Annotated in this window: 36 protein-coding genes, 1 pseudogene and 1 riboswitch; of the genes and pseudogenes, 25 read left to right on the top strand and 12 right to left on the bottom strand. The window is 64.0% G+C overall.

Features of this window, described 5'->3' with window-relative positions; genetic code table 11:
- Positions 1 to 65 precede the first annotated feature (65 nt).
- The 9 genes from putP to ACK59L_RS13965 all read left to right on the top strand — a co-directional run bounded on the left by putP (position 66) and on the right by ACK59L_RS13965 (position 10,643).
- On the top strand, positions 66 to 1,544 hold the full coding sequence (putP, locus tag ACK59L_RS14005; protein ID WP_409274248.1) for a sodium/proline symporter PutP: 1,479 nt from the start codon (positions 66 to 68) through the stop codon (positions 1,542 to 1,544).
- Between the two features lie 171 nt (positions 1,545 to 1,715).
- On the top strand, positions 1,716 to 2,552 hold the full coding sequence (locus tag ACK59L_RS14000; RefSeq protein ID WP_078477889.1) for a 23S rRNA (adenine(2030)-N(6))-methyltransferase RlmJ: 837 nt from the start codon (positions 1,716 to 1,718) through the stop codon (positions 2,550 to 2,552).
- A gap of 232 nt (positions 2,553 to 2,784) precedes the next feature.
- Positions 2,785 to 4,542 (top strand): carbamoyltransferase, encoded by a 1,758-nt coding sequence (locus tag ACK59L_RS13995; protein ID WP_058604017.1) that lies wholly within the window; start codon positions 2,785 to 2,787, stop codon positions 4,540 to 4,542.
- A complete protein-coding gene (locus ACK59L_RS13990) occupies positions 4,526 to 5,653 on the top strand; it encodes a glycosyltransferase (protein WP_409274245.1) in 1,128 nt (375 codons plus the stop codon). Before ACK59L_RS13995 ends, ACK59L_RS13990 begins: the two co-directional genes overlap by 17 nt.
- A complete protein-coding gene (locus ACK59L_RS13985) occupies positions 5,653 to 6,549 on the top strand; it encodes an antimicrobial resistance protein Mig-14 (protein WP_409274243.1) in 897 nt (298 codons plus the stop codon). Before ACK59L_RS13990 ends, ACK59L_RS13985 begins: the two co-directional genes overlap by 1 nt.
- The gene (locus ACK59L_RS13980) at positions 6,546 to 7,976 is read left to right on the top strand and encodes a PIG-L deacetylase family protein (protein ID WP_409274250.1); all 1,431 of its coding nucleotides are present in this window, start codon (positions 6,546 to 6,548) and stop codon (positions 7,974 to 7,976) included. The genes ACK59L_RS13985 and ACK59L_RS13980 overlap by 4 nt, the downstream gene beginning before the upstream one ends.
- Entirely contained in the window at positions 7,973 to 9,118 is a 1,146-nt protein-coding gene (locus tag ACK59L_RS13975; RefSeq protein ID WP_409274241.1) for a glycosyltransferase, read from the top strand. The genes ACK59L_RS13980 and ACK59L_RS13975 overlap by 4 nt, the downstream gene beginning before the upstream one ends.
- On the top strand, positions 9,115 to 9,999 hold the full coding sequence (locus tag ACK59L_RS13970) for a glycosyltransferase (protein ID WP_058604013.1): 885 nt from the start codon (positions 9,115 to 9,117) through the stop codon (positions 9,997 to 9,999). The genes ACK59L_RS13975 and ACK59L_RS13970 overlap by 4 nt, the downstream gene beginning before the upstream one ends.
- A gap of 5 nt (positions 10,000 to 10,004) precedes the next feature.
- Positions 10,005 to 10,643, top strand: coding sequence for a CatB-related O-acetyltransferase (locus ACK59L_RS13965; protein ID WP_409274239.1), 639 nt, complete (start codon positions 10,005 to 10,007; stop codon positions 10,641 to 10,643).
- On the opposite strand, the gene ACK59L_RS13960 is transcribed toward ACK59L_RS13965, so the two are convergent.
- Both ACK59L_RS13960 and ACK59L_RS13955 read right to left on the bottom strand, forming a co-directional pair.
- A complete protein-coding gene (locus ACK59L_RS13960) occupies positions 10,620 to 11,828 on the bottom strand; it encodes an acyltransferase family protein (RefSeq protein WP_409274237.1) in 1,209 nt (402 codons plus the stop codon). The genes ACK59L_RS13965 and ACK59L_RS13960 overlap by 24 nt on opposite strands.
- 1 nt (position 11,829) lies before the next feature.
- On the bottom strand, positions 11,830 to 13,686 hold the full coding sequence (locus ACK59L_RS13955) for a bifunctional O-antigen ligase/aminoglycoside phosphotransferase family protein (protein WP_058604010.1): 1,857 nt from the start codon (positions 13,684 to 13,686) through the stop codon (positions 11,830 to 11,832).
- Positions 13,687 to 13,832: 146 nt separating this feature from the next.
- Between ACK59L_RS13955 and msbA the strand changes: the two genes are divergently transcribed.
- Together msbA and hldE are read left to right on the top strand one after the other, a co-directional pair.
- Complete coding sequence (msbA, locus tag ACK59L_RS13950; protein WP_058604009.1) at positions 13,833 to 15,638, top strand: lipid A export permease/ATP-binding protein MsbA; 1,806 nt, start codon at positions 13,833 to 13,835, stop codon at positions 15,636 to 15,638.
- A gap of 129 nt (positions 15,639 to 15,767) precedes the next feature.
- The gene (gene hldE / locus ACK59L_RS13945; RefSeq protein WP_409274235.1) at positions 15,768 to 17,189 is read left to right on the top strand and encodes a bifunctional D-glycero-beta-D-manno-heptose-7-phosphate kinase/D-glycero-beta-D-manno-heptose 1-phosphate adenylyltransferase HldE; all 1,422 of its coding nucleotides are present in this window, start codon (positions 15,768 to 15,770) and stop codon (positions 17,187 to 17,189) included.
- A 138-nt stretch (positions 17,190 to 17,327) separates the two neighbouring features.
- On the opposite strand, the gene ACK59L_RS13940 is transcribed toward hldE, so the two are convergent.
- The 4 genes from ACK59L_RS13940 to ACK59L_RS13925 form a co-directional block, all read right to left on the bottom strand.
- Complete coding sequence (locus ACK59L_RS13940; protein ID WP_058604008.1) at positions 17,328 to 18,299, bottom strand: hypothetical protein; 972 nt, start codon at positions 18,297 to 18,299, stop codon at positions 17,328 to 17,330.
- Positions 18,300 to 18,345: 46 nt separating this feature from the next.
- Entirely contained in the window at positions 18,346 to 19,158 is an 813-nt protein-coding gene (locus ACK59L_RS13935) for an aldo/keto reductase (protein ID WP_409274233.1), read from the bottom strand.
- Positions 19,155 to 20,330 (bottom strand): NAD(P)/FAD-dependent oxidoreductase, encoded by a 1,176-nt coding sequence (locus tag ACK59L_RS13930; protein WP_409274231.1) that lies wholly within the window; start codon positions 20,328 to 20,330, stop codon positions 19,155 to 19,157. The genes ACK59L_RS13935 and ACK59L_RS13930 overlap by 4 nt, the downstream gene beginning before the upstream one ends.
- A 104-nt stretch (positions 20,331 to 20,434) precedes the next feature.
- Positions 20,435 to 20,767, bottom strand: a complete 333-nt coding sequence (locus tag ACK59L_RS13925) for a multidrug efflux SMR transporter (protein ID WP_196136608.1) — start codon at positions 20,765 to 20,767, stop codon at positions 20,435 to 20,437.
- A gap of 83 nt (positions 20,768 to 20,850) precedes the next feature.
- Between ACK59L_RS13925 and ACK59L_RS13920 the strand changes: the two genes are divergently transcribed.
- Both ACK59L_RS13920 and waaA read left to right on the top strand, forming a co-directional pair.
- The gene (locus ACK59L_RS13920) at positions 20,851 to 21,741 is read left to right on the top strand and encodes a LysR family transcriptional regulator (protein ID WP_409274228.1); all 891 of its coding nucleotides are present in this window, start codon (positions 20,851 to 20,853) and stop codon (positions 21,739 to 21,741) included.
- Between the two features lie 11 nt (positions 21,742 to 21,752).
- Positions 21,753 to 23,024, top strand: coding sequence for a lipid IV(A) 3-deoxy-D-manno-octulosonic acid transferase (gene waaA, locus ACK59L_RS13915; protein ID WP_196124466.1), 1,272 nt, complete (start codon positions 21,753 to 21,755; stop codon positions 23,022 to 23,024).
- Positions 23,025 to 23,107: 83 nt separating this feature from the next.
- Here the strand turns inward: waaA and ACK59L_RS13910 are convergent, their stop codons facing one another.
- A complete protein-coding gene (locus ACK59L_RS13910; RefSeq protein WP_058604002.1) occupies positions 23,108 to 24,541 on the bottom strand; it encodes a TolC family outer membrane protein in 1,434 nt (477 codons plus the stop codon).
- 160 nt (positions 24,542 to 24,701) lie between these two features.
- Positions 24,702 to 24,808: riboswitch (TPP riboswitch) on the top strand.
- Positions 24,809 to 24,962: 154 nt separating this feature from the next.
- On the opposite strand from ACK59L_RS13910, the gene thiC reads away from it, so the two are divergent.
- Complete coding sequence (gene thiC, locus ACK59L_RS13905) at positions 24,963 to 26,843, top strand: phosphomethylpyrimidine synthase ThiC (protein WP_196136606.1); 1,881 nt, start codon at positions 24,963 to 24,965, stop codon at positions 26,841 to 26,843.
- A 109-nt stretch (positions 26,844 to 26,952) separates the two neighbouring features.
- The gene (gene cytX, locus ACK59L_RS13900; RefSeq protein WP_409274225.1) at positions 26,953 to 28,236 is read left to right on the top strand and encodes a putative hydroxymethylpyrimidine transporter CytX; all 1,284 of its coding nucleotides are present in this window, start codon (positions 26,953 to 26,955) and stop codon (positions 28,234 to 28,236) included.
- Here cytX and ACK59L_RS13895 read toward each other — a convergent pair.
- Complete coding sequence (locus ACK59L_RS13895) at positions 28,205 to 28,951, bottom strand: RsiV family protein (protein WP_023533033.1); 747 nt, start codon at positions 28,949 to 28,951, stop codon at positions 28,205 to 28,207. The two genes, cytX and ACK59L_RS13895, sit on opposite strands and share 32 nt — an antisense overlap.
- A 185-nt stretch (positions 28,952 to 29,136) precedes the next feature.
- Here ACK59L_RS13895 and ACK59L_RS13890 point away from each other — a divergent pair, with 185 nt between their 5' ends.
- From ACK59L_RS13890 to ACK59L_RS13850, 9 genes are all read left to right on the top strand, one after another.
- Entirely contained in the window at positions 29,137 to 29,754 is a 618-nt protein-coding gene (locus ACK59L_RS13890; protein ID WP_023532940.1) for an NUDIX domain-containing protein, read from the top strand.
- A complete protein-coding gene (locus tag ACK59L_RS13885; protein WP_205885101.1) occupies positions 29,709 to 30,197 on the top strand; it encodes a DUF1249 domain-containing protein in 489 nt (162 codons plus the stop codon). Before ACK59L_RS13890 ends, ACK59L_RS13885 begins: the two co-directional genes overlap by 46 nt.
- 12 nt (positions 30,198 to 30,209) lie before the next feature.
- Positions 30,210 to 31,010 carry a 3',5'-cyclic-AMP phosphodiesterase gene (cpdA, locus tag ACK59L_RS13880; RefSeq protein WP_409274222.1) on the top strand — a complete coding sequence of 267 codons (801 nt, stop codon included), beginning with the start codon at positions 30,210 to 30,212 and terminating at the stop codon, positions 31,008 to 31,010.
- A 237-nt stretch (positions 31,011 to 31,247) separates the two neighbouring features.
- The gene (locus ACK59L_RS13875) at positions 31,248 to 31,856 is read left to right on the top strand and encodes a YqiA/YcfP family alpha/beta fold hydrolase (protein WP_409274220.1); all 609 of its coding nucleotides are present in this window, start codon (positions 31,248 to 31,250) and stop codon (positions 31,854 to 31,856) included.
- Positions 31,857 to 31,890: 34 nt separating this feature from the next.
- Complete coding sequence (gene parE, locus ACK59L_RS13870; protein ID WP_058603996.1) at positions 31,891 to 33,795, top strand: DNA topoisomerase IV subunit B; 1,905 nt, start codon at positions 31,891 to 31,893, stop codon at positions 33,793 to 33,795.
- On the top strand, positions 33,792 to 34,778 hold the full coding sequence (locus ACK59L_RS13865; protein WP_409274218.1) for an esterase-like activity of phytase family protein: 987 nt from the start codon (positions 33,792 to 33,794) through the stop codon (positions 34,776 to 34,778). The genes parE and ACK59L_RS13865 overlap by 4 nt, the downstream gene beginning before the upstream one ends.
- Complete coding sequence (locus tag ACK59L_RS13860) at positions 34,775 to 35,293, top strand: TIGR02281 family clan AA aspartic protease (protein ID WP_058638923.1); 519 nt, start codon at positions 34,775 to 34,777, stop codon at positions 35,291 to 35,293. Before ACK59L_RS13865 ends, ACK59L_RS13860 begins: the two co-directional genes overlap by 4 nt.
- Positions 35,294 to 35,303: 10 nt before the next feature.
- Entirely contained in the window at positions 35,304 to 37,559 is a 2,256-nt protein-coding gene (parC, locus tag ACK59L_RS13855; protein ID WP_409274216.1) for a DNA topoisomerase IV subunit A, read from the top strand.
- Positions 37,560 to 37,731: 172 nt separating this feature from the next.
- Positions 37,732 to 38,442, top strand: coding sequence for a membrane integrity-associated transporter subunit PqiC (locus tag ACK59L_RS13850; protein ID WP_023532908.1), 711 nt, complete (start codon positions 37,732 to 37,734; stop codon positions 38,440 to 38,442).
- Positions 38,443 to 38,527: 85 nt separating this feature from the next.
- Here ACK59L_RS13850 and ACK59L_RS13845 read toward each other — a convergent pair whose 3' ends face one another.
- Complete coding sequence (locus ACK59L_RS13845; protein ID WP_196136599.1) at positions 38,528 to 39,970, bottom strand: histidine kinase; 1,443 nt, start codon at positions 39,968 to 39,970, stop codon at positions 38,528 to 38,530.
- A 134-nt stretch (positions 39,971 to 40,104) separates the two neighbouring features.
- Here ACK59L_RS13845 and serB point away from each other — a divergent pair, with 134 nt between their 5' ends.
- Positions 40,105 to 41,319, top strand: coding sequence for a phosphoserine phosphatase SerB (gene serB, locus ACK59L_RS13840; RefSeq protein ID WP_058604066.1), 1,215 nt, complete (start codon positions 40,105 to 40,107; stop codon positions 41,317 to 41,319).
- 66 nt (positions 41,320 to 41,385) lie between these two features.
- Here serB and asd read toward each other — a convergent pair whose 3' ends face one another.
- The 3 genes and pseudogenes from asd to ACK59L_RS13825 all read right to left on the bottom strand — a co-directional run.
- Positions 41,386 to 42,249, bottom strand: a complete 864-nt coding sequence (gene asd / locus ACK59L_RS13835; RefSeq protein WP_058638926.1) for an archaetidylserine decarboxylase — start codon at positions 42,247 to 42,249, stop codon at positions 41,386 to 41,388.
- 9 nt (positions 42,250 to 42,258) lie between these two features.
- The gene (locus tag ACK59L_RS13830; RefSeq protein ID WP_078477904.1) at positions 42,259 to 43,068 is read right to left on the bottom strand and encodes a rhodanese-like domain-containing protein; all 810 of its coding nucleotides are present in this window, start codon (positions 43,066 to 43,068) and stop codon (positions 42,259 to 42,261) included.
- Positions 43,069 to 43,111: 43 nt separating this feature from the next.
- Positions 43,112 to 43,586: pseudogene (locus tag ACK59L_RS13825) on the bottom strand (histidine kinase); the annotation flags it as partial.

Raw genomic sequence — 43,586 nt, 5'->3', positions numbered from 1 at the left:
CGCCTGGGTGCAACCACCAACGATGTGGGTGCGCATGAGATAACAACAAACGCCAGGGCCAACACATGGGTAATCCGTTAACGATCACATTCGTGGTCTACATCGCAGCAATGGTGCTGATCGGCTTCGCTGCCTACCGCGCCACCAAGAACCTTTCCGACTACATCCTGGGCGGTCGCAGCCTCGGCAGCGTGGTGACCGCATTGTCGGCCGGTGCTTCCGACATGAGCGGTTGGCTGCTGATGGGCCTGCCCGGCGCCATCTATTTCGCGGGGCTGTCGGAAGTCTGGATCGCCATCGGCCTTACCGTCGGCGCCTACCTGAACTGGCTGTTCGTCGCCGGCCGTCTGCGCGTGCAGACCGAGCACAACGGCGATGCGCTCACCCTGCCGGACTATTTCTCCAGCCGTTTCGAAGACAAGAGCGGCCTGCTGCGGATCATCTCGGCCATCGTCATCCTGGTGTTCTTCACCATCTATTGCGCCTCCGGCATCGTGGCCGGTGCCCGCCTGTTCGAAAGCACCTTCGGCATGTCTTACGAGACAGCGCTATGGGCAGGGGCTGCGGCCACCATCATCTACACCTTCGTCGGAGGCTTCCTGGCCGTGAGCTGGACCGACACGGTCCAAGCGTCGCTGATGATCTTCGCGCTGATCCTGACGCCGGTGATCGTGCTGATCTCCACCGGTGGCTTCGACCAGACCTTCGCCGCCATCGAAGCCGTCAACCCGGCGCACTTCGACATGCTCAAGGGTGCCAGCTTCATCGGGATCATCTCGCTGATGGGCTGGGGCCTGGGCTACTTCGGTCAGCCCCATATTCTGGCGCGCTTCATGGCCGCCGACTCGGTGAAGTCCATCGCCAACGCACGCCGCATCTCCATGACCTGGATGATCCTGTGCCTGGCCGGTACCTGCGCCGTCGGTTTCTTCGGCATCGCCTATTTCTCGGCCCACCCTGAGGTGGCCGGGCCAGTGAATGAAAACCACGAGCGCGTGTTCATCGAACTGGCGAAGATCCTGTTCAACCCGTGGGTCGCCGGCGTCCTGCTGTCGGCCATCCTGGCGGCGGTGATGAGTACCCTGAGTTGCCAGCTGCTGGTGTGCTCGAGTGCGCTGACCGAAGACTTTTACAAAGCCTTCCTGCGCAAGAACGCCTCCCAGCGAGAACTGGTGTGGGTCGGTCGTCTGATGGTACTGGCCGTGGCCTTGATCGCCATCGCCATGGCTGCCAATCCTGAAAACCGCGTGCTGGGCCTGGTGGCCTACGCCTGGGCCGGCTTCGGCGCTGCATTCGGCCCTGTCGTGCTGATCTCGGTGCTGTGGAAGGGCATGACGCGCAACGGCGCGCTGGCCGGTATCGTGGTGGGTGCGCTGACCGTGATCCTGTGGAAAAGCTTCGACACCATGGGCCTGTACGAAATCATCCCTGGCTTCCTGTTCGCCAGCATCGCCATCGTCCTGGTGAGCAAGCTGGGCCGCCCATCGCAGGCGATGGTCAGCCGCTTTGAAACGGCAGATGCGGCTTATCGCGCTGACAAGTGACAGCCACCAAGGCTCGCTGCTAGCTGAAAGCCGGACCCGCTCCAGCAGTGTCCGCACGGCCTTTGAGGGTTCGTGCAGCACTGCGGTGGCGGGTTCGTTGTTTTCTGGGGACCGTCAGGCCTGACGTCGTTTGCCAGGCAGGGTAAACTTGCGTCCTGCGCAGGAGTTGCCATGAATTATCGTCACGCCTTCCACGCCGGCAACCATGCCGACGTTCTCAAACATATTGTGCTGACCCGCCTCATCGCCCTGATGTCGCGCAAGGAGCAACCGTTCGCCTACCTCGACACCCATGCCGGGCTGGGGTTGTACGACCTCAAGGGTGATCAGGCGAGCCGAACCGGTGAGTACCTCGAGGGGGTCGCGCGGCTGTGGAACCGTGATGACCTGCCGGCCATGACCGCCGATTACCTGCGCGTCATCAAGCGCCTGAATGCCGATGGCGAGCTGCGCTACTACCCAGGCTCCCCTGAATTGGCGCGTCGCCTGATGCGCCAGCAGGACCGCGCCTTGCTCAACGAGAAGCACCCCGAGGACGGGCCGCTGCTTAAGGAAAACATGAAGAAGGATCCGCGCGTGGTCGTGCACCTGGGCGAGGGTTGGCACGTGCCGCGCGCCTTGTTGCCCGTGCAGGAAAAACGCGCGGTCATGCTCATCGACCCGCCGTTCGAGCAGGCCGATGAGCTGAAGCGTTGCACGGCTGCGATGAAGGAAGCCATTGGTCGGATGCGCCAGACGGTGGTGGCCATCTGGTACCCCATCAAAGACCAGCGCTCGCTGACCCGTTTCTACCAGGACCTCACCAGCACTGGCGCGCCCAAGCTGTTGCGTGTCGAACTGTATGTGCACCACCAGGACAGCCCGCAGGGCCTCAATGGATCCGGGCTGGCCATCGCTAACCCGCCTTGGGGGCTAGAAGATGAGCTCAAGGAACTGCTGCCTTGGCTCGCCCGGGAATTGGCGCAGACCGAGGGCAGCTACCGCATGGATTGGCTGATCGCCGAATGAGGCCTGGCGGTCGCTGACGGGCCCATTGCGGTCGCCCCGGCTAGGCCGCGCCAGTGACCGCGTGATGGGTGAGCTGCGGGATTGCCGTGTTTGTGGAGTTTGTGCCCTGGCCAAAGGCGTAGCCTTTGCAGAGGCATGCGCACGCTGCGCTTTGCGTTATAATCCCGCCTTTTAGCCGCCACCCGCCCACCAGGCCGCTGGCGCATCTTTATCGAATGAAGAGGCCTATCCCTTGGCATTGACGATTCTTGGCCTGTCCGGCGCCCTCAGCCATGACCCTTCCGCGGCCCTGTACATCGACGGCAAGCTGATTGCCGCCGCCGAAGAAGAGCGTTTCGTGCGCGACAAGCATGCGAAAAACCGCATGCCCTACGAATCGGCGAAGTTCTGCCTGGAACAAGCCGGTATCAAGCCCTCCGACGTCGATGTCATTGCCATCCCGTTCGCGCCCATCAGCCTGTTCGGCAAGGCGCGCTGGCACTACGCCAAACGCTACTGGTACGCACCGGACCGCGCCCTCGACGCGATTCTGATGGGCAACCGCCGCTACAAGCGCTACCGCAAGAAGATCGTCTGGTGCCTGGAACAGCTGGGCTTCGACCCGAAAAAGGTCAAGATCGAGCCCGTGGAACATCACCTGGCTCATGCCTCCAGCGCCTACCACTGCTCGGGCTTCAAGGAAAAGACCGCGATCCTGGGCATCGACGGCAAAGGCGAGTACGCCACCACTTTCTTCGGCTACGGCGAGAACGGCAAGATCCACAAGATCAAGGAGTTCTTCGACCCGGATTCGCTGGGTGGCCTGTACGGTGCCATCACCGAATTCCTCGGGTTCGAAATGCTCGACGGCGAATTCAAGGTCATGGGCATGGCGCCCTATGGCGATGCCAGCAAATATGACTTCTCGCGCCTGGCCAGTTTCGAAAACGGTGAGTTGGTGATCAACACCGACTACGCCAACGTCATTGGCTTGCGCCGCTACAAAGAGAAAGGCAAGGGCTTCTACTTCTCGCCCAAGTTGATCGAATGGCTGGGACCCAAGCGCGAAGGCGACATCGCTGACGAGCCGTACATCCATTACGCAGCCAGCATGCAGGCGCTGTTCGAGAAGATCGCCCTGCAGATGATCGACCACTACCTGGGCGACACCCTGCGCGAAACCGGCAAGCTGGCCTTCGCCGGCGGTTGTGCGCTGAACGTGAAGCTCAACCAGAAGATCATCGCCCGTCCCGACGTGAAGGAACTGTTCGTGCAGCCAGCCTCCGGCGATGCCGGTACGGCAGTGGGGGCGGCCGCCTACGTGTCCCACGCCCGCGGCGTGCCGGTCGAGAAGATGGAGCACGTCTACCTCGGCCCGTCCTACTCCAACGAAGATGTGATCGCAGCCTGCGCCCGTCACCCCAACGCGCCGAAATGGCGCAAGCTCGATGACATGCCGCAGCGCATTGCCAAGATCATGGTCGATGGCAACCCGGTGGCCTGGTTCCAGGGCCGCATGGAGTTCGGCCCGCGTGCCCTGGGTGGCCGCTCGATCATCGGTTGCCCGAGCGTGCCGGGCGTGGCCAACCGCATCAACGAGCAGATCAAGTTCCGCGAACGCTGGAGACCCTTCTGCCCGTCGATGCTCGATACGGTCGCCCCGCAGATGATCAAGGTCGACCACCCGGCGCCCTTTATGACCTTCACCTTCGAAGTGGCCGAGGAGTGGAAAAGCCGCGTGCCGGAGGTGGTCCATGAAGACGGCACTTCCCGTGCCCAGGTGCTCAAGCGCGAGTACAACCCGCGCTACTACGACATGATGAAGGCGCTGGAGACGTTGACCGGCAACGGCGTCTCGCTGAACACCTCGCTCAACCGCCGGGGTGAGCCGATGATCTGCTCGCCGACCGATGCCCTGAACATGTTCTTCGGCTCCGATCTGCAGTACCTGATCATGGAAGATATCCTTGTCGTCAAGGACGGCGCTGCCGCCTATGAACAGCCGCTCTGAACCGCGCATCCTGCAGTTCTGCCATGGCTATGACGGGCCTTTCCTCGATTGTGCCCGTCAATACGCCAGCCTGTTCGAGGGCAGCGGCTACAAGGTCACGACCGTGTTCCTGACCGGTGCAGCCGACCCGCAGGTGGCGGCCGGCTGCGGGTCGGATGAAGTGCTGTTTCTGGAGTTCAGTTCCAAGGCGGTCCGTGGCCTGAAGCTCGGCGCGATTCGGGCGTTGCGCAAGATCGCGGCCCAGCGCGACTTCGCGTTCTGCATCGCTCACCGTTTCAAGCCGATCTACGTCGCCTTGCTCGGGACCCGGTTACCGGTGATAGGCGTGCACCACGCCTTTGGCGACTATGAGCGCAAAGGCCGGCGCCTGTTCGCCAACCTGTTCAGCAAGCGCTTGAGCCTGTTGGGTGTATCCGACGCGGTGCGCGACGACATGCGCCGCTGCCTGGCGCAGTGGCCCGCCGACCGCATCCAGACGCTGTACAACCGCATCGACATCGCCGCCCTTCAGGCCGCCCTGGTGCCGCGTGCCGAGGCACGCGAAGCCTTGGGGCTGGATGCGCAGGCCTGGGTGGTGGGCAATGTCGGTCGGTTGCACCCGGACAAGGACCAGGCCACCTTGCTGCGCGGCTTTGCCCAGGCGTTGCCGGCATTGCCGGTCGGTGCGCGCCTGGCCATCCTGGGCAAGGGCCGCCTGGAGTCCAAGCTAAAGGCCCTGGCCCGCGAGCTGGGCATTGCCGATCAGGTCGACTTCCTGGGGCAGGTGCCCGATGCGCGTCGCTGTTTCCAGGCCTTCGACGTGTTCGCCTTGAGTTCCGATCATGAGCCCTTCGGCATGGTCCTGCTCGAAGCTATGGTCGCTGGCGTCCCGGTGTTGGCCACGGCCTGTGGCGGTGCGCGGGAAGTGGTCGAAGGTGTCGGCATGCTGTTCCCCCTGGGCGATGCCAGCCAACTGGCGCAAGGCCTCGAACGCATGGCCGCGCTGGACGACTCGCAACGCCAGGCGTGCGCCGAGCATATGCTCGAACGCCTGCGCGAGCGTTTCTCGGACCAGGCGGTGCGCGACACCTTCTGGCAACTGCCCCAGGTTCGCGCGTTGGTGGGGGCCTGATGTTCAATCATGTAAAAGCCCTGCGCGAGCGTGGCTGGCAAGTCATCGATGCGCAGACTTATGCCCAGGCCTGGGCGCGTTTCGGCGGTAGTGTCGCCACCCATCCCCTGGTGGTCTCGCAGTTGGCGGACCTGGCGCAGATCCCCGTGCGTTACCTGGCCTGGCACCAGGCCGGCGAGCTCAAGGCGGCCATCCCCACCTGGGGGCGTCACCTGGCGCTGTCCAAGGACGTGCTCAAGCGCAGCGGCAAGAAGGCATTGTTCGACCTGGGCAATGCCGAAATCATCCTGCCTGCGGCAGCCAACGCCGCCGCGCCGCTGCGCCATGGCGCACGCTACCTGTCCGAACTGAACCAGGGCCGCTTTGTCGGCCTCAAGGCGCAGAAAGAACAGCTGGCGATGGCCCGTGCGCCAGAAGACCTGTCGAAGAAATTCCGTTACAACCAGCGCCGTGAACTGCGGTTGCTGGAAGAAGCCGGTGGCGTGGTGCGGCCGATCAGCGACTTCGATGCCACGACTGTCGCCGCCATGTATTGCGACCTTTTCCAGCGTCGCTGGGGGTTCGCCGCCACTGGCGCCGAGCGCATGGGCGACGTGATCGAGCGCCTGCGGGACCTGCTGATCGGCTCAGTCTTGCTGCTCGATGACAAGCCTATCGCCATCCAGCTGGTGTACCGCGTCGAGGCGCCTGAGTGGATCAGCGTCGAATACGTCAATGGCGGCGTCGACCCTGAGACCAAGGCGTTCAGCCCCGGCAGCGTGCTGAGCTTCCTCAATACCCAGGCCGCCTGGGAGGACGCCCGCGCGCGCAACAAGCCATTGCGGTTCTCGTTCGGCCGGGCCGATCGCGAGTACAAGGACCGCTGGTGCCACCCCGTGCCGGTGTACCAGGCGTGAGCCGCAAGCAGCAGTTGCTAAAGCGGCATCGGCGCAACAAGCGCCTCGGGCTGCTGGTGGCCCTGGTGGCGTTGATTGCGCTGGGTGCGTTCATCTGGTGGCTGCCGTTGTTGCTCCTGCCGCTGCTGTGGGTAGCCCACGAGGCGTGGCTGGCCGACCACCTGTTCTACACCCCGGCCGACGACTACACCTATGCCTTCGATGGGGCCGATGAAGTGATGGGCGTAAGCCTGCAGGGCGGCCGTTTGCAATTACCCGCAGCGCCCGTCGCTGAAGGTGCAACATGGGTGCTGCAGGTTGAACTGCGTTGCGCCCTGCTGGGCAGGTTTTTCGACGCCGGGGTGTACATCGAAGGCGCAGGCGGCAAAGACCTGCAGGTGTTCGAGCGCGGTGTTCGCGGCAAGCGCTACCTCAACCTGACTGGGCTCGACACGGCGCTGCGTCAAGGCCAGATCACCTTGCGCGGGCGCTTCTGCCGGCTGGTAGGCCAGCCGCGCCTGTGGATGTTCCAGCAGCCAGACCTGCGTCGCAAGCGGGTGATGGTCATCGCGCCCCATGCCGATGATGCCGAACTCGCCGCCTACGGCCTGTACAGCCAGGCAGACGAAGCCTGGATCGTGACCCTGACCGCTGGCGAAATCGAGGCCGAGCACTACCAGGCCATGGGCCTGTCATCTGCCGAGGCTGCGCGCCTCAAAGGGCGCTTGCGGGCCTGGGACAGTATCGCGGTGCCTCGTTGGGCGGGCGTTGCGCAAGAGCGCTGCGTTCAATTGGGCTACTTCTGCTTGCAATTGCCCGCCATGCGGCAGGCACCGACCACCCCCTTCGGCTCGCGCGAGGCGGACATGACCGACACGCGCCCCTTCCGTACCCTCAACGCGCTGCCTTTGCCGGGCGACGACGGCGTTCCGACCTGGCAGAACCTGCTGGCCGACGTGCGCGCGTTGGTACTGCAGGCGCGCCCGGAAGTGATCGTAATGCCGCACCCGGTGCTCGATCCGCATCCTGACCACGTGGCTGCCCAGCAAGCGCTGCACGAAGCATTGCAGGGCCTGCAGTGGCAACCCGAGATCCTGCTGGGCTATGCCAATCACCTGCACGACAACGACCGCTGGCCCATGGGCGACAGCGGTGCAGGCGTGGCCTTGCCGCCGGTCACCAGTGAGTTGTCGGTCGGGCACCCTTGCACCCTGGTGCTGGACCGCTCACTGCAACATGACAAGGCCATGGCACTGGGCATGATGCACGACCTGCAGCCCCGCCCACCCTTCAAGCGCCGAGTACGACGGGTGATCCAGCGCTGGTTGGCAGGCCGGCGCAGTTCGCCTTACGGCGAGAACGAATTTTTCCGCAAGGCCGTGCGTCGCCACGAGCTGTTCTGGGTTCTGACGGACCGCCACCAGGGTGTACATCGGGAAAACGTATGAAGCGTTTCAAAGTCCTGCAACTGCAACCGGACTACAACATCAAGCAGCACGATTTTGCCGACCTGGCCGAACAGATCTTCAAGGGGCTGCCAGCGGATCGGTTCGAAACGACCATGGCCTTTCTCAAGGGCCGGCCTGCGCCTGGCCAACCGGTCAGTCGCGCCGACCATTCGGTGTACTTCGACTTCAGCGACGGTGCGCTCAAAGGCATGCGCCTCAAGGCACTGTGGCAGCTCTACCGGTTTTGCCGGCGCGAACGCTTCGACGTGGTGATCTGCAACCGCTTCAAGCCTGTGAACATGCTGTTGCAACTCAACCGTTGGTTGAAGATCCCGTTGTGCATCGGCATTTCCCATGGCTTTGGCGAGTACGACCGCACCTATCGCCGTCGTCAGACCCAGCGCCTGATCGACGGGCATTGGCAGTTCGTGGGTGTGTCGCCGGCAGTCAAGCAATACCTGCTGGACTGCAAGTGCGGTTTCACCGATGCCAACACCCATGCCATCACCAATGCCATCGACACGGATCAGGCCCAGGCATTGCAGCTGGACAAGGCCGAGGCCCGCACACAACTTGGCCTGGCCCAGAACGTTCGCATGGTCGGGGCGCTGGGCCGCCTGGTGCCGGTCAAGGGCCATACCTACCTGATCCAGGCGTTTGCCGCCCTGAAGGACAAGTACCCCACCGCGCAACTGGCGATCATTGGGGCGGGTCGTGAGCAGGCGCGCCTGCAGGCCGAGATTGATCGCCTGGGGCTGACGGGCAGGGCGCACTTGCTGGGCTTTCGTGACAACGCCCTGCGCTATGTCCGTGCGTTCGACATCTGGGCCATGCCATCGCTGGCCGAAGGTCTGGGCCTTGCCCTGCTCGAAGGTATGAGCGGGCGTTTGCCGGTCATCGCCAGCGACGTGCCGGCCATGTTGCCGCTGATCACCGGCGCGGGCGGCGAGGTGGTCAAGCCTGCGGACGTTGCCAGCCTGACCACAGCCCTGGACCGCTACCTGGCGCTGGATGACGCGGCGTTGCACGCCAAGGGCGAGCAGGCCTATCACTACCTCAATCAACACCACGACATCGACGTGTTCCGTCAGCAATACCTGGCGCTGATCGAGTCGGGCTTGGCTGCGAAGGAGCCGAAATGAGTGCGGACCCAACCCTGGTCACGGTGATCATCGCATCGTACAACCATGGCCCATACATCGAGCAGAGCATTCTCAGCGTGCTGAACCAGACCTACCCGCACATCGAGCTGCTGGTGGTGGACGACGGCTCTACCGATGACAGCGTCGAGCGTATCGAGCGCCTGCAGGCGCAGCACGGTTTCGATTTTCGCGTGCAGCGCAACAAAGGCCTGACCCACACGCTCAACGAGGCCATTGCGCGGGCCAAGGGCTCGCTGATTGCGCCGTTTGGTTCCGACGACATCATGATGCCGGACCGCATCGCGATCCAGGTCCAGTACATGGCCGACAAGCCCGAAGTGGGTATCTGCGCTGGCAACATCGAGCTCATCGATTCCCAGGGTGAGCTGTTCCCCGAAGCGCGGCAGCGCCGTGAAGTCCCGTTCAGGCGCCTGGACTTCGAGGACATGTTCCTGGAGCGCAAGCCCTACCCACCTGCGCCCACGCTGCTGATCCGCCGCGAGGCACTGGAGAAGGTGGGCGGCTTCGACCCGGATATCCGCTTGGAAGACCTGCTGATCGAACTGAAGGTGACCCATGCCGGGTACTTCATCGATGGCCTGAGCGTGGTCATGGCGCGCTACCGCAAGCATGCCAGCAACTCGTACAAGAACCACCGGTTCATGATCGACAATATCCTGCGCACCTATGCCAAGTTCAAGGATCATCCGGCCTATGAGCAGGTCAAGTTCAAGGCGCTGAACTCGATGTTCCTCAAGGTGGCCAACCGTGATCGCAAGCTGGCCCGCGAACTGCTGGCGCAGATTCCACTGCGCGCCTATACGCGCAAGACCTGGCGCGGGCTGGGGCGATTGTTCTTCTCGCCATTGGAAAAGGGCTGAAGGGCATGGGCTGGCTCTCGCGCTACCGGGAAAAACGGGCCAAGCGGGCGATTCGCAAGCTGCCGGCCATCGAGCGCGGGCAGGCGCGATTTGCCGCGCGTTACCCCCAGTACGCTTTCGGCGTGGGCAGCTATGGCGTGCCCGAGGTGCACGACTGGCAGGAGGGGACGACGCTGCGCATCGGCGCCTATTGCTCGATTGCCGAAGGCGTGCAGATTTTCCTGGGCGGGCATCATCGGGCCGACTGGGTAACCACTTACCCATTCCCGGCCATGCTGCCCGAGGCATCGGCCATCGAGGGCTATGCCTTCAGCCGCGGTGACGTGACCATCGGCAACGACGTATGGCTGTGCTCCAACTGCACGATCCTGTCGGGGGTTAGCATTGGCAGCGGGGCCATCGTGGCCGCTGGGGCCGTGGTGACCCGGGATGTGCCCGCTTACGCGGTGGTCGGCGGCAACCCGGCCAGCATCGTGCGCTGGCGATTTCCGGAAGCGGTGCGAGAGCAACTGCTGGCCAGCGCCTGGTGGGACTGGCCACCTGCTGAGATTGCCGATGTGGTGGGCAAGCTGTGCAGCGATGACATCCAGGCGTTTCTCGCCTATGCCGAGCGGCGCGCCTCAGGCCTGGTGGGTCGAGCCTGACTTCAGGTTCCCAGGCTTGGCCTGCGGGCGCTGGGCCAGGCGCTTGCCCAGGGCGATCCCCGGCTTTTCCAGTAAGAGGAACGTGGCGCTGCTCACGACCACCAGCACGGTGCAGGCGATGGCGATCACGGCCATGAACGCCCCGCGGTCATCGTAGGTGAACCCGTAAGAGGGGTAGAGGCGATAGGCGAGCCACCACAGCACCAGCCCATGGAGCAGGTACAGGCTATAGCTGATTTCGCCTAGCCAGCGGGCACTGCGCAGGGCCAGGGTGCCCAGTAGGTCGTTGCCTGAGACGATGATGCAGAACACGAGGCTCAGCAGCAGCAGCGGGAACACCGCGAAGGTCTTGTGCAGCACCGTCATTACCAGCACCAGCAAGCCGATGGCCACCCAGGTGCCGTACCTGCCCTTGGCCCATTGCACCAGTGCCGGGCTGCGTACCCAGTAAACCGCCGCAATGCCGCCTGCAAAGCTCATCAGGTATTTCTTTTTCAGCGCATGTTCCCAGCCCACAAGCTTTGCCAGCAGGTACAGGGCGACCACGCAGGCAATGGCCCTCAAGAGCGTACCGCGGTAGACGAACATCAGGCCCAGCAACGGCAGGGCCAGGTAGAAGTAGATTTCGTAGTTAAGGGTCCAGGTCACGTTCGAGATCAGGTTGCCGGTGCCGGCCAACTGGTTGATGTCGGGGCGGTGGAACAGCAGCCAGCCTGAAAGCTGTTGTGCCAGGGCGGTTGGCGTGTCGAGCAGCTTCCAGCCTTGCAGGTAGAACACCGTCACAAGCACCGCAGCCAGCAGGCCGAAATACAGCGGGTACAGGCGCATGACCCGGGAAATGGCAAAGGCTCGCCAATCGAAGGCGCGGCCCTGGCGCACCAGCCTGCTCCAGAACAGAAACCCGGTGATCATGAAGAACAGCGCGACGCTCGCTTGCCCGATCTGGGCGAAGAAGCGCTCAGGGGGCATGTTGATCTGGCCGTTGTGCTGGTAATGCCAGGCAATGGCGGCATGGTGGATGAAGACCCCGAGTGCCAGGTAGCCCCTCAAGCCATCGAGAGTGGCCCAGCGCCCCGCTACTGGCTCCAGATGGCGCGCCACCCAAGGGCTGCGCAGCAGCAGCCCTGCCAGCAACAAGGCAAGGCCGAACACCAGGAAGCTGAGCAGCGGCGCCAGATAGCCCATGTCAGCGTTCCGCTCCAGGGGCCAGTTCGAGCTTCTGGCGCAGGGCGTGGCTCATGGTCTGGCTGGCTGCTGCGCTATAGCCCTCCAGCAGGGCCTGGACGTTTTCCTCGAACAGCCACTGCTTGTCTTCGGTGTAGCGCTGCATGTGGCGCAAATTGCGCTGGCGCAGCTCCGCCGACAGCGGCGAAGGCAGCAAGCGCATGTCGGCAAGGTCGATCAGGCCGAATTCGCCGTTGTCCATCAGCAGTACGTTGCCCAGGTGCAAGGACCGGAAGTAGACGCCTTGCTGGTGCAGACGCCCCATGAACCGCCCCATACGTTGTACCAGGGCCCGGCGTTCTGCCAGCGATGGGCAGGCCTGCAGCGCCTGGCGCACGGTCTGGCCTGCCAGGGGGATGTAGCGCACGCCTTGGGTGCCATCGGCGTAGTTCAGCAGCTCCACCACGGGGGGCGTGGGAATGCCTTCGAGTGCCAGTTGCTGGCTGTTCCTGGCAAAGCGGCGCGCGTAGGGGTAGAAGGCGCCGGCGGTGTACCAGGCGCGCGGGCGGAACAACTTCAGGAAGCTGCCATCTTGCAGCAGCAGGACCTTGGGGCCCAGCCCGTCCTCTTCGATGACGCGAGCACCCTCATGCAGTTGCCTGGCCTGCGCCTCGCTCAAGCGGGCGCGGTTGGCCGCCACCAGCCTGCCACCCCGGCGGGCGATGTTCAGCCCGGCGACCAGCGCCAGCGGAATCCACAGCAGGAACCAATGCTCCTTGGGCCGCGACAGGATACCGCCGCCCTCGGTCAGACCCGCACCGATGCCGAACACCAGCAGCGCCGAGGCCATCTGCAGGGCAGGGTGGGTGCGGTACTTCCAGCCGCTGTAAAGCGCGTAGACGATCATGCCCAGCCACGGCAGCAAGCCCAGGATGCCCACGTAATACAGCACGCCCATGACGAAACTGTGGGGCTCGCTCAGCAGGTAGCCCACCCCGACATCGATGGACAGGGGCGCGTCGTAGCCATGGCCGATCAGCGGGTGCTGGAGGAACAGGTCCCAGGTAATGCGCCAGATATCGAAACGGTACGAGTCGCCGCGCGCCATGATCAACTGCGGGTCCACCACCAGCACCGCGACGATGAACAGCGGGGCGGCCAGGAACAGGGGGATCGAGCGACGGTCCAGGCAGAGCAGGGCGATCCAGTTGACCGCCAGGGTCATGGCCACCAGGGGCGTGCGGGAACCGGTGGCCACCACCGCAGCGAACATGACCGCAAAGGCCGCCATGCACAGCGACACGGTCAGCGCCCGCTTGCCGTTGACCGCCATCCACAGCCAGTAGGTCCCGAAGAAACCGTACAGGTGCGAGCTGAGCAGCGGGTTGTCCAGAGCGCCGGCACCGATCAGCCGGCTGCCCGGGGTGTAGGTGAGCATGAACGTGGTCAGGTCCCGCAGCGTGGCCAGCAGCGCCAGCAGCGCAGCGCCCAGGAACAGCCCCTTGAGCGCCTCGGGTCGGTAACGCAGCATCAGCCCGGTGCCCAGGAACAGCATCAGGGTGTGCAGGGGCCGCTTGATCAGGTTGTCCGCCTGCGCCGGCGAGGGTGACCAGCTCAGGCTGAGGATGGCGTAGCCGGCGAAGGCCACGAATAGCCACAGCAGCGGCTCACGAAACAGGGTTTTCAGTTCACGAGGCCGGACGCACAGCGCCAGCAGGGTCGGAATGCTGAAAAGACCGTAGTACAGCTTGTGGTGCAGGCTGCGTTCGGGCAGGAAGAACAGGGCACCGAGCAGCGCCAGCATGCCGGCCGGCAGCAGCCACAGGCACACGAAATCGAAAAAGCGGTTGCCGGCGTTGTGTAGGCTGCTTGGGAACATGGAGAAAGAGGGCCCAGGTCGAAAGAACGGGCAATGTTAACCCAGCTTTGCGCGCATTGCTGCTGGTAAGCGGCGGGGCCGAGTGGTCCGACGCCGCTGCCAACGTGTGGTAAAGTCAGCACCCCATTTTCAGCATGTTCCGTGATATGACAGACGCCAACGGCTCCCAGAGCCCATCGAGCATGAAGATCTATTTCCGTCTACTTGGCTATGTCCGACCCTACATCGGCGTGTTCCTGCTGAGTATCCTGGGCTTTCTGATCTTTGCATCGACCCAGCCAATGCTGGGCTACATCCTCAAGTATTTCGTCGACGGCCTGTCCAACCCGGATGCCTCGCTGTTTCCCAACGTCCCGCACCTGCGCGACCTGAACCTGCTGCACACGGTGCCGGCGCTGATCATCATCATCGCTGCCTGGCAGGGCCTGGGGTCGTTTCTGGGCAACTACTTCCTGGCCAAGGTCTCGCTGGGCCTGGTCCATGACCTGCGGGTGCAACTGTTCAATAACCTGCTGAGCCTGCCCAACCGCTACTTCGACCAGAACAACTCCGGGCACCTGATCTCGCGCATCACCTTCAACGTGACCATGGTCACCGGGGCGGCTACCGATGCCATCAAGGTGGTCATTCGCGAAGGCATGACGGTGGTGTTCCTGTTCGGCTCGCTGCTGCTGATGAACTGGCGCCTGACGCTCGTGATGCTGGCCATCCTGCCCCTGATCGCCTTCATGGTGGGCCGTGCCAGCAAGAAATTCCGCAAGCAGAGCAAGAAGATCCAGGTTGCCATGGGCGACGTCACCCACGTGGCGTCCGAGACCATTCAGGGCTACCGCGTGGTGCGCAGCTTCGGCGGTGAAGCCTACGAGCGCCAGCGCTTCCTCAAGGCCAGCCAGAGCAACACCGACAAGCAGCTGCGCATGACCCGCACCAGCGCCATCTATACGCCCCTGCTGCAACTGGTGATCTATGTTGCCATGGCCGTTCTGATGTTCCTGGTGCTCTACCTTCGTGGCGACGCCTCGGCAGGTGACATGGTGGCCTATATCACCCTGGCCGGCCTGCTGCCCAAGCCGATTCGCCAGCTTTCGGAAGTCAGTTCGACCATCCAGAAGGGTGTGGCCGGTGCCGAGAGTATCTTCGAGCAGCTCGACGAGCAGCGGGAAGTGGACAAGGGCACCGTCGAGCGCGATGCGGTCAGCGGGCGCCTGGAAGTTCGCAACCTCAGCTTCACCTACCCCGGTACCGATCGCCAGGTGCTGAGCGACATCAACTTCACCGTCGAGCCTGGGCAGATGGTCGCGCTGGTGGGCCGTTCCGGGAGCGGCAAGTCCACCCTGGCCGGCCTGATTCCACGCTTCTACCACCACAGCAGTGGCGAGATACTGCTCGACGGCGTGGAAATCGAAGACTTCAAGTTGCTCAACCTGCGTCGACACATCGCCCAGGTCAACCAGCATGTGACCTTGTTCAGCGACACCATCGCCAACAACATTGCCTACGGTGACCTGGCCGGCGCGCCGCGTGCCGACATCGAAGCGGCGGCCGAGGCGGCGTTTGCCAAGGATTTCGTCGATCAGTTGCCCAAGGGCTTCGATACCCAGATCGGCGAAAACGGCGTGTTGCTCTCCGGTGGCCAGCGCCAACGCCTGGCTATCGCCCGTGCGCTGTTGAAGAACTCGCCATTGCTGATCCTGGACGAAGCGACCTCGGCCCTGGATACCGAGTCCGAGCGGCACATCCAGGCCGCGCTGGACCGCGTGATGCAGGGGCGCACCACGTTGGTGATCGCGCATCGCCTGTCGACCATCGAGAAGGCCGACCAGATCCTGGTCATGGATCAGGGCCGCCTGGTGGAGCGAGGCACCCATGCCGAACTGCTGGCTGCCAACGGCTACTATGCCCGCCTGCACGCCATGGGCCTGGATGAGCCGGCCAAGGCCGACATCACCTGATCCTGCCCGCAAAGGGGGCCCAGTGCCCCTTCTGTTTCGGGGTATTCCTCAGCGCGAACTGGCCCTAAAGCCGCCAGCCACGCTGTGCTAATATCCCGTCCCTGTTCACTATTGTCATATGGGTTGCCCATGAAGTTGTCCATGCCGCGTTTCGATCAAGCCCCGGTACTGGTGGTCGGCGATGTCATGCTCGACCGCTACTGGCATGGCGGTACGTCGCGTATTTCGCCGGAAGCGCCAGTGCCGGTGGTCAAGGTCGATCAGATCGAGGATCGCCCAGGCGGTGCGGCCAACGTGGCCTTGAACATCGCCGCACTCGGCGCGCCGGCTTCCCTGGTGGGCGTCACCGGGCAGGACGAAGCTGCCGACAGCCTTTCCAACAGCCTGCAGGCGGCAGGCGTGCGTTCGGTGTTCCAGCGCATTGCGCATCAGCCGACCATCGTCAAGCTGCGGGTCATGAGCCGGCACCAGCAACTGCTGCGCATCGATTTCGAAGAATCCTTCGCCACCGACCCGGTGTCGCTCAGCGCAGAAGTCGACGGTTTGCTCGAAGGCGTCAAGGTTCTGGTGCTGTCGGACTACGGCAAAGGCGCGCTGAAAAACCATCAGGCGTTGATCCAGGCTGCACTGGCCAAGGGCATCCCGGTGCTGGCCGACCCCAAGGGCAAGGATTTCTCCGTCTACCGCGGGGCCAGCCTGATCACCCCCAACCTCAGCGAGTTCGAGAACATCGTCGGGCGTTGTGCCGACGAGGCGGAGCTGGTTGCCAAGGGTTTGCAGCTGCTGCAGGAACTGGACATGGGCGCCTTGCTGGTGACCCGTGGCGAGCACGGCATGACCTTGCTGCGCGAGGGCCATCCGCCCCTGCACCTGCCAGCCCGTGCGCGTGAAGTGTTCGATGTGACCGGCGCAGGCGATACCGTGATCTCCACCCTTGCCGCCGCCATTGCCGCCGGTGAAGAACTGCCCCAGGCAGTGGCCCTGGCCAACCTGGCAGCGGGCATTGTCGTCGGCAAGCTCGGTACTGCGGCGATCAGCGCGCCGGAGCTGCGCCGCGCCATCCAGCGCGAAGAGGGCTCCGAGCGCGGGGTGCTGGGCCTTGAGCAATTGCTGGTGGCAATCGACGATGCCAGGGCGCACAACGAGCGCATCGTGTTCACCAACGGCTGCTTCGACATCTTGCATGCGGGCCATGTGACCTACCTTGAGCAGGCACGCGCGCAAGGCGATCGTCTGATCGTCGCGGTCAATGACGATGCATCGGTCAGCCGCCTGAAGGGCCCAGGCCGGCCGATCAACAGCGTCGACCGCCGCATGGCCGTGCTGGCAGGCCTGGGCGCGGTGGACTGGGTGATCAGTTTCTCCGAGGGCACCCCGGAAAACCTGCTGAGCCAGGTCAAGCCGGATGTGCTGGTCAAAGGCGGCGACTACGGCATCGACCAAGTGGTTGGCGCCGACATCGTCAACGCTTATGGCGGCACCGTGAAAGTGCTGGGGCTAGTGGAAAACAGCTCTACCACCGCCATCGTCGAGAAGATCCGCAAGCACTGACAGGGCAGGGCTGCGCGTCGGCCGTTGTTCAGCCGGTCTTGCGAGAGAAGCGTTACATGCCCGCTTCGGCCGGAATGCTGTTCACTTAGGGCCGCAGAGCGGCCCCATCTATCTCAAATGAGCAGCGTTACGCTTAGGTCAGGGCTTGTGCAGCGAGGTGCGCGCCCGCTTGAGCAGCGCTCGGGCCTTGGCACCGAACCGTTGCAGGTGGGAGGCGCGGGCTGGCTTGGGCTCCACCAGGCCTTGCTGACGCACCCAGTCCTTCCAGCGTATGCGTTCCTCGTTGACCACCCAGCCCTCCTGCCGCGCGAAGCTTTCGGCCAGGTACAACCCCCTTGTGCTGGCTGGCACCAGTTCGTCTTTCTTCAAGGTATACAACTCGGCCAGGGGCTGGCCGTCCTGTAGCGGCATTAGGTACAGGTCCGGGCGCTTGCGGTTCAGCCGCGCCACCAACTGGTCACCCTCCAGGCGTTCGTCCACATGAAACAGGCTGAGTTTCTTTATCTCCCTTGGCACTTGCAGGCGCATGTCGTAGATCAGTTGCAGCGAAGCGGTCGGCAGGTGCACGTAGGCCCGGGGTCGTTCCAGCAGGACCAGGTTACCGCAGTAAACCGGGCGGGCGGCACCGGACTGCGGGGCCAGTTGAAAATGCGGCGTCTCACGGTAGTGCAAGGCTGCTGCATAGGGCACCGGTAGCCAGGTGTCGTTGAAACGGCCGCCCAGCCAACCCTCGGTGGTTTCCAGCAGGCATTCCTCGGCCACTTCCTGCACGGCGGTGTGCAATGGCAGGTTCAGTTCCTGGGCGGGCACGTAGCCTGAGATCAGTTTCAGCACCACGTCGCCACGGTCTTGCCGCCGTTGACGGACCAGCACCCAGTAGTCACGGTTCTGCCAGCTAAGCGTCAGGCGCACCGACACACCCAGGTTGGCCAGCTCGACCGCGAACCGCTGCGGATCTGCCACCGCCACCGGTTTGCGACGTTGCTGGGTCTGGGCGAAATTGAGGGGCATGCCGGTGCCCTGGTAGAGAAGGCTTTCGGCCGTGGCCTCGACATGCAGCGGCAGCGTCTTGAAGTTGCTCGGGTTCTTGCGTATCAGCGTTCGCGCCACGTTGCTCCTCCTTGCGACGGCTCACCCGGCGCGTGGCCAGGCAGACTCAATGCTGGCCCAGGATTCGGGCGACGGTGGCCACGTTATGGGCCAGGTGCAACGGGTTGATGGTGCCCACGATAGCACTGCTGACGCCTGGGTGGGCGAACAGCAGCTCGAAGCTGGCACGGACCGGGTCGACGCCGGGTGCCAGGCAGGCATGGCCGCTGGCCAGGGCCTTTTTAACCAGGATGGCCTTGCCGTGCTGCGCAGCGTAGTCGAGTACCGGTTGCTCTGCCTGTTCGTTCAGGTTGAAGGTGACCATGGCGCAGTCGCCTTGCTCCAATGCCTTCAAGCCTCCGGCCGCCGTCTTGCCTGAAAAGCCGAAACCCAGGAGCTTGCCTTCACGCTTGAGCGCGGCCAAGGTCTCATACACTTCCTGCTGTTCGAGGATGGCCAGGTCATTACCGTCGGAGTGCACCAGCACCAGGTCGATACGGTCGGTTTCCAGCCGGCGCAGGCTGCGTTCTACCGAGCGGCGGGTGTGGGCTGCGCTGAAATCGAAGCGCGATTGACCGCCGTCGTATTCCTCGCCCACCTTGCTCACCAGCACCCAGGCATCGCGCTGACCCCGCAGCAGCGGGCCAAGGCGCTCTTCACTACGGCCATAGGCCGGGGCGGTGTCGAGCAGGTTGATGCCCAGGTCGCGGGCCTGGCCAAGCAGCAGCCTGGCTTCATCGTCGCCGGGGATGGTGAAGCCTGAAGGGTATTTGACGCCCTGGTCCCGGCCAAGCTTGACCGTGCCCAGTCCCAGGGGCGAAACCTGCAAGCCCGTGCTGCCCAGGGGGCGATGCAGACCGTGGAGGGTTGGCAGGCTCATGGCAGCAAGGTCTCCCACGCAGGCTGGCCCAGCGGCGGGCGCGGCAAGTCGGTCAGATCGGCCTGGGCCTGGGGCTGCACGGCGTCGCGTTGCAACTGGCGGATAACCCGATCGCTGAAATCAGGTGCCAGTGCCAGCTTGGTAGGCCAGCCCACCAGCAGCCGTTGCTGTTCGGCAAGAAACGCATTGTCCGGGCGCACCAGGCCGGACTGGGCAGGCTCGGCACGGTCCACCCGCAAGGTGGCCCAGTGCAGCTGGCTTTGATCCACCCAGGGCAGCAGGCTGGCCACTTCTTTCTGTGCCGCGGCGATCTGCTCGGCCGGCTCACGGGCCACCCCATCGGCTTCGGCCAGCTCGCCGCCCAGGTACCATACCCACTGTCCGTCGGCGGCCGGATGGGTGGTCACCGTCATGCGCGGCTTGGGGCCTGCGCCCAGGCAATGGGCATAGAGTGGCTTGAGGTTGGCCCCCTTGACCATCACCATGTGCAGGGGGCGGGTTTGCATGGCGGGCTGCTCGAGCCCCAGTGCCTGCAACAGGTCCGCGATACCGGCGCCGGCGCTGAGTACGATGCGCTGGGCGCGGATGTCACGCCCATCCACTTGCAGGCCCACCAGCTCGCCATTGTCGCGCAGCGGCTCGATGCGCTCGCCTGCCAAGAGGCTGTCACCGGCCAGTTCGGCCAGGTTGGCCAATAGGCTGGGCACGTCGATCACCAGCTCGGCCAAGCGATAGACCTTGCCCTTGAAGGCGCGGTCTTGCAGCGCCGCAGGCAATTGGTCGCCTTTGACCTGATCCACCCGGCCACGCACCGCCTTACTGGCGAAGAAGCTGGTGAGGTTGCCGGCCAGGGTGCCTGGAGACCACAGGTAATGCGCATCGGACAGCAAGCGCGTATGACGCAGGTCCAGTTCGCCGTGGCCCGCCAAGGCTTCGCGCCAGCGGCGCGGCATATCGGCAATCGCTTCCGAGGCGCCGGTCAAGGCCCCATGCAGCGCGTACTTGGTCCCGCCATGGATGATGCCCTGGGACTTGAGCGTCTGTGCGCCGCCTACCGTGGCGCGCTCCACCAGCACTGTCGAATAACCCAGGCGGCGCAAGCGGGCATTGAGCCAGAGGCCTGCGACCCCGGCGCCGACGATCAGCACGTCAGTGGAAATGGCAGATGGCATGGCGATACCTCGAAAACTGGGACAGCTGGCAAGTATACAGGCTCAGGATCGGATGCACGGGGTGGCGTGCGTCACGCATCCAGAGGCTGCTGCCAAGGCCCGGCTCAGTGCCCCGTGGTCTTGGAGAACAGCTGGATCACCACCACGCCGCCGACGATCATCGCCATGCCGAGTATCGCCGGGATGTCCAGCTTCTGCCCATAGATCACCAGTGCTGCCACGCTGATCAGGACGATACCGAGCCCAGACCAGATCGCGTAGGCGATGCCCACCGGAATGCTGCGCACCACCAGCGTCAGCATCCAGAACGCGATACCGTAACCCATCACCATCAGCAGCAAAGGCAATGGCGTGCTAAGGCCTTTGACGGCCTTCATGGAAGCGGTGGCGACGACTTCGGCGCAGATGGCAATCGCAAGGTAGGTGTAGGCATTCATGACGGTTCTCCATTCGATGGGCGCATTCTAGGCCGTACTCGGATGCGGTAAAGTCATTACCTATCTGATGAGGAGATAGGTGGATGGCCGAGCGATGGAGTCTGGATCAGCTGCGCACGTTCCTGCGAGTGGCTGAGCTGCGTTCGTTTTCGGCGGTTGCACGCGAACAGCACAAGGCTCAGTCAGCGATCAGCAGCGCCATCGCCCTGCTCGAAGCGGACCTTGGGGTCACCTTGTTCGAACGCAGCAGTGGGCGCCAACCGAAGCTCACCGCAAACGGCGAAGCGCTGCTTGCCGATGCCCGTGAGCTGCTGCGCCAATGCGAGCGCCTGGACGGGCGGGCCCTGGCACTGATGCGTGGCCAGGAAGCACTGCTGCGGGTGGCGCAGGATGAGGCGATGCCGTATCAGCCTGTCATCGACAGCCTGGATGAGCTGGCAACCTGTTACCCCTTTCTGGAAGTGCAACTGGCCAGCGGCGCTCAGGGCGATGTCGCGCGCAAACTGGTGGAGCGGCGCGCCGACTTGGGGTTGTTCTTTCACCACGAGCGCATACCGGCGTCGCTTGAACGGCGGGCCTTGGGTAGCGTGGAAATGGTCACGGTCTGCGCCGTCGGCCACCCTTTGGCGCAGGCCGGCCGGGTGGACCGACAGCAACTGGCACGCCATCGACAGCTGCTGATTACGCCCCAGCAGAGCGGTTACCCGGGGGGTGAGGCGATCAGCCCGCAGGTATGGCGGGCCGACAGCTTCTATGCCATGGCCGAACTGCTGATGCGTGGGCTGGGCTGGGCCTGGCTGCCGCGCCATGTGGTGCAGTACCCCACCTACCAGGCGCACATGGTAGAGCTGGCCAGCGACTGGCGGCCACCGGCGCTGGTGGTGGAGCTTGCCTGGCGTCGGGACGAACCGCTGGGGCCTGCTGCGCAGTGGCTGGCCGAGCGCTTTGCGGTGCATTTGCGTGCGATCGGGTAAACTGCGTCGCCATGAACAGAACCCTCTACACCTTGCTGTTTCACCTGGGCCTGCCACTGCTGGCGCTGCGCCTGTACTTGCGTGCGCGCAAGGCCCCTGCCTACGGCCGCCGCCTCGGTGAGCGGTTTGCCTTCAGGCTACCGGCCATGCGCAAAGGTGGCATCTGGGTGCATGCCGTCTCGGTGGGCGAAAGCATTGCAGCCGCGCCCATGGTGCGCGCCCTGCTCAAGGCCTACCCAGAGCTGCCGATTACACTGACGTGCATGACGCCCACCGGGTCGGAGCGCATTCGCGCCCTGTTCGGCGATGAACCCCGGGTCCAGCATTGCTACTTGCCATATGACCTGCCGTGGGCGGCAGGGCGCTTTCTCGACCATGTGCAGCCAAGGCTGGGCGTGATCATGGAAACCGAACTCTGGCCCAATCACATCCATCAGTGCGCCAGGCGCGGCATTCCCGTGGCGCTGGCCAACGCGCGCTTGTCAGAACGCTCGGCCCGTGGCTACGGGCGGTTTGCCAGGCTGACCCGGCCCATGCTGGCCGAAATGAGCCTGATTGCTGCGCAGACCGAAGTCGAGGCCCAGCGCTTTCTTGCACTCGGAGCGCGTACTGGCTGCGTGCAGGTGACCGGCTCGATCAAGTTCGACCTGAAGATCGATGAGCACCTGGTGCCGCGGGCCCAGGCCTTGCGCCAGCAATGGGCCGCCGCTTCGCGCCCGGTGTGGATCGCCGCCAGCACCCACGATGGCGAAGATGCCCTGGTCCTGCAGGCGCACCGGCAGTTGCTGCAGGTGCATGGGGATGCGCTGTTGATCCTGGTGCCCCGGCATCCGGAGCGCTTTGAGGCGGTCCATGCCTTATGCAGCCAGCAGTTTGCCACGGTGCGTCGCTCCACCGGGCTGCCGGTGCTTGCACAAACCCAAGTGCTGCTGGGCGACACCATGGGTGAGTTGCTGTTCTTGTATGCCCTGGCCGACATGGCGTTCGTCGGCGGCAGCCTGGTGCCGACCGGCGGACACAACCCGTTGGAACCGGCAGCCCTGGCACTACCGGTGCTGATGGGGCCGCACGTGTTCAATTTTCTCGAGATCAGTGCCATGTTGCGCGAGGCGGGCGGGTTGCAGCAGGTCGATGACGCCCAGGGGCTGGCCGGTGCCGTGCAGCGGCTGGTCGAATTACCGCAAGATGCCCGGCGCATGGGTGAGGCGGGCAGGGCGGTGATGAGGGCCAATCAGGGGGCGTTGCAGCGCTTGCTCGAGGGATTGGAAAAGTTGATGCCCTGAGCTCACCACGGGGGCGGTGGCTGCGGTTGGCGTGATCAGGGGGCCGCTTTTGCGGCCCATCTTGCAGTTCGGACAGCCCGCCCTCAGGGCCTGCGCTCGAAATTCTTCGCCGCCGCTGCCGCCAGGTCCGGTGGCAGGAAATCCTTGTCCGGGTTGTAGTCGGGTTTCAGGTAGCGCTTGAGGTCCTGCAGGTCTTGTGGGCTCAGCGTACCGGCTGCCTGTTTCAGGCTCAGGTTGTCGAGGATGTAGGCGTACCGGCTGTTGTTGTAGTCGCGCACCGAGGTGTACAGCTGGCGCTGGGCGTCGAGCACATCGACGATGTTGCGGGTGCCCACCTGATAGCCGATTTCGGTAGCCTCAAGTGCGCTCTGGTTGGAAATGATCGACTGCTTGCGCGCCTGCACCTGTTCGACGTCGGTGTTCACCGCGCGGTGCAGGTTGCGGGTGTTCTCCACCACCTGGCGGCGCAGGCTTTCGCGCTGCTGCTCGCTCTGGCTCAGGCGTTGATAGGCTTCGCGGACCTGTGAACTGGTCAGCCCGCCGCTGTAGATGGGGATGTTCAACTGCAAGCCAACGGTGGTCTGCTCTACGTCGCCGCCATAGCGAACACCCAGCGGTGAAGGGTTGCTAAAGCCCAGGTTGTCGTTGTCACCCTTCTGGTATTTGGCCACGGCATCCACGGTCGGGGCGTGACCGGCCTTGCGCTGACGCAGCGTTTCTTCCGCTGCGGACACTGCGTAGTTGGTCGCCAGCAGGTTGAGGTTCTGCCGGCCTGCGGTTTCGACCCAGGCCTTGGCGTCGTTGGGCACGGGCACCTGCACCGGCAGGCTGTGCACCACACCTTGGATAGCGGTGTACTCCCGGTTGGTCAGGGTGACCAACGCCTCGAAGGCGTCCTGCACCTGACGGTCGGCGATGATGCGGTTGGCGCGGGCCGTGTCGTAACTGGCCTGGGACTGCAGCACGTCGGTCTTGTCCGAAAGCCCCACGTCGAAACGCTCGTTGGACTGGTCGAGCTGACGCTTGAGGGCCGCTTCCTCGGCCTTGCTGGCCGCCAGGTTGTCCTGTGCACGCAGCACCGCGAAGTAGCTTTGCGCCGTCTGCAGGATCAGGTTCTGCTCGGTGGCAGACAGCTCAAGCGCGGCCTGTTCGTTGACCGCTTCGGCAGCCTGCAACTGGAACCAGCGGTCGGCGCGGAAGATGGGCTGGGCCAGGGTCGCGCTCCAGGCATTGCCGCTGCGGTTGGATGTGATCGACGGCTCGTCGAGCTTGGTGCGGGTGCTTTGCATTTCGGCACCGGCCGACAGGTTGGGCAGCAAGCCGGCACGGGCCTGGGGCACGATTTCGCGACGCGCGCCGTAGTCGGCGCGAGCGGCGGCCAGATCGGCGTTGTTCTGTACCGCTTCCTGGTAAACGCTCACCAGATCGGTCTTCACCGTAGCCGGCACGTCCGCTGCCCAGGCCATCGTCTGGGACGCACAAGACACGGCCAGGGCCAGTGAGAGTTTGCGCAGCATAGGGGCAATCCTTGTACGAAATGTAATTACTGAACTGTTGAGTTTCGTGTGATGACGCAGTGTAGTGCTACGCGCACCGGGCAACAATCACCCCGGATGCCGTTGATCATTCCCGGGATTGCTCGCTTGGCTTTGCCGGCAACTCCAGTCTAGACTGCGCATGTTCTTGTCGGGGTGCCTTGAAGCAAAGGCTGAGATCGCATAGGTGCGGATCCCGTTGAACCTGATCAGGTTAGCGCCTGCGTAGGGAACAAGATTGCTCGCCTTCCCGGGGAGCCTCTTGTGCCAGGTCCGGGAAAGCATCGGCTGTTTGCAGCCCATGACACCCCGTCTTTGGCACCGCACCCGTCTAGGAGTGCGTCCGCGTCCTTCAGGTTCACCCCGACATTCCACTGCTAGGAAGCCGTCTGGAGAGCCTGTGATGACCCAACAAGAAAAAGCGATGAACCTCAGCGAATCGGCGCAAGTCGATCAGCAGTCCGTGCAGCCGTTTCCGCGCTCGCGCAAGGTTTATGTCCAGGGCTCGCGCCCGGATATTCGCGTACCGATGCGCGCGATCAGCTTGGCCGACACGCCCACCGATTTTGGGGGTGAGAGCAATGCGCCCGTGCTGGTCTACGACACTTCCGGCCCTTACACCGACCCAGAGGTGTTGATCGACGTGCGCAAGGGCCTGGCCGACGTGCGTTCGGCCTGGATCGACGCACGGGGTGACACCGAGCGCCTGAGCGGGCTGAGCTCCCACTTCGGCCAGCAGCGCCTGAACGACGCCGAACTGGCCAAGCTGCGCTTCGCCCATGTCCGCAACCCGCGTCGTGCCAAGCCAGGCGCCAATGTGTCGCAGATGCATTACGCCCGCCAGGGTATCATCACCGCCGAGATGGAATACGTGGCCATCCGCGAGAACATGAAGCTGCAGGAGGCCCGGGCGGCAGGCCTGCTCGATACGCAGCATGCCGGTCACAGCTTCGGCGCCAGCATTCCCAAGGAAATCACCCCCGAGTTCGTACGTGAGGAAGTGGCCCGTGGCCGCGCCATCATCCCGGCCAACATCAACCATACCGAGCTGGAGCCGATGATCATCGGCCGCAACTTCCTGGTGAAGATCAACGGCAACATCGGCAACAGTGCGCTGGGTTCGTCCATCGAAGAAGAAGTGGCCAAGCTCACCTGGGGCATTCGCTGGGGCTCGGACACCGTCATGGACTTGTCCACCGGCAAGCACATCCATGAAACCCGCGAGTGGATCATTCGCAACTCCCCCGTGCCCATCGGCACCGTTCCCATCTACCAGGCATTGGAAAAGGTTGGCGGTGTGGCCGAGGACCTGACCTGGGAGCTGTTTCGCGACACGCTGATCGAACAGGCCGAGCAGGGCGTGGACTACTTCACCATCCATGCCGGGGTGCTGCTGCGCTATGTACCGCTGACCGCCAAGCGCGTCACCGGCATCGTCAGCCGGGGTGGCTCGATCATGGCCAAGTGGTGCCTGGCGCATCACCAGGAGAACTTCCTGTACACCCACTTCGATGAAATCTGCGAAATCATGAAGGCCTACGACGTCAGCTTCTCGCTGGGCGATGGCCTGCGCCCAGGCTCGATCGCCGACGCCAACGATGCGGCGCAGTTCGGCGAGCTGGAAACCCTGGGCGAACTGACCAAGATCGCCTGGAAGCACGATGTGCAATGCATGATCGAAGGCCCTGGCCATGTGCCGATGCAGTTGATCAAGGAGAACATGGACAAGCAGCTCGAGTGCTGTGACGAAGCGCCGTTCTACACCCTGGGCCCGCTGACCACCGACATCGCCCCTGGCTACGACCACATCACCTCCGGCATCGGGGCGGCCATGATCGGCTGGTTCGGCTGCGCCATGCTCTGCTATGTGACGCCCAAGGAACACCTGGGGCTGCCTGACAAGGACGACGTCAAGACCGGCATCATCACCTACAAGATTGCAGCCCATGCAGCCGACCTGGCCAAAGGTCACCCAGGGGCCCAGATTCGCGATAACGCGTTGTCGAAGGCGCGCTTCGAGTTTCGCTGGGAAGATCAGTTCAACCTGGGGTTGGACCCTGACACGGCGCGTGCCTTCCACGACGAAACCCTGCCCAAGGAGTCGGCCAAGGTGGCGCATTTCTGCTCCATGTGCGGGCCGAAGTTCTGCTCCATGAAGATCACCCAGGAAGTGCGTGAATACGCTGCCCGGATCGAAACCGTGGACGTCTCGGTGGAGCAGGGCATGCGCGAGCAGGCCGAGCGCTTCCGCCAGGCCGGCAGCCAGCTGTACCACAAGGTCTGAGGCGCAGCCTTTGGGCCAAGGTGGGCGCAAGCAGGTCGCGAAGCAGGTACCTGGTTAGCCGCCTGCCTTGCGCCCACCCCTACAATCACATTGCCGAGTGCGAGCAAGCATGACCACGTCCAGTCAATTCTCCCCCGATCATCCCATTCCCAACGGCCAACGCGTGTTCGGCGGCCGCGACCTGTTTTCACTATGGTTTTCCCTAGGCATCGGCCTGATGGTGCTGCAAGTCGGTGCCATGCTGGCGCCGGGCCTTGGCCTGTCCGGGGCTATCCTGGCCATCGCCGTGGGCACCGGGGTCGGTGTGTTGTTGTTGGGTGCTGCCGGTGTGATCGGCAGTGACACCGGTTTGTCCGCCATGGGTACGCTCAAGCTCAGCCTGGGGACGCAAGGTGCGCGCTTGCCAGCACTGCTCAACGTGTTGCAGCTGATAGGCTGGGGCGCCTTCGAGATCATCGTCATGCGCGATGCTGCCAGCCTGCTGGGTGCACGAGCCTTCGGTGAGGCCAGCGTGTGGAACAGCCCGGTACTGTGGACGCTGTGTTTCGGCGCGCTGGCCACCGGGCTTGCGGTCAGCGGGCCGTTGGCCTTCGTGCGCAAGATCCTGCGGGCCTGGGGTATCTGGCTGCTGCTGGGCGCCTGTGCCTGGCTGACCTGGAACCTGTTCGCCAAGGCTGACCTGGCGACGCTGTGGCAACGCGGCGGGGATGGGTCGATGTCGCTGGCCGTGGGCTTTGACATCGTCATCGCCATGCCCCTGTCGTGGTTGCCGCTGATTGCCGACTATTCGCGGTTTGCCCGTGACGGCAGGCAGGTGTTCGGCAGTACGGTGGTGGGGTACTTCATCGGCAACACCTGGCTGATGAGCCTGGGGGTGGCCTACACCCTGGCCTTCGCGGCGCAGGGCGAAGTCAATGCCCTGCTACTGGCGCTCGCCGGGGCCGGCATGGGTATTCCGTTGTTGCTGATTCTGCTCGACGAATCGGAAAAAGCCTTCGCCGATATTCATTCGGCGGCGGTCTCCGCCGGGGTGCTGGCACGCGTGAAGGTAGAACACCTGGCCCTGGCCATCGGTGTGCTGTGCACGTTGATCGCCCTGTTGGCACCGCTTGCGCAGTACGAGAACTTCCTGCTGCTGATAGGCTCGGTGTTCGCCCCGCTGTTCGGCGTGGTGCTGATGGACCATTACTGGGTTCGCCGTCGCAGCGTTCCAGCCCATGTGGGGGCGCTGCACTGGCCGGCATTGCTGGCATGGGCGGCAGGGGTGGCGGCGTATCACATCATCGCCGCCCAGGCGCCGGACCTGGGCGCGACCCTGCCGGCGCTGGTGCTGGCAGGGGTGTTATATGGCGTGTTGAACCTCAGCCGCGGCCGGGGAACAGTTCGGGCTTGATCACGCCATTGAGGCGTGGGTAAGGGATTTTCAGCTCCACATGGCCCATGGAATACGGCGCGATGGCGTACACCTCGTACTTCACCACCACCGCGCCGTAGGTCAGGGCGATATGGGGCGAGCGCTTGAATGGCCAGGTCTTGATGAACTCGGCATCCTTGTCCATGCCGACACTGATCAGCCAGGCGCGGTGCGATTCCTCCACCGTCTTCCAGAACGTTTCTTCCTGGCCCGGGACCAGCATGTCCTGCAGGGTCAGGACCTTGTCCAGCTTGCGTGAATAGTTGATGAAGGCACGTCCTGGCATGCCATGGGCGCCACCGGTATCCAGGTAGCTGGACAGCTCGATGATCACCAGCCCGTCATGCTGTTCGCGTACCTTGGCCTGCAAGTAGCTGCTGTTGCGCTTCTCGGCGCTGGCCAGGTAGTGCTGTTCGTAGGCTTGCAACGTGGTCGGTGCTGCCCCGTGCTGGTTGTCCTCGGTCAGCTGCAGCAGGCGCTTTTCGACAATACCGTCGAGCTTGGGCAACGCCGGGAAATGCACGGTGTCAATATTCACCAACGGGCAATCACGCTCGCTGCAGCCTGGCTTGACGTGCTCCCAGGCTTCGCGCTTGACCTCGAGCGGTGCTCGGTAGTTAGGGGCGAACAGGCTCTGGCATGCGCCCAGCGCCAAGGCCAGCACAGCGATGGATGTCAGTTTGACAAGTGTCATGATGATCCTTGCAAGAACAGGGAAAAGTCGGCCTTTGACCGTCGGCATGGCCTTCAGTTCGCCACTAAGCTAACAGAGACCGGGCCCGCTGTGCCATGTACGCCAACGGTTGTCGCCGGGGGGTGAAACGTGCCAGCGTGCAGAGTAGGATGGCGCGATGCAGCAGCGATGCAACGAGGATTTTCATGTCGGATACGTTGAATTCAGTGCCCCAGGCGGTCGAGATCGTCAAGCGGGACAAGTGCTTCCAGGGCTTTTACAGGCTCGACAAGCTGCACCTTCGCCATGAGCTGTTCGCCGGTGGAATGGGCCGGGAAATCAGCCGTGAGCTGTTCGTGCGCCATGACGCGGTGTGCGTTTTGCCGTACGACCCGCAGCGCGATGAAGTGGTCCTGATCGAGCAGTTTCGTGTGGGCGCCTTGGACAAGGTCGCCAACCCCTGGCTGATCGAGATGGTCGCCGGGCTGATCGACAAGGACGAGCAGCCAGAAGAAGTGGCGCACCGTGAGGCCGAGGAAGAGGCCGGCCTGACGTTCAGCGCGCTGTGGCCGATGACGCGCTACTTCCCTTCGCCAGGCGGCAGTGACGAATACGTCCACCTGTTCCTTGGCCGCTGCAGCGCCGAGGGTGCCGGTGGCCTGCACGGGCTGGAGTCTGAAGGCGAGGATATCCGGGTGCGCGTGTGGTCGTTCGAGGATGCCTTGCAGGCGGTACGCGACGGGCGCATCTGCAATGCCGCGACCATCATCGGCTTGCAATGGCTCGCCCTGAACCGCGACGAAGTTCGAGGTATGTGGAAGTGAACCTGCTGCGCGAGCGCTACCGGGTCGACCTGGCCGGATTGCAGGCCGCCTGCGAGGCCAACTATGCCCGGCTGATGCGCCTGCTGCCGGACATGCGCACCACCCAGAGCTCGCGTAGCATCGGCATGACCCAGGGTGACCAGATGCTGGGCGTGCTGGTGCTCGACGTGGTCCTGGCCTGCCCCTACACCACCACGCTGCGCATACGCCAAGAGCACAGCCTGCCCTGGCTGCCGGTCCCGGTCATGGAGGTGCAGGTTTACCACGACGCCCGCATGGCCGAAGTGGTGAGCGCCGAGCACGCCAGGCGTCTGCGCAGCATCTATCCTTACCCCAACGCCGCCATGCACCAGCCGGACGAAAAAGCCCAGCTGAACCTGTTCCTGGGTGAATGGCTTTCCCACTGCCTGGCCTGCGGCCACGAACTGGTAAGCGCTCGCTGAAAGGAGACGGCCTTGCCGCACTTGAACCCTGCCGGCACCGTTAACGTGGTGCACCTGACCGACGCCCATCTGTTCGCAAGCCCCGAGGGCAGCATGCTAGGCCTCAATACCCGCGACAGCCTGCGCCATGTGGTGCGGCAGGCATTGCGCGAGCAGAGCGACACGCACCTGTTGTTGTGCACGGGGGACTTGTCCCAGGACGCCAGCGTTGCTTCCTACGCGGCCTTTGAGCAATTGACCGCAGGCTTTGCTGCGCCGGCGCGCTGGCTGCCGGGCAACCATGACGAAGCGCAGGTGATGGCGCAGGTGGCGCCCGAGTTGGTGCAGCCGGTTACCGACATCGGGGCCTGGCGCATCGTCATGCTCGACACAGCAGTGCCAGGAGCGGCCCATGGTTGGCTGCAGGATACCCAGCTCAGCCTGCTGGAAACTGCATTGCGCACGTCAGGGGAGCGCCACTGCCTGGTGTGCCTGCACCATCAACCGGTCGACATCGGCTGTGCATGGATCGCCCCCATCGGCCTGCGCAACGCCGATGCGCTGTTCGCCGTGATCGATCATCACCCCCAGGTGCGCGCGCTGTTGTGGGGGCACGTGCATCAGGAATGGGATCAATGGCGCGGCGACCTGCGGCTGCTGGCCACGCCTTCGACCTGTATCCAGTTCGCCCCAGGCAGTGACGATTTCGAGGTAAGCCAGCAGCATCCTGGCTATCGCTGGATCCGCTTGCAGGCTGATGGGACGGTGGACACGGGGGTGGAGCGGGCAGTGGATTTCGAGGTCAGGCTCGATTTCGATAGCCCGGGGTATTGAACCGCGCGGGCTGTCCTGCACCCGCTCTCCAAGCGAGCGCGTTTCCATATAGATGCCGGTCAGGCCCCCATCCCGCCGCTTGCACCGAAACTGCGAATCCACCCAGTGACTCTCCATCCTGCCCGTCGGGGAATGTGTTTCAGAAAAACCGGCGCGGCGCCAAAACCTTGCGAACGCGATACACTGCGCGTCCCTGCGCCTGCCTACAGGCGCAACGCTACAGCTTTCGGGGGCAGCATGTCGGGTTCCATCCTCTATATACACGGCTTCAACAGCTCGCCGTTGTCAGCCAAGGCCAGGCAGCTTCAGGCCGTCATGCAGCACCTCGGGCTGATCGACCGGCTGCGCCTGCCAGGGCTGCATCATCATCCCCGCCAGGCCATCGAGCAGCTTGAAGGTTGCATCGCCGAACTGGGCGCGCCGTTGCTGGTGGGCAGTTCACTGGGCGGCTACTATGCCACCTACCTGGCTGAGCGCCATGGCCTCAAGGCCTTGCTGGTCAACCCCGCCGTAGGGCCGCACCGCCTATTCGACGGCTATTTGGGTACCCAGCACAACCATCACACAGGCCAGGCGTGGGAGTTGACCCTTGACCACGTCCAGGCGCTGGCCGAACTGGAGGTCCCGCCCCCTACGGACCCAAGCCGCTACCAGGTATGGTTGCAGACCGGCGACGAAACCCTGGACTATCGCCACGCTGAGCGGTACTACCGCCACTGCGCGCTGCGTATCCAGGCCGGTGGCGACCACAGCTTCCAAGGCTTCGCCGAGCGCCTGCCGGCCCTACTGGCCTTCGCCGGTGTTGCCCCGACGCAGTACGCTGCACTCGATTTTTCTGTATTTTGATTTTTTGCATTCACCAGACTGACAACGAGACCCCATGGCCAATCCCAGCGCTAGCGCCTATAACGCAGACGCCATCGAAGTCCTCTCGGGCCTTGACCCGGTTCGCAAGCGGCCGGGCATGTATACCGACACCAGCCGCCCCAACCACCTGGCCCAGGAAGTCATCGACAACAGTGTCGACGAAGCCCTCGCCGGCCACGCCCGTTCGGTGCAGGTCATCCTGCACGCCGACCATTCGCTGGAAGTCAGCGACGATGGTCGCGGCATGCCAGTGGACATCCACCCTGAAGAAGGCGTGTCGGGCGTCGAACTGATCCTCACCAAGCTGCATGCCGGCGGTAAGTTCTCCAACAAGAACTACCAATTCTCCGGCGGCCTCCATGGCGTCGGTATTTCGGTGGTCAACGCCTTGTCCACGCAGGTGCGCGTGCGGGTGAAGCGTGACGGCAACGAATACCAGATGACCTTTGCCGATGGCTTCAAGTCAAGCGAGCTGGAAGTGGTCGGCACGGTCGGCAAGCGCAACACCGGCACCAGCGTCTATTTCAGCCCCGACCCCAAGTACTTCGATTCCCCGCGGTTCTCCATCAGCCGGCTCAAGCACGTACTCAAGGCCAAGGCCGTGCTCTGCCCAGGCCTGCTGGTCAGTTTCGAGGACAAGGCCAGCGGCGAGAAGGTGGAGTGGCACTACGAAGACGGCCTGCGCTCCTACCTCGTGGATTCGGTCAGTGACTTCCAGCGCCTGCCCGACGAGCCGTTCTGCGGCAGCCTGGCCGGCAACAAGGAAGCGGTCGACTGGGCCCTGCTGTGGCTGCCCGAAGGGGGCGACAGCATTCAGGAAAGCTACGTCAACCTGATCCCCACGGCCCAGGGCGGCACCCATGTCAACGGCCTTCGCCAAGGCTTGCTGGACGCGATGCGTGAGTTCTGCGAGTTCCGCAACCTGCTGCCCCGTGGCGTGAAGCTGGCCCCGGAAGACGTCTGGGAGCGCATCACCTTCGTGCTGTCGATGAAGATGCAGGACCCACAGTTCTCCGGGCAGACCAAGGAACGCCTTTCCTCGCGCGAAGCCGCCGCCTTCGTCTCAGGCGTGGTCAAGGATGCCTTCAGCCTGTGGCTCAACGCCCACCCGGAGCTGGGCATGCAGCTGGCCGAGTTGGCCATCAGCAACGCCGGTCGCCGCCTGAAGGCCAGCAAGAAGGTCGAGCGCAAGCGCATCACCCAGGGCCCCGCACTGCCGGGCAAGCTGGCCGATTGCGCGGGCCAGGACCCGATGCGCGCCGAGCTGTTCCTGGTCGAGGGCGACTCGGCCGGTGGTTCGGCCAAGCAGGCGCGTGACAAAGAGTTCCAGGCGATCCTGCCGCTGCGCGGCAAGATCCTCAACACCTGGGAAGTGGACGGCGGTGAAGTGCTCGCCAGCCAGGAAGTGCACAACATCGCCGTCGCCATTGGCGTGGACCCAGGCGCTACCGACCTGGCGCAGCTTCGTTACGGCAAGGTGTGCATCCTGGCCGACGCCGACTCCGACGGCCTGCACATCGCCACCCTGCTGTGCGCGCTGTTCGTGCAGCATTTCCGGGCACTGGTCGAAGCCGGTCATGTGTATGTGGCCATGCCGCCGCTGTACCGTATCGACCTGGGCAAGGAAATCTACTATGCCCTGGATGAAGCCGAACGAGACGGCATTCTCGACCGCCTGGTGGCAGAGAAAAAGCGCGGCAAGCCGCAGGTTACCCGCTTCAAGGGCCTGGGCGAGATGAACCCGCCCCAGTTGCGCGAAACCACCATGGACCCCAACACTCGGCGCCTGGTCCAGCTCACCCTGGACGACGTGCAGACCACATGCGAGCTGATGGACAAGCTGCTGGCCAAGAAGCGTGCCGGGGATCGCAAGGCCTGGCTGGAAACCAAGGGCAACCTGGCCGAGGTCATGGTTTGATTCGTTGGCTCCTGGCGGCTTGCCTGCCGCTGGTGGCCTTGCCGACCCTGGCAGACACCTGGCCTGAACTTGAACTGATCGGCGAGCATCCCGTCGATGGCATGCGTGCCGGTAACCTGTCGGGCCTTGCGCAATGCCGGGGTAGCTTATGGGGTGTCTCGGATCGGGACGACGACCGCCTCTACCGTTTCGAACTCAAGGACGGTGCGTGGCAGGCGCAGGCAGTGGCGTTCGACCCACCACCGGTGCCGGAGAGTGGCTTGCCGTGGGGGCTGAAGATGCGGACCTGGCTGGCGTCGTGGCTGCGCGGTGGCGACCTTGATTTCGAGGGCATCACCTGTGACCAGGCCGGCAACCTGTACCTGGTCAGCGAGGCGCATGCCGCCGTGCTGCAACTGCCTGTTTCGGGCGCGCCGCACTGGCTGAAGATCGACTCGGCCATGGTGCGCCAGGCACGGGCCAGCGGCATGCTGCTGAACTTCAATGCGCTGTTCGAAGGCGTGGCCGTCAACCCTGCCGGCGATCGCCTGTGGCTGGCTGGCGAGCGTGAGCGCCGTGGGCTGGTGGCCATCGAGCGCCAACAGTCGGTGTGGGCCTGCGGGCGACGCTGCGTCCTGTTCAGCGAAGCCGGTGTAGAGATGCAGCCGCCGCAGCTACCCGATGCGCGACCGGTTTCGCGGGACTTTGCCGACCTGGCCTGGTTCGACGGCAAACTGTTCACGCTCGAGCGCAATGCCTATCGCATCTGTCGCCGCGATGCCGACAGCGGTCAGATCGAGCGCTGCTGGTCGTTTGCGGCCGACGCGTTGACCGAGCCACGCCGCTATGACCAGCTGTTCGGTGTGGCCGAGGCGCTAGTGGTCGACGCCGAGGGGGCGTGGATCGGCCTGGACAACAATGAAGGCGCGCGTGCCGATGGCGAGCGCCGGCCGATCGTCTGGCGCTTTGCTGCCCCTGCCGGCGGCTGGAGTACCAAGCCGTGAGCCAGGCACCGGGCAAGCGGGCGGGCAGGGTGCTGATGATCCTGGCCTGGGCGGCGGCGCTGTTCCTGGCCACGCGCTTCTTCGGGCAATGGGAAGACCGCCAGCGCAACCCCAATGCCCAGGTCCAGTCCTCCCATGGACAAGGGTTTGTCGAGGTGCGCCTGCTGGGTAATGGCCAGGGCCACTTCGTCGCCGATGGCGCCATCAATGGCCAGGTGGTGCATTTCATGCTCGACACCGGTGCCACCGATGTCGCCATACCCGAATCCCTGGCCGACGGCCTTGCGCTCAAGCGTGGCAGCCCGGTGACCGTCAGCACCGCCAACGGTCGCACACAAGGCTATCGCACCCGGCTGGACAGCCTGCAATTGGGCGATATCCACCTGCGCGACATTCGCGCGATCGTGGTGCCGGGCCTGGATGGCACCACCGTGCTGTTGGGCATGAGCGCCTTGAAACAACTTGAATTTACCCAGCGCGGCGGCACCATGCTGCTGCGCCAGAACCTGAAATGACGAGGCTCGCATGAGCGAACTACAAGACAGTCTGGACGGCGTCGAACGCCGCTCGTTGGCTGACTTCACCGAACAGGCCTACCTCAACTACTCCATGTACGTGATCATGGACCGGGCCTTGCCGCATATCGGCGACGGCCTCAAGCCTGTGCAGCGGCGCATTGTCTACGCCATGAGCGAGCTGGGCCTGGACGCCGATGCCAAGCACAAGAAGTCGGCGCGCACCGTGGGCGATGTGCTCGGCAAGTTCCACCCCCACGGGGACTCGGCCTGCTACGAGGCCATGGTGCTGATGGCGCAGCCCTTCAGCTACCGCTACACACTGGTGGACGGCCAGGGCAACTGGGGCGCGCCGGACGATCCCAAGTCGTTTGCCGCCATGCGTTATACCGAAGCACGGCTGTCGCGGTATGCCGAGGTGCTGCTCGACGAAGTCGGCCAAGGTACCGTGGATTGGGTGCCCAACTTCGACGGCACCTTGCAGGAACCGGCGGTGTTGCCCGCGCGCCTGCCCAACATTCTGCTCAACGGCACCACCGGCATCGCCGTGGGCATGGCCACCGACGTGCCGCCGCACAACCTGCGCGAGGTGGCCAGTGCCTGCGTGCGCTTGCTCGACGAGCCAAAGGCTTCCATCGAGCAGTTGTGCGAGCACATCCAGGGGCCCGATTACCCGACCGAGGCAGAGATCGTCACGCCTCGGGCCGACATTCTCAAGATGTATGAAAGCGGGCGTGGTTCGATTCGCATGCGTGCAGTGTACCGGGTCGAGGATGGCGATATCGTCGTCACGGCGTTACCGCACCAGGTGTCCGGCGCCAAGGTACTGGAGCAGATCGCCGCACAGATGCAGGCCAAGAAGCTGCCGATGGTCGCTGACCTGCGCGATGAGTCCGATCACGAAAACCCCTGCCGCATCGTCATCATCCCGCGCTCCAATCGCGTGGATGCCGACGAGCTGATGCAGCACCTGTTCGCCACCACCGACCTTGAAAGCAGCTACCGGGTCAACGTCAACATCATCGGCCTGGACGGCCGCCCGCAACTGAAGAACCTGCGGGCGCTGCTGCTGGAATGGTTGGAGTTCCGTACCGGCACTGTCCGGCGGCGCTTGCAGCATCGCCTGGACAAGGTCGAAAAACGCCTGCACTTGCTGGACGGCTTGCTCACTGCCTTCCTCAATCTGGACGAAGTGATTCATATCATCCGTACCGAGGAACATCCCAAGCAGGCGCTGATCGCCCGCTTCGCCCTCACCGAGATCCAGGCCGATTACATCCTGGAAACCCGCCTGCGCCAGCTCGCTCGGCTGGAAGAGATGAAAATCCGTGGCGAGCAGGACGAGCTGCTCAAGGAGCAGGCCAAGCTGCAGGCACTGCTGGGCAGCGAGGCCAAGTTGCGCAAATTGGTGCGCAGCGAATTGATCAAGGATGCTCAGACCTATGGCGATGACCGACGCTCGCCCATCGTGGCGCGGGCAGAAGCCAAGGCGCTCTCGGAAAACGAGCTGATGCCGACCGAGCCCGTCACGGTGGTGCTGTCGGAGAAAGGCTGGGTAAGGTGTGCCAAGGGGCATGACATCGATGCCACGGGCCTGTCTTATAAAGCCGGGGATGGGTTCAAGGCCGCAGCCGCAGGGCGCTCGAACCAATTTGCCGTGCTCATCGACTCCACCGGCCGAAGTTATTCGGTGGCCGCCCACAGCCTGCCGTCAGCCCGTGGCCAGGGCGAGCCCCTGACCGGGCGCTTGACGCCGCCACCGGGCGCCACTTTCGAGTGCGTGCTGCTGCCCGAAGACGATGCGCTCTACGTGGTGGCCTCCGATGCCGGCTACGGGTTCGTGGTCAAGGGTGAAGACCTGCAGGCCAAGAACAAGGCCGGCAAAGGGCTGCTCAGCCTGCCCAACGGCGCCAAGGTGATGACGCCGCGACCGGTGGCCAACCGGGAGCAGGACTGGTTGGCAGCGGTAACCACCGAAGGCCGTCTACTGGTGTTCAAGGTCAGTGATCTGCCGCAGTTGGGCAAGGGCAAGGGCAACAAGATCATCGGCGTGCCCGGTGACCGGGTCGCCAGCCGGGAAGAGTACGTCACCGACCTTGCCGTGGTGGCCGAAGGGGCCACGCTGGTGCTGCAAGCCGGCAAGCGGACCCTGTCACTCAAGGGCGATGACCTAGAGCACTACAAGGGCGAGCGTGGCAGGCGCGGCAGCAAGTTGCCCCGTGGCTTCCAGCGAGTCGATGGGCTGCAGGTCGAATTGCCCGCCTGAGCATCCGACAGGCCCGCAATGGCGATTTCACCGCCGTTGCGGGCAGAAATGCTGGAGTCGGGCACTTATTTCGCGGATGATATGCCCCCTGCGGTGCCGGCGTAGCCGTGTGCCCGTTTGAATCCATACGTATCACTGCGGCGTGCCTGAAGGCAGCCGCCTGGATGGGATGATGAAATTTCTGCGCCTTCCCTTTGCGCTGTTGATGACGGGTCTATTGGGCCTTGGCGGGTGCACCATGCACCAGCCGGTTGCCTTGTACCAGCTCGACAGCGGTGATCCTGGCCAGCCGTCGCAACATGCGGGCATGGCTGTCGTACTCGGCCCGGTTTCGGTGGCCGACTATCTGCAACGTGAGACGTTCCTGCAACGCCAGGCCGACGGCAGCCTCAGTGCTGCGACCGACGGGCGCTGGGCCGGCAGCCTGTCCTCGGATATCGACCAGTTGCTGGTGCGGCAGCTGGCCTGGCGTCTGGACAGCCAGCGCGTGGTGCTGGCGCCGGCGACGGCAGGTTTCAGCCCGGACGTGCAAGTGCTGCTATCGATCACGCGACTGGACTCTGGCAAGAACCAACCCGCGGTTCTGGATGCACAATGGCGCGTGCTCGACCGCCGTGGTCAGGTGCGTGACAACCGCATCGTACATTTAGAGCAGAAGCATGAAGGCAGCGAGGCCTCGCAGGTCCAGGCGCAAGGGCAACTGCTGCAGAAGCTGGCCGAGCAACTAAGCACTGCGGTCAAGCCGTTGGCAAACCAGCCGGCCATCGCCGAAGCCGCACCCAAGAAGCCTGCAGCGCCTGTGCAGGTCAAGAAGCAGCCCGAGAAATCCAAAATCCCGATGGCCTCGCCGATTCGTACCGACATGGAAGTGTATCGGTTCTGATCAAAGACCAGCCATGAAAAAGCCCGCATCAAGGCGGGCTTTTTCGTGGGCGCTGTACGGCGCCGCGCAGCGACCCTGTAATGGCTCAGGCGCGGCGTTCGTGCATGCGGGCCAGTTGGCGCTCCAGCATCGAGGGGTATGGCTCCATTAAGCGCTCCACACAGCAGGCGCCTTCCGGGCTTGCAATGGGGCGGATGCGAGCACGCTGGCGGATCAAACCGTCGTCGTTGACCTTGCGCTCGACCAGCAGCAGGTTGCGGCTGTGTTGAGACAGTGCCAGCGCATCCTGCACTTTCTCAGCCATCAGCAGGTCGACCAGTTCCAGGCCATCGAGGTCATTGCTCATGGCAAGGCCCAGTTGCAGTTGCAAGGTGATGCCGCTGTCAGCGACGTCGATCTGCAAGGCATGGCCCAAGGCACGTAGCAACTCACCGCAACAGATGGCATTGGTAAGGTAGTCCTCGCCGCACTGGCGGCTGTGGAACAGGACCAACGTACTGCCATCGTTGAGGGTGTGGGTTTCGCCCTCGTACAGTGAGGCGGCATGCTCCAGGCACTCCTGATAGCGCTCGGTAAGCTCGGTCAAGCGGGTGCGCGGCAAACGCCGCAGCTGCTCCTGGGAACCCAGCTGCACGGCAAGCACTGCGCTGAACTGGGGCTCATCGGACTCCACTTCGATCGCATGCGCCGGTGTGTCGTCCAGCAGGCCGGCGAATGCCTCGTCGTCATCGTCCGCGCTGGTCACGGTAGTGCGCTGGGCAGGCTTGGAAACGGGGGCGGGCGCTTCATCGAAGTGCTCGTCTTCCTCGGGCTCCGGTTCCGGCTCTGGCGGAGGCGGTGGCGCCAGTCGGGCGTGCAGTTGCCGGGCGATGTCGCCGATCTCGTCCTGGCGGTCGGTGGCGGGCGTGTAATACTGCGGGTCGCGCAACCAGACCCGCAGTTGCAGCAGCGGCAAGGTGATGAATCGGCCCTGGCGCAGGCTCAAGGTCAGGGCGAGCACCAGCAGAATGGCCGCCAGGATAGCCATGCTCTGCATGCTGATCAGCATGGGCTGCTGGAACTGGCTCATGTCCAGGCTCATGCGCAGTTGCCCGGCGGCCACGTCCTGGAAGGTGATCTTGGTCTGATAGACGCCCTCGGCCTCACCCAGCAGGCTGTTGCGCGGACGCTGGCCTGCCTCGGCAAGGATGCGGTTGTCGACACTGTAGATGGCGGCATGCGCCACCAGCGGGTTCTTCACCAGGTTGCCCAGCAGCACGTTGAGGCTGAGGATATCGTTGGCCACCAGCAACTCGGTCGCCGACGTGGCCGTCTGGGTCGTCAGGCTCTGGCCCACGGCATCGGCCTGGTCGTGCATGGCCTGCTTGAACTGCAACCCCATTACGCAGGCATAGATCACCAGCGCCAGGGCCACCAGGAAAATGTTGGTGCAGGCGATGCGCAATGCCAATGGCACGCGACGTTGACTCAGGGCGCGATAGATCATCAGGAAGAAATTGTCTGTTTTGACTGAGGTGGGCCGGTTCACTGAGCTCGGCTCTTAATGGCATGAAGTGGGGGGCAGTATAGCGACACGGGTTTTGTCGGCAAAGTATCGTTAGCGCCCGATGGTCACGGAAAATCGGTAGAATGCGCATTTTTCATCGAAGTCGGAGCCTGGTTGTGCGCGAAATCGTCCTGATCAACATCACCGGTGAGGACCGCCCCGGTCTTACCGCTGCCATCACTGGCGTCCTGCTGCAGGGCGGTGTGAGCATTCTCGACATCGGCCTGGCGGTGATGCACGGCACGCTGTCGTTCGGCATCCTGGTGGATATCCCGGATAACGAAGTGGCGACCAAGCTGCTGCAGAGTGTCCAGGCCAAGGCGCACGAGCTGAACTTGCAGGCGCGCTACACACCGATTTCCGAAGCGGACTACCAGCACTGGGCCGATGGCCATGGTGAAGCACGGCACGTGGTGACCCTGCTTAGCCGCAAGATCTCGCCCGACCAGTTGCAGCGTGTCAGCGCCATCATCAGCCAGCACGGGCTGACCATCGAGCGCATCGAGCGCCTGTCGGCTCGAGTGGCGCTGGACGCGGACACCAGCAAGGGCAAGGCCGCGGTGGAGATTTCGGTTCGCGGCGAGCCTGACGATGGCCAGGCGTTGCGCGCCGAGTTCTTTGCCTTGTCCGAGGCCCTGAGCATCGACATCGCCTTCCAGCGGGACGACCTGTTCCGCCGCAACCGCCGCCTGGCCGTGTTCGACATGGATTCGACCCTGATCGAGGCCGAAGTGATCGACGAGCTGGCCAAGGCCGCTGGCGTGGGCGAGCAGGTCGCGGCAATCACCGAGCGGGCCATGCGGGGCGAGTTGGACTTCCGGGCCAGTTTCAAGGAACGCATGGCGCTGCTCAAGGGCCTGGATGTCAGCGTACTGGATGAAATCGGCGCATCGCTGCGCTTGACCGAGGGCGCGGAAAACCTCTTTGCCGAGCTCAAGCGCCTGGGTTACAAGACCGCCATTTTGTCGGGTGGCTTCACCTACTTCGCCCGCCAGGTACAGGCGCGCCTGGGCATCGACTATGTCTTTGCCAATGAGCTGGAAGTGGTCGACGGCAAGGTGACTGGCGTGGCGGTGGAGCCTATCGTCGATGCCCAGCGCAAGGCCGAGCTGCTCCAGCAACTGGCCAGTGAGGAGGGCCTGCAACTGGAACAGACCATCGCCGTGGGTGATGGCGCGAACGACCTGCCGATGCTGGCGTTGGCGGGGCTGGGCGTGGCCTTCCGCGCCAAGCCGCTGGTGCGTCAGTCGGCCAAGCAGGCGATTTCCACGCTGGGCCTTGATGGTGTGCTGTACCTGCTGGGCCTGCGCGATCGCGATACCCGCGGCTGATCCAGCCTGCGCAGACCCCAGGGTTTTGGCGTTAGCGCCCGAACCCTAGGGCCACGTCTCGGGCCATCACGCCTGCAGCGGCGTGGCCAACAGCTGGCCCATGCGCACCGCCGAGGCGGCGCCCACGTGATCGGCCCATTTGACCTGGTCGGGGCCGAACAGCACGATCGCCGTCGAACCCAGCTTGAACCGACCCAGTTCGGCGCCTTTTTCCAGGTGAATTGGCGCACGGCTGGCATCGTCGTAGCGGAAGGTCTTGAGCTCGCGCTTGGGCGGCGTGACCAGCCCTGCCCAGACGGTCTCGATGGAGGCCACGATCATGGCACCGACCAAGACAACCGCCATCGGGCCGCGCTCGGTGTCGAACAGGCAGACCACCCGCTCATTGCGAGCGAACAGTTCGGGCACGTTTTCTGCGGTGGTCTGGTTTACCGAGAACAGCCGCCCCGGCACGTAGACCATCTCGCGCAGCGTGCCTGCCAGCGGCATGTGCACGCGGTGGTAGTCCTTGGGTGACAGGTAGACAGTGGCAAACTCGCCGCCCATGAAGGGGGCTGCCAGGGCCGGGTCGCCGCCCAGCAGTTCCTGTGCGCTGTAACTGTGGCCCTTGGCCTGGAAGATGCGGCCGTGCTCAATCGGGCCAACCTGGCTCACTGCACCGTCGGCCGGGCACAGGATGGCGCCGGGGGTCTGGTCCAGGGGGCGTGCGCCTGGTTTCAGGGCGCGGGTGAAGAATGCGTTGAAGTGCTCGTAGGCGGTCAAGTCTTCGACCAGCGCCTCACGCATGTCGACCTGGTAGCGCTTGGCAAACCAGGCGGTGAAGGCGTTCTTGAACCAGCGGGCGCGGCACTCGGCAACGCAGCCGGCCAGGCGCGACAGCAGGTGATGCGGCAGCAGGTACTGGCTGATGATGAACAGACGGGATTTCATTCAGTTTCCTTAAACTTCGACAGGCGTGTCCGGGTGGTTGCCCCACTCGCTCCAGGAGCCAGCGTACGCTTTGACTCGCGGGTAGCCCAGGGCCTTTGCCACCAGATAAGTGAAGCCGGAGCGGCGATGCGTCTGGCAGTGGGTGATCACTTCCTTGTCAGGCGTGATGCCAAGGGACTGCAGCACTTCGGCGATGTCCGGGCGGATGCGCAGATGGTCATTGAGATCCATGCCGGCGGTCCATTCGAAATTGACCGCACCAGGTATGTGCCCGCCTTTGGCCGCGAGCATTTTTTCGCCGGTGAATTCCTGTGGGGCGCGAGCATCCCAGATGGCCAGGTCATCGGCGCCCAGGCGGCTTTGCAGGTACTCGCGGGTGGCGGTGGGTTCCGAATGCAGTTGCAAACTCACCGGCCGGGTACCCTTGGCAGGCACATCGGTACTGAGCCGGTCGGCCGGCCAGGTCTGGATGCCACCGTTGAGATAGTGGTACCGGGTGTGACCGATCACATCGAGCAACCAGATGAAGCGGCCAGCCCAGCCACCGCCATCATCGTCATACACCACGTAGACCGCATCGCTGCGGTGGCCCAGTTCGCCGAACAGCTTTTCCAGGTCGCTCTGCGGCGGTAGCAGCCCAGGCGCAGGCGGCTGGCCGAGCTGGGTCCGCTTGCCCTCGACGAAATGCGCGCCCGGGATATGCCCGCTGACGTAACGATTGGCGCTGCTGAGGTCGACCAGGATCAAGTCGGGCGAGCCCAGGCGTGGCAACAGGTCGGCGGCTTCGATCACCAGCGGCAGGCCGGAAAAGTCGGTCATCCACGGTCTCCAGTGTGCAAAGGGGGCGATTGTAGCGCAAGGCTCAGCCCTTGCGGTTGGCAAACACCGACAGCGCCCGTTCGATGCATTGCGAGGTTTTGCCAAAAGCCTGCACGCTGAGGTCGGCCAGGGGCCGGCACCCCTGGTCGGCCACCAATAACATGACCACCTGGTCATTGACCGCCAGCGAGCGCAGCAGGACATGCTCGCCTCGGAACAGGGCACGCAAGGGCGGCGGCAACAACGAGGCGAACTGCGTGTGGTTCTCGGGCGTGATGCGCAGTTGCCCGGCCTTGGACATCAGCTTTTGCAGCAGCTTGTTCGCCGCCACCGGCAATACCAGGCTGGTCGCCTCTTTCGCTAGCCCGGCCGCCTGTTGCACGCGCAGGCAGTCATTGGTCCGGTCCAGGCCAAGCAGCAGCAGGCGTTGCATGCCGCACGCCAGTACCGCCTCACGGGCTTGGGCCGACAGGTGCACGGTATTGGTGAAAGGGCTGGGCTGGGCCAGCAAGTCCTGG

Source organism: Pseudomonas sp. KCJK9111 (assembly GCF_046231935.1).
Classification (GTDB): Bacteria; Pseudomonadota; Gammaproteobacteria; order Pseudomonadales; family Pseudomonadaceae; genus Aquipseudomonas; species Aquipseudomonas parafulva_B.
The sequence above is the reverse complement of the archived record's forward strand: the minus strand, read 5'-3'. Positions and strand labels throughout refer to the sequence as shown.

Bases quoted from the DNA above. Each gene is read 5' to 3' on its own strand.
- putP (WP_409274248.1), top strand. From the start codon at position 66: ATGGGTAATCCGTTAACGATCACATTCGTGGTCTACATCGCAGCAATG.
- ACK59L_RS14000 (WP_078477889.1), top strand. From the start codon at position 1,716: ATGAATTATCGTCACGCCTTCCACGCCGGCAACCATGCCGACGTTCTC.
- ACK59L_RS13990 (WP_409274245.1), top strand. From the start codon at position 4,526: ATGAACAGCCGCTCTGAACCGCGCATCCTGCAGTTCTGCCATGGCTAT.
- ACK59L_RS13985 (WP_409274243.1), top strand. From the start codon at position 5,653: ATGTTCAATCATGTAAAAGCCCTGCGCGAGCGTGGCTGGCAAGTCATC.
- ACK59L_RS13975 (WP_409274241.1), top strand. From the start codon at position 7,973: ATGAAGCGTTTCAAAGTCCTGCAACTGCAACCGGACTACAACATCAAG.
- ACK59L_RS13970 (WP_058604013.1), top strand. From the start codon at position 9,115: ATGAGTGCGGACCCAACCCTGGTCACGGTGATCATCGCATCGTACAAC.
- ACK59L_RS13965 (WP_409274239.1), top strand. From the start codon at position 10,005: ATGGGCTGGCTCTCGCGCTACCGGGAAAAACGGGCCAAGCGGGCGATT.
- ACK59L_RS13960 (WP_409274237.1), bottom strand. From the start codon at position 11,828: ATGGGCTATCTGGCGCCGCTGCTCAGCTTCCTGGTGTTCGGCCTTGCC.
- ACK59L_RS13955 (WP_058604010.1), bottom strand. From the start codon at position 13,686: ATGTTCCCAAGCAGCCTACACAACGCCGGCAACCGCTTTTTCGATTTC.
- msbA (WP_058604009.1), top strand. From the start codon at position 13,833: ATGACAGACGCCAACGGCTCCCAGAGCCCATCGAGCATGAAGATCTAT.
- hldE (WP_409274235.1), top strand. From the start codon at position 15,768: ATGAAGTTGTCCATGCCGCGTTTCGATCAAGCCCCGGTACTGGTGGTC.
- ACK59L_RS13935 (WP_409274233.1), bottom strand. From the start codon at position 19,158: ATGAGCCTGCCAACCCTCCACGGTCTGCATCGCCCCCTGGGCAGCACG.
- ACK59L_RS13930 (WP_409274231.1), bottom strand. From the start codon at position 20,330: ATGCCATCTGCCATTTCCACTGACGTGCTGATCGTCGGCGCCGGGGTC.
- ACK59L_RS13925 (WP_196136608.1), bottom strand. From the start codon at position 20,767: ATGAATGCCTACACCTACCTTGCGATTGCCATCTGCGCCGAAGTCGTC.
- ACK59L_RS13920 (WP_409274228.1), top strand. From the start codon at position 20,851: ATGGCCGAGCGATGGAGTCTGGATCAGCTGCGCACGTTCCTGCGAGTG.
- waaA (WP_196124466.1), top strand. From the start codon at position 21,753: ATGAACAGAACCCTCTACACCTTGCTGTTTCACCTGGGCCTGCCACTG.
- ACK59L_RS13910 (WP_058604002.1), bottom strand. From the start codon at position 24,541: ATGCTGCGCAAACTCTCACTGGCCCTGGCCGTGTCTTGTGCGTCCCAG.
- thiC (WP_196136606.1), top strand. From the start codon at position 24,963: ATGACCCAACAAGAAAAAGCGATGAACCTCAGCGAATCGGCGCAAGTC.
- cytX (WP_409274225.1), top strand. From the start codon at position 26,953: ATGACCACGTCCAGTCAATTCTCCCCCGATCATCCCATTCCCAACGGC.
- ACK59L_RS13895 (WP_023533033.1), bottom strand. From the start codon at position 28,951: ATGACACTTGTCAAACTGACATCCATCGCTGTGCTGGCCTTGGCGCTG.
- ACK59L_RS13890 (WP_023532940.1), top strand. From the start codon at position 29,137: ATGTCGGATACGTTGAATTCAGTGCCCCAGGCGGTCGAGATCGTCAAG.
- ACK59L_RS13885 (WP_205885101.1), top strand. From the start codon at position 29,709: ATGGCTCGCCCTGAACCGCGACGAAGTTCGAGGTATGTGGAAGTGAAC.
- ACK59L_RS13875 (WP_409274220.1), top strand. From the start codon at position 31,248: ATGTCGGGTTCCATCCTCTATATACACGGCTTCAACAGCTCGCCGTTG.
- parE (WP_058603996.1), top strand. From the start codon at position 31,891: ATGGCCAATCCCAGCGCTAGCGCCTATAACGCAGACGCCATCGAAGTC.
- parC (WP_409274216.1), top strand. From the start codon at position 35,304: ATGAGCGAACTACAAGACAGTCTGGACGGCGTCGAACGCCGCTCGTTG.
- ACK59L_RS13850 (WP_023532908.1), top strand. From the start codon at position 37,732: ATGAAATTTCTGCGCCTTCCCTTTGCGCTGTTGATGACGGGTCTATTG.
- asd (WP_058638926.1), bottom strand. From the start codon at position 42,249: ATGAAATCCCGTCTGTTCATCATCAGCCAGTACCTGCTGCCGCATCAC.
- ACK59L_RS13830 (WP_078477904.1), bottom strand. From the start codon at position 43,068: ATGACCGACTTTTCCGGCCTGCCGCTGGTGATCGAAGCCGCCGACCTG.